Annotated in this window: 59 protein-coding genes, 1 tRNA gene and 2 pseudogenes (1 of these 62 cut by a window edge); 27 read left to right on the top strand and 35 right to left on the bottom strand. The window is 59.9% G+C overall.

Annotated features, from left to right (window positions below; all coding sequences use genetic code 11):
* Positions 1–1,571 carry the 5' portion of a tyrosine-protein phosphatase gene (locus M5B98_RS00310; RefSeq protein ID WP_248741359.1) on the bottom strand. Its footprint begins 340 nt before the window's first position, so only the first 1,571 of its 1,911 coding nucleotides appear in the window; it begins with the start codon at positions 1,569–1,571; its stop codon lies off the left edge, out of view.
* A gap of 214 nt (positions 1,572–1,785) precedes the next feature.
* Between M5B98_RS00310 and M5B98_RS00305 the strand changes: the two genes are divergently transcribed.
* Entirely contained in the window at positions 1,786–2,070 is a 285-nt protein-coding gene (locus M5B98_RS00305) for a FecR/PupR family sigma factor regulator (RefSeq protein WP_085731863.1), read from the top strand.
* A 19-nt stretch (positions 2,071–2,089) separates the two neighbouring features.
* On the opposite strand, the gene M5B98_RS00300 is transcribed toward M5B98_RS00305, so the two are convergent.
* Both M5B98_RS00300 and M5B98_RS00295 read right to left on the bottom strand, forming a co-directional pair.
* Complete coding sequence (locus M5B98_RS00300) at positions 2,090–3,388, bottom strand: MFS transporter (RefSeq protein ID WP_248741358.1); 1,299 nt, start codon at positions 3,386–3,388, stop codon at positions 2,090–2,092.
* A 30-nt stretch (positions 3,389–3,418) separates the two neighbouring features.
* Positions 3,419–4,597, bottom strand: a complete 1,179-nt coding sequence (locus tag M5B98_RS00295) for a M20 aminoacylase family protein (RefSeq protein WP_248741357.1) — start codon at positions 4,595–4,597, stop codon at positions 3,419–3,421.
* A gap of 143 nt (positions 4,598–4,740) precedes the next feature.
* On the opposite strand from M5B98_RS00295, the gene M5B98_RS00290 reads away from it, so the two are divergent.
* Positions 4,741–5,694, top strand: coding sequence for a LysR family transcriptional regulator (locus M5B98_RS00290; RefSeq protein ID WP_114882477.1), 954 nt, complete (start codon positions 4,741–4,743; stop codon positions 5,692–5,694).
* A gap of 7 nt (positions 5,695–5,701) precedes the next feature.
* Here M5B98_RS00290 and M5B98_RS00285 read toward each other — a convergent pair whose 3' ends face one another.
* Entirely contained in the window at positions 5,702–6,607 is a 906-nt protein-coding gene (locus M5B98_RS00285; RefSeq protein ID WP_248741356.1) for a LysR family transcriptional regulator, read from the bottom strand.
* Between the two features lie 112 nt (positions 6,608–6,719).
* Here M5B98_RS00285 and M5B98_RS00280 point away from each other — a divergent pair, with 112 nt between their 5' ends.
* The 5 genes from M5B98_RS00280 to M5B98_RS00260 all read left to right on the top strand — a co-directional run bounded on the left by M5B98_RS00280 (position 6,720) and on the right by M5B98_RS00260 (position 9,647).
* Entirely contained in the window at positions 6,720–7,556 is an 837-nt protein-coding gene (locus M5B98_RS00280) for an SDR family oxidoreductase (protein WP_248741355.1), read from the top strand.
* 70 nt (positions 7,557–7,626) lie between these two features.
* Positions 7,627–8,133: a PaaI family thioesterase gene (locus M5B98_RS00275; RefSeq protein WP_248741354.1), complete on the top strand. Its 507-nt coding sequence runs from the start codon at positions 7,627–7,629 to the stop codon at positions 8,131–8,133.
* Between the two features lie 17 nt (positions 8,134–8,150).
* Entirely contained in the window at positions 8,151–8,513 is a 363-nt protein-coding gene (locus M5B98_RS00270) for a hypothetical protein (protein WP_248741353.1), read from the top strand.
* 31 nt (positions 8,514–8,544) lie between these two features.
* Positions 8,545–8,952, top strand: coding sequence for a RidA family protein (locus tag M5B98_RS00265; protein WP_248741352.1), 408 nt, complete (start codon positions 8,545–8,547; stop codon positions 8,950–8,952).
* A gap of 32 nt (positions 8,953–8,984) precedes the next feature.
* The gene (locus tag M5B98_RS00260; protein ID WP_248741351.1) at positions 8,985–9,647 is read left to right on the top strand and encodes a glutathione S-transferase family protein; all 663 of its coding nucleotides are present in this window, start codon (positions 8,985–8,987) and stop codon (positions 9,645–9,647) included.
* A gap of 9 nt (positions 9,648–9,656) precedes the next feature.
* Here M5B98_RS00260 and M5B98_RS00255 read toward each other — a convergent pair whose 3' ends face one another.
* The 4 genes from M5B98_RS00255 to M5B98_RS00240 are packed head-to-tail and all read right to left on the bottom strand — an operon-like array spanning position 9,657 to position 13,892.
* Entirely contained in the window at positions 9,657–10,775 is a 1,119-nt protein-coding gene (locus M5B98_RS00255; protein ID WP_248741350.1) for an agmatine/peptidylarginine deiminase, read from the bottom strand.
* Positions 10,776–10,822: 47 nt separating this feature from the next.
* Complete coding sequence (locus tag M5B98_RS00250; RefSeq protein WP_248741349.1) at positions 10,823–11,926, bottom strand: extracellular solute-binding protein; 1,104 nt, start codon at positions 11,924–11,926, stop codon at positions 10,823–10,825.
* Position 11,927: 1 nt separating this feature from the next.
* On the bottom strand, positions 11,928–12,836 hold the full coding sequence (aguB, locus tag M5B98_RS00245; protein ID WP_248741348.1) for an N-carbamoylputrescine amidase: 909 nt from the start codon (positions 12,834–12,836) through the stop codon (positions 11,928–11,930).
* Positions 12,837–12,839: 3 nt separating this feature from the next.
* A complete protein-coding gene (locus tag M5B98_RS00240; RefSeq protein WP_248741347.1) occupies positions 12,840–13,892 on the bottom strand; it encodes an agmatine/peptidylarginine deiminase in 1,053 nt (350 codons plus the stop codon).
* A gap of 137 nt (positions 13,893–14,029) precedes the next feature.
* Here M5B98_RS00240 and M5B98_RS00235 point away from each other — a divergent pair, with 137 nt between their 5' ends.
* Positions 14,030–14,917, top strand: coding sequence for a LysR substrate-binding domain-containing protein (locus tag M5B98_RS00235; protein WP_248741346.1), 888 nt, complete (start codon positions 14,030–14,032; stop codon positions 14,915–14,917).
* On the opposite strand, the gene M5B98_RS00230 is transcribed toward M5B98_RS00235, so the two are convergent.
* A complete protein-coding gene (locus M5B98_RS00230) occupies positions 14,899–16,059 on the bottom strand; it encodes a radical SAM protein (protein WP_248741345.1) in 1,161 nt (386 codons plus the stop codon). The genes M5B98_RS00235 and M5B98_RS00230 overlap by 19 nt on opposite strands.
* 69 nt (positions 16,060–16,128) lie before the next feature.
* Positions 16,129–17,076 (bottom strand): LysR family transcriptional regulator, encoded by a 948-nt coding sequence (locus M5B98_RS00225; RefSeq protein ID WP_248741344.1) that lies wholly within the window; start codon positions 17,074–17,076, stop codon positions 16,129–16,131.
* 134 nt (positions 17,077–17,210) lie between these two features.
* On the opposite strand from M5B98_RS00225, the gene M5B98_RS00220 reads away from it, so the two are divergent.
* From M5B98_RS00220 to M5B98_RS00205, 4 genes and pseudogenes are all read left to right on the top strand, one after another.
* Positions 17,211–17,615, top strand: coding sequence for a RidA family protein (locus M5B98_RS00220; protein WP_248741343.1), 405 nt, complete (start codon positions 17,211–17,213; stop codon positions 17,613–17,615).
* A 78-nt stretch (positions 17,616–17,693) separates the two neighbouring features.
* Positions 17,694–18,251 carry a helix-turn-helix domain-containing protein gene (locus M5B98_RS00215; protein ID WP_248741342.1) on the top strand — a complete coding sequence of 186 codons (558 nt, stop codon included), beginning with the start codon at positions 17,694–17,696 and terminating at the stop codon, positions 18,249–18,251.
* Between the two features lie 85 nt (positions 18,252–18,336).
* A pseudogene (locus tag M5B98_RS00210) lies at positions 18,337–18,894 on the top strand (HD domain-containing protein); the annotation flags it as partial.
* On the top strand, positions 18,892–19,404 hold the full coding sequence (locus M5B98_RS00205; protein WP_248742144.1) for a GNAT family N-acetyltransferase: 513 nt from the start codon (positions 18,892–18,894) through the stop codon (positions 19,402–19,404). The pseudogene M5B98_RS00210 and the gene M5B98_RS00205, both read left to right, overlap by 3 nt.
* A gap of 14 nt (positions 19,405–19,418) precedes the next feature.
* On the opposite strand, the gene M5B98_RS00200 is transcribed toward M5B98_RS00205, so the two are convergent.
* A complete protein-coding gene (locus tag M5B98_RS00200; RefSeq protein WP_248741341.1) occupies positions 19,419–19,871 on the bottom strand; it encodes an Lrp/AsnC family transcriptional regulator in 453 nt (150 codons plus the stop codon).
* A gap of 123 nt (positions 19,872–19,994) precedes the next feature.
* Here M5B98_RS00200 and M5B98_RS00195 point away from each other — a divergent pair, with 123 nt between their 5' ends.
* From M5B98_RS00195 to leuD, 5 genes are all read left to right on the top strand, one after another.
* A complete protein-coding gene (locus M5B98_RS00195) occupies positions 19,995–20,612 on the top strand; it encodes a LysE family translocator (RefSeq protein ID WP_134826571.1) in 618 nt (205 codons plus the stop codon).
* Between the two features lie 26 nt (positions 20,613–20,638).
* The gene (gene panB / locus M5B98_RS00190) at positions 20,639–21,508 is read left to right on the top strand and encodes a 3-methyl-2-oxobutanoate hydroxymethyltransferase (RefSeq protein WP_248741340.1); all 870 of its coding nucleotides are present in this window, start codon (positions 20,639–20,641) and stop codon (positions 21,506–21,508) included.
* Positions 21,505–21,990, top strand: a complete 486-nt coding sequence (locus tag M5B98_RS00185) for a MaoC family dehydratase (RefSeq protein WP_248741339.1) — start codon at positions 21,505–21,507, stop codon at positions 21,988–21,990. Before panB ends, M5B98_RS00185 begins: the two co-directional genes overlap by 4 nt.
* Positions 21,991–22,124: 134 nt before the next feature.
* Entirely contained in the window at positions 22,125–23,546 is a 1,422-nt protein-coding gene (gene leuC / locus M5B98_RS00180) for a 3-isopropylmalate dehydratase large subunit (RefSeq protein ID WP_248741338.1), read from the top strand.
* Positions 23,547–23,549: 3 nt separating this feature from the next.
* Positions 23,550–24,158 carry a 3-isopropylmalate dehydratase small subunit gene (gene leuD / locus M5B98_RS00175; protein ID WP_248741337.1) on the top strand — a complete coding sequence of 203 codons (609 nt, stop codon included), beginning with the start codon at positions 23,550–23,552 and terminating at the stop codon, positions 24,156–24,158.
* Between the two features lie 39 nt (positions 24,159–24,197).
* Here leuD and M5B98_RS00170 read toward each other — a convergent pair whose 3' ends face one another.
* Positions 24,198–25,115 carry a LysR substrate-binding domain-containing protein gene (locus M5B98_RS00170; protein WP_248741336.1) on the bottom strand — a complete coding sequence of 306 codons (918 nt, stop codon included), beginning with the start codon at positions 25,113–25,115 and terminating at the stop codon, positions 24,198–24,200.
* Positions 25,116–25,674: 559 nt separating this feature from the next.
* Here M5B98_RS00170 and M5B98_RS00165 point away from each other — a divergent pair.
* The 7 genes from M5B98_RS00165 (at position 25,675) to M5B98_RS00135 (ending at position 29,779) form a co-directional block, all read left to right on the top strand.
* Complete coding sequence (locus tag M5B98_RS00165; RefSeq protein WP_085708738.1) at positions 25,675–25,860, top strand: DUF1843 domain-containing protein; 186 nt, start codon at positions 25,675–25,677, stop codon at positions 25,858–25,860.
* A gap of 34 nt (positions 25,861–25,894) precedes the next feature.
* Complete coding sequence (locus tag M5B98_RS00160; protein WP_248741335.1) at positions 25,895–26,527, top strand: DUF1842 domain-containing protein; 633 nt, start codon at positions 25,895–25,897, stop codon at positions 26,525–26,527.
* Between the two features lie 40 nt (positions 26,528–26,567).
* Complete coding sequence (locus M5B98_RS00155; RefSeq protein ID WP_248741334.1) at positions 26,568–27,146, top strand: DUF1842 domain-containing protein; 579 nt, start codon at positions 26,568–26,570, stop codon at positions 27,144–27,146.
* 103 nt (positions 27,147–27,249) lie between these two features.
* Positions 27,250–28,713 (top strand): GDL motif peptide-associated radical SAM/SPASM maturase, encoded by a 1,464-nt coding sequence (locus M5B98_RS00150; RefSeq protein ID WP_248741333.1) that lies wholly within the window; start codon positions 27,250–27,252, stop codon positions 28,711–28,713.
* A 79-nt stretch (positions 28,714–28,792) separates the two neighbouring features.
* The gene (locus M5B98_RS00145) at positions 28,793–29,077 is read left to right on the top strand and encodes a hypothetical protein (RefSeq protein WP_248741332.1); all 285 of its coding nucleotides are present in this window, start codon (positions 28,793–28,795) and stop codon (positions 29,075–29,077) included.
* Positions 29,061–29,510 carry a hypothetical protein gene (locus tag M5B98_RS00140; RefSeq protein ID WP_248741331.1) on the top strand — a complete coding sequence of 150 codons (450 nt, stop codon included), beginning with the start codon at positions 29,061–29,063 and terminating at the stop codon, positions 29,508–29,510. Before M5B98_RS00145 ends, M5B98_RS00140 begins: the two co-directional genes overlap by 17 nt.
* Before the next feature lie 194 nt (positions 29,511–29,704).
* Positions 29,705–29,779: transfer RNA gene (locus M5B98_RS00135), tRNA-Gln, on the top strand.
* 51 nt (positions 29,780–29,830) lie between these two features.
* Here M5B98_RS00135 and M5B98_RS00130 read toward each other — a convergent pair.
* From M5B98_RS00130 to M5B98_RS00120, 3 genes are all read right to left on the bottom strand, one after another.
* Positions 29,831–30,223: a DUF1801 domain-containing protein gene (locus tag M5B98_RS00130; RefSeq protein ID WP_248742143.1), complete on the bottom strand. Its 393-nt coding sequence runs from the start codon at positions 30,221–30,223 to the stop codon at positions 29,831–29,833.
* 154 nt (positions 30,224–30,377) lie between these two features.
* A complete protein-coding gene (locus M5B98_RS00125) occupies positions 30,378–30,719 on the bottom strand; it encodes a hypothetical protein (protein ID WP_248741330.1) in 342 nt (113 codons plus the stop codon).
* Between the two features lie 85 nt (positions 30,720–30,804).
* On the bottom strand, positions 30,805–31,449 hold the full coding sequence (locus M5B98_RS00120; RefSeq protein ID WP_248741329.1) for an ATPase: 645 nt from the start codon (positions 31,447–31,449) through the stop codon (positions 30,805–30,807).
* A 163-nt stretch (positions 31,450–31,612) separates the two neighbouring features.
* Between M5B98_RS00120 and M5B98_RS00115 the strand changes: the two genes are divergently transcribed.
* The 3 genes from M5B98_RS00115 to M5B98_RS00105 all read left to right on the top strand — a co-directional run bounded on the left by M5B98_RS00115 (position 31,613) and on the right by M5B98_RS00105 (position 33,593).
* Positions 31,613–31,858 (top strand): hypothetical protein, encoded by a 246-nt coding sequence (locus M5B98_RS00115; RefSeq protein ID WP_248741328.1) that lies wholly within the window; start codon positions 31,613–31,615, stop codon positions 31,856–31,858.
* Positions 31,859–31,909: 51 nt separating this feature from the next.
* Entirely contained in the window at positions 31,910–32,941 is a 1,032-nt protein-coding gene (gene ahr, locus M5B98_RS00110) for an NADPH-dependent aldehyde reductase Ahr (RefSeq protein ID WP_248741327.1), read from the top strand.
* A gap of 190 nt (positions 32,942–33,131) precedes the next feature.
* The gene (locus M5B98_RS00105; RefSeq protein WP_248741326.1) at positions 33,132–33,593 is read left to right on the top strand and encodes a DUF3574 domain-containing protein; all 462 of its coding nucleotides are present in this window, start codon (positions 33,132–33,134) and stop codon (positions 33,591–33,593) included.
* Here M5B98_RS00105 and M5B98_RS00100 read toward each other — a convergent pair.
* From M5B98_RS00100 to M5B98_RS00005, 20 genes and pseudogenes are all read right to left on the bottom strand, one after another.
* Positions 33,590–34,954, bottom strand: a complete 1,365-nt coding sequence (locus tag M5B98_RS00100; RefSeq protein WP_248741325.1) for an APC family permease — start codon at positions 34,952–34,954, stop codon at positions 33,590–33,592. The genes M5B98_RS00105 and M5B98_RS00100 overlap by 4 nt on opposite strands.
* Positions 34,955–34,995: 41 nt before the next feature.
* A complete protein-coding gene (locus tag M5B98_RS00095) occupies positions 34,996–37,383 on the bottom strand; it encodes a TonB-dependent receptor plug domain-containing protein (protein ID WP_248741324.1) in 2,388 nt (795 codons plus the stop codon).
* 107 nt (positions 37,384–37,490) lie between these two features.
* Positions 37,491–38,546: a substrate-binding domain-containing protein gene (locus M5B98_RS00090; protein WP_248741323.1), complete on the bottom strand. Its 1,056-nt coding sequence runs from the start codon at positions 38,544–38,546 to the stop codon at positions 37,491–37,493.
* 31 nt (positions 38,547–38,577) lie between these two features.
* Positions 38,578–39,603 (bottom strand): ABC transporter permease, encoded by a 1,026-nt coding sequence (locus M5B98_RS00085; RefSeq protein WP_248741322.1) that lies wholly within the window; start codon positions 39,601–39,603, stop codon positions 38,578–38,580.
* A complete protein-coding gene (locus tag M5B98_RS00080) occupies positions 39,596–41,152 on the bottom strand; it encodes a sugar ABC transporter ATP-binding protein (protein WP_248741321.1) in 1,557 nt (518 codons plus the stop codon). The genes M5B98_RS00085 and M5B98_RS00080 overlap by 8 nt, the downstream gene beginning before the upstream one ends.
* A gap of 8 nt (positions 41,153–41,160) precedes the next feature.
* Positions 41,161–41,832, bottom strand: coding sequence for a methionine ABC transporter permease (locus tag M5B98_RS00075; protein WP_263859811.1), 672 nt, complete (start codon positions 41,830–41,832; stop codon positions 41,161–41,163).
* Positions 41,829–42,629 carry a methionine ABC transporter ATP-binding protein gene (locus M5B98_RS00070; protein ID WP_248741320.1) on the bottom strand — a complete coding sequence of 267 codons (801 nt, stop codon included), beginning with the start codon at positions 42,627–42,629 and terminating at the stop codon, positions 41,829–41,831. Before M5B98_RS00070 ends, M5B98_RS00075 begins: the two co-directional genes overlap by 4 nt.
* Positions 42,626–43,435, bottom strand: coding sequence for a MetQ/NlpA family ABC transporter substrate-binding protein (locus tag M5B98_RS00065; protein ID WP_248741319.1), 810 nt, complete (start codon positions 43,433–43,435; stop codon positions 42,626–42,628). The genes M5B98_RS00070 and M5B98_RS00065 overlap by 4 nt, the downstream gene beginning before the upstream one ends.
* A 27-nt stretch (positions 43,436–43,462) precedes the next feature.
* The gene (locus M5B98_RS00060; protein ID WP_248741318.1) at positions 43,463–44,515 is read right to left on the bottom strand and encodes an isopenicillin N synthase family dioxygenase; all 1,053 of its coding nucleotides are present in this window, start codon (positions 44,513–44,515) and stop codon (positions 43,463–43,465) included.
* Between the two features lie 247 nt (positions 44,516–44,762).
* Positions 44,763–45,230, bottom strand: a complete 468-nt coding sequence (locus M5B98_RS00055) for a hypothetical protein (RefSeq protein ID WP_248741317.1) — start codon at positions 45,228–45,230, stop codon at positions 44,763–44,765.
* A 21-nt stretch (positions 45,231–45,251) separates the two neighbouring features.
* The gene (locus tag M5B98_RS00050; protein ID WP_263859824.1) at positions 45,252–45,530 is read right to left on the bottom strand and encodes a hypothetical protein; all 279 of its coding nucleotides are present in this window, start codon (positions 45,528–45,530) and stop codon (positions 45,252–45,254) included.
* Positions 45,531–45,645: 115 nt separating this feature from the next.
* The gene (locus M5B98_RS00045) at positions 45,646–46,131 is read right to left on the bottom strand and encodes a DUF4265 domain-containing protein (protein WP_208647529.1); all 486 of its coding nucleotides are present in this window, start codon (positions 46,129–46,131) and stop codon (positions 45,646–45,648) included.
* Between the two features lie 23 nt (positions 46,132–46,154).
* Positions 46,155–46,772 carry an Imm43 family immunity protein gene (locus M5B98_RS00040; protein WP_248741315.1) on the bottom strand — a complete coding sequence of 206 codons (618 nt, stop codon included), beginning with the start codon at positions 46,770–46,772 and terminating at the stop codon, positions 46,155–46,157.
* A 17-nt stretch (positions 46,773–46,789) separates the two neighbouring features.
* Complete coding sequence (locus M5B98_RS00035) at positions 46,790–47,404, bottom strand: Imm43 family immunity protein (protein WP_248741314.1); 615 nt, start codon at positions 47,402–47,404, stop codon at positions 46,790–46,792.
* 119 nt (positions 47,405–47,523) lie between these two features.
* Positions 47,524–47,616: pseudogene (locus M5B98_RS28770) on the bottom strand (PAAR domain-containing protein); the annotation flags it as partial.
* A 284-nt stretch (positions 47,617–47,900) separates the two neighbouring features.
* Complete coding sequence (locus tag M5B98_RS00025) at positions 47,901–48,161, bottom strand: PAAR domain-containing protein (protein ID WP_248741312.1); 261 nt, start codon at positions 48,159–48,161, stop codon at positions 47,901–47,903.
* An 80-nt stretch (positions 48,162–48,241) separates the two neighbouring features.
* Positions 48,242–48,565, bottom strand: coding sequence for a hypothetical protein (locus M5B98_RS00020; RefSeq protein ID WP_248741311.1), 324 nt, complete (start codon positions 48,563–48,565; stop codon positions 48,242–48,244).
* A gap of 48 nt (positions 48,566–48,613) precedes the next feature.
* Positions 48,614–49,774: a T6SS immunity protein Tli4 family protein gene (locus M5B98_RS00015; RefSeq protein ID WP_248741310.1), complete on the bottom strand. Its 1,161-nt coding sequence runs from the start codon at positions 49,772–49,774 to the stop codon at positions 48,614–48,616.
* A 107-nt stretch (positions 49,775–49,881) separates the two neighbouring features.
* Positions 49,882–51,588 (bottom strand): esterase/lipase family protein, encoded by a 1,707-nt coding sequence (locus M5B98_RS00010; protein ID WP_248741309.1) that lies wholly within the window; start codon positions 51,586–51,588, stop codon positions 49,882–49,884.
* A 63-nt stretch (positions 51,589–51,651) separates the two neighbouring features.
* Positions 51,652–54,147, bottom strand: coding sequence for a type VI secretion system Vgr family protein (locus M5B98_RS00005; RefSeq protein ID WP_248741308.1), 2,496 nt, complete (start codon positions 54,145–54,147; stop codon positions 51,652–51,654).
* Positions 54,148–54,304: the final 157 nt, after the last annotated feature.

The raw sequence follows: 54,304 nt of genomic DNA, 5'->3' as shown, positions 1-54,304 counted from the left end.
AGTTCGCTGCCCTTCTCCTGGAAGCCCGACAGGTCCAGACGACTGACGCGCACGCCGAGGCTCGGCTCCAGAACCATATCGTTCATCGGCAGGCGATAACCCAGCGCCAGCGTGGCGCCGCTGAGATTGCCGTGAGTGTTGCCCTTCGCCGAACCGAGGCCGCCGCCGAGGTCGCGCTTGCTGTCGTAGTCGACGTAACCGGCGCTTATATTCGCATCAGCAAACAAACCACGTTCCAGACTGGTGAAGCCATAACGGGCACCCAGATTGAGGAAGGTGAAGTCGGTATCAGCCTCGCCGCCCGCCCCGCCGACGGTGCCTTTGCTGTAACCGATCCCTCCGCGCGCGCTGAGTTGCTCGGAGAAACGCTGGGTGACGCCGACCATCAGGCCCTGGCTGTGTTCGTTGCTGCTTTGCGCATGGGCCGAACCGTCGGTGCCCAGATAACCGGCGAGCGCGGTGCTCCACAAGCGGTATTGGCCGACCTTGAGGTCGGTGCCGCTGGCGAATGGCGCGGCGGCCTGTTCGATCATCGCGTTCTGACGCAGCAAGTAACTCGCCGCATCGGCGTGCACCTGACCGCCGACCGTGGACTCGACACCGCCAAGGGTGCCGGCATCGATGGCCGATTGCAGGTAGTAGTTGTAGGCGCTGTAGGTGCCCGAGAGTTTGCTGTTCTGCAGTTCCTGCAACAGTTGCGCGCCGGCGGCGGCGTTGCCGATCAACCCGGCCTGACCCGGCAGGCTGTTGTACTCGACCATTTTGCCGCGCAGCACGTAAATGGTTTCCTGGGACAGACCCAGGCCCTGTTTGAGGTAGTTGTCCATGCTGCCGTATTGCGCGGCCACCTGGTCCAGGCCGGCTTGCAGGTAACTCGCTTCCACACCCAGCAGCGGCGCGTAAACCGCGGCCATGCTCGGCGGCATCATCGCCAGCGTCTTGGCCACGCGGGCGGCGGTGTAGTCGTTGGTCGCCAGGTAGTTGCTCATGATCGTCGCATTGTCGACCCCGGCGATGCTTTGCAGCACGGCGGCGGTCCAGCCGGTGCGGTCCTTGCCGGCGGTGCAATGGAACAGCGCGGCGCCGTCGACGCCGGCCAGTTCGTTGAACAGCACGCCCAGCTGACCGCGCATACCGGCGTCGCTGACAAAGGCGCGGTTGGTCTCCTGCATCATCGCAATCGCATCGGCCGCGCTTTTGAACGAGACCGTGGTGATGTTCGCACCCGAGGTGGTGGCGCCGATGATGTCGATGTTCTGGTAGGTCGCGCCGCTGATCATGGTGTCTGGCGTGGCCGCGATTTCGCTGGGGGTGCGCAGGTCAAAAACCGCCTTGATTCCCAGACCGTTGAGGGTCGCCAGATCCGAAGCCGTCGGCGTCAGCGCGTTGGAGCGGTAGAACACACCGGCGCGCATCGTGCCGTCATGGGTCGTCGAGTAGGCCGTGGTGATACCGGCGACATCGCGGAAGTTGTCGATGCCCTGCAGGCGCGGGGTATCAAGGTCGGCCGCGTGGGCGGCGGCAATGGACAGACTCAACACGGACAGCGAACACAGAAGACGTGGAAACACGATGCAGCCTCATTGAAAACCGGTTGGGCTGCCCACTATCTACAACGAAATGTGACTGAATATGGCAAATCTGCGAAAAGCGTAAATGGCGGCGCGATCTGTCCGGCGCACGCGCATTCTGTCCGTCAGGCAGGCTAAATCCCTGTCGAACTTTGACGTTTTTTTTGCAAGAGGCAGGGTAAAGTGCCCTCTCCGGCCATCCTGGAAGCAGTCAATGAACCTCCAAAGCCCTCAAGACGCCGACGATGAAATCCTCAATCAGGCGGCGCACTGGTGCCTGCGTCTGCAGGACGAAACCTGCACGCCTGACGAACGCCAGGCCTTCCAGCAATGGATTCAGAGCAGTCCGCGCCACGCCTTCGAGTACGCGAAGATGCTTGAGGTCTGGGAGTTGAGCGATCAATTGCCCGACGAGCAAGACAAGTCGAAAAAACGCAAAGCCACGACGCTGCCGTGCAGCTTCGAAGAGTTTCAACGCAATCTGGCGCAGCGCAACTGATGCGCCGCGCCCGGGCCGCTCACTCCAGCGGCCTGCCTGCAGTCTCCCGCACCATCGCCAGCCCCGCCAGGGTCAGGCACAGACACGTCATCACATACAGCGCAGGCGCGTTGTTGTTGCCGGTCAGACCGATCAGCCCGGTGGCAAAGAACTGCGCAAACCCGCCGAACACCGACACGCCCAGGCAATAGATGATCGACAGTCCCGACGCGCGAATCTTGCGGGGGAACATTTCCGTTACCAGCACCAGCGTCGGCACGGTGATCAGCACCAGAAACAATGTGGTGACCATCGAAACACCCAACAACGTGCCCAGGGTCGGAAAGCGGTTCATCAACATGAACGCCGGATAGATCAGCAACAGCATCGGGATGCAGCCAAGCGCGATGGTGCGGCGACGGCCGATGCGGTCACTCAAACGACCGGCCCAGATCGACAGGCTGATCTGCACCAGCGCCCCAAGGCACGCGGCGGTCGTGCCCATGGTCATCGGCAGATGCAGCACGCTGACGGTGTAGTTGGTCATGTAATCGAGCACGATGTAGCTGGACGCCGTGCTGCCGATGACCAGCAGCACGCCGGTCAGCAGGACTTTGCGATAGTCACGGAAAATCAGGCGCAGACCGGAGGTGGCGCCATCGCCCTGCGGTTCCTGCTCGGCGGTTTCATCGAGGTGACGACGGATATACAGCCCCACCGGAATCACCAGCATCCCCAACACGAACGGCAGTCGCCAGCCCCAGCTTTCAAGGGATTCGGCAGACAAGGTCGAACTCAACCCCAGCGCCACCAGCGCGCCGAACATGAAGCTCAAGCCCTGGCTGAACAGCTGCCAGCTCCCGTAGAAACCTCGGTTTTTGTCGTCGGCGTATTCCATCAGCATCGCGGTGGAAGCCCCCACTTCGCCGCCCATGGCAAACCCTTGAACCAGCCGCGCCAGCACAATCAGCACCGGTGCGGCGAGGCCGATCTGCGCGTAGGTGGGGGCGATGGCAAACAGCAGCGAACCGAGCGCCATCAGCCACAGCGTGAGCATCATCGCCGGTTTGCGCCCGACCCGGTCGGCGTAGGCACCGAGCACGATCCCGCCGATCGGGCGCATGCCGAAGCCGACGCCGAACGTGGCCAGGGACAGCAGCAATTGCCCCAGCGTGCTCTCTACCGGGAAAAACTGCCGGCCAATGAGTGTGGCGAAAAAGCTGTAGACGGAAAAATCATAGAACTCCAGACCGGAGCCGATGGTAATCGCGGCAATGGCCCGCGCACCGATGGGTTGGCGCGTTGCGGTTGCGGCGGCGCTGGAAATGGCAGTGGACATGGGGCGAACTCCTGAAATTGTCGAAGCGGATCAGGCCAGGAAGGCTTCCACCAGTCGCACCCAGTAGCTGGCGCCGGTCGCCAGGCAATCGTCGTTGAAGTCATAACCGGGGTTATGCACCATGCAGCCGCCCTCCCCGTCGCCATTGCCGATCAGCAGATAACAGCCGGGGCAGCGTTGCAGCATGACTGCGAAATCTTCGCTGCCGGTCAGCGGTTTCATGTTCGGGATCAGCCCTTCCTCGCCCACCCAATCGATCGCCACTTGCCGCGCAAAAGCGGTCTTGGCTTCATCGTTGAACAGCGCCGGGAAGCGTTGCGCTTCGTCCAAATCCACCGTCGCCCGGGCTCCGAAACCGCTGGCCTGAGCCTGGGCAATGCGGGTGATGCGCTCGATCAATTCGTCACGCACCGAGGCCTTGAGTGCGCGCACGCTCAACTGCAACTCGGCGTGATCGGGAATCACATTGGCGGCGACCCCGGCATGAAAGGCCCCCACCGTCACCACTGCCGTGTCGAGTGGATCGACAGTGCGCGAGACGATGCTCTGCAACGCCATGACAATTGCCGACCCGGCCAGCACCGGATCCACCGCCTTGTGCGGCATCGCGCCGTGACCGCCCACGCCGTCGACGCGGATCGTCACGGTGTCGGTGGAGGCCATGAACGGCCCTTCGAGGAAACCCAGCTTGCCCACCGGCAACCCCGGCATGTTGTGCATGGCGAACACCGCGTCGCACGGGAACTGCTCGAACAAGCCGTCATCGAGCATGCGTTGCGCACCGCCGTCGCCCTCTTCGGCGGGCTGGAAGATCACCACCAGCGAACCGTCGAAATTGCGGTTTTCGGCCAGATGGCGCGCGGCTGCCAGCAACATCGCCGTGTGCCCGTCATGCCCGCAGGCGTGCATCACGCCTTCGTGGCGGCTGGAATACGGCAGCCCGGTCTGCTCGATGATCGGCAGCGCATCCATGTCGGCGCGAAGGCCGATCATCTTGCCGCCGCTGCCCTGACGCAGCAGGCCGACCACGCCGGTGCCGCCCAGTCCGCGATGCACCTCATAGCCCCATTCACTCAACTTGCCCGCCACCAGATCGGCGGTGGCGAACTCTTCGAAGCTCAGTTCCGGGTAGGCGTGAATGTGTTGGCGCAGCGCGATCATTTCTTCTTCGAGCGTACGGATACCGGGCAGTGCAGGCAGATCGGTCATCAGCAGGTTCCTTGTTTTTATGGGGGCGTTTTCGGGTGTTCGACTGATACCCTGCGATCCTAATGACTTGCCGAATGCCGCGGCAGTCGCAAAAAACGGGGGCTGAAAACCGTGGGTTTACACCGTCGCAACGGGAGAAAAGGATGAAGCTGCATCAACTGCGGGCGCTGGTGATGATTGCCGACTGCGGCAGCATTCGTGCGGCGGCACGGCAACTGGGGGTTTCGCAGACCGCCGTGGCCAAGGCCCTGCGTGAACTGGAAGAACACCTGCAATTGCCGCTGCTGGTGCGCAATGCCAGCGGCGTGGTGCTGACCGCTTACGGGCAGTCGCTGCTGCAGCATGCGCGGCAGATGCTCAGTCAGCTTGAGCGCGCGCAACTGGAGCTGACGCACCTGAGCGATCAGGCCCAGGGCCAGTTGCGCCTGGGCATCTCGCCGTGGATGGGCATGACCCTGCTGCCGGAAGTCGTCACCCTGTTCCGCCAGCGCATGCCGCAAGTGCGCCTGGAAATCTTCGAAGGCTTGATGGCCGTGGCCCTGCCAAAACTGCGCGACGGCACCATGGAGTTCGCGGTGGGCCTGGTCTCGTCGCTGCTGCCGCGCCCGGAGTTCGTCAGCGAGCCGATCTTCTCCTACCGCATGGCGGTGGTCGCCCGTCACGATCATCCGCTGCGCAAGGCCAGTTCCATTCACCAACTGCTCGATCAGGACTGGGTGGTCAATTACCCGGACGCCAGCCACGAAGGCCTGATGACCGAGCTGTTCTGGCAACACGGCGCGCAGATCGACCTGCAACACATCCACCGCGCCCACTCGCCGCAACTGACCCTGTCGCTGATCGAGCAGACCGACATGCTCAGCTACTTTCCCGAACCGATGCTGACAGTGCCCGGCTATCGCGAACGCGTGGCCCGGCTCGATCTCGCCGAGACCTTCGCCAACGATGTCATCGGCATCGTCACCCCGCGCAACGCCCCGCTGGGTGCGGCGGCGCAGTGTTTTGTCGATTGCCTGTTGCAAGTGATCCGCCGCCGCGCACGCTCGGCACGACCAGAGGATGTCGAGTTGTTCGATACGCTGGGGTTGTTGATTTGAGGCAACGCTACGAGGCGCCCCCGCTCGCCCAGTCCCGCACGGCCTGAGCGAACAATCGCAGCGCGGTGGGCGGATGTCGGTTGGCCGGGTAATACAGGCACAGCCCCGAATAGTTCGGACTCCATGGCTCCAGCAAGCGGACCAACCGTCCGGCCTGCAGAGCCTCCGCCACCAGGGACTGCGGCACCCAGGCGATGCCCGCACCGGCCAGCGCGGCCTCGACCATCAGGTTGAGGTTGTCCATCGTCAAACTGCCTTCCACATCCAGGCTGACGCTTTGTTCGCCCTGTCTGAATTCCCAGCGAAACAGACCGCCACCGGTGAAGCGAAAGCGAATGCAGCGATGGGCCTTGAGATCCTGCGGCACCTGTGGCGCCGGATGCTGTTGAAGGTAGTCCGGCGAGGCCACGGCAGCGAAACACACGTCAGGCCCGAAGCGAATGGCGATCATGTCGCGTGGCACGTCATCGATCAGCCGGATGCCGGCGTCAAAACCGTCGCTGACAATGTCTTGCAGCGCACCGTCGGCCACGAACTCGATATGGATGTTCGGGTAGCGGGCAATGAACTCGGGAACCACGTGGCGAATCAGCGGCCGGATCGATGACTCCGACGCACTGATGCGGATCGACCCTGAGGGGCTGATCCGGGCGGAGGTGACCTCGTTGACCACGTTCGCCAGGTCATTCATCAACGGTCGAACCCCGTTGAGCAACTGCTCCCCCGCTTCGGTCAGCGACACCGAGCGCGTCGTGCGGTTGAACAGGCGCATTTCCAGGCGCGCCTCCAGGTTGCGCATCGAATGGCTGAGCGCCGATGAAGACACTCCCAATACTCGCGCTGCACCACTGAAACTGCGTTGTTCGGCAATCGCGATGAAAGCAGTAAGGCCCGGCAGATCTGCGCGCAGCATTGATGAAAATCCCTCACTAAGGCATGCAGCCAACCCTATATTGTTGAGCAATCAGCAGCAATATAGAGTCGTTCACCTCGTCGGGAATCCGACTCTCACGTGAGATGAACCCATGAACAATTCAGCGAAAGTGATCGTGGTGATCGGTGCGGGCGCCATCGGCCAGGCGATTGCCCGGCGCGTCAGTGCCGGCAAGCATGTGGTGTTGGCCGATCTCAGACAGGAAAACGCCGATGCCGCCGCAAAGGTCCTGCTCGATGCCGGTTTCGACGTGACCACCGCCGTGGTGGACGTTGCCTCTCGTGCCTCGGTGCAAACGCTGGTGCGGACCGCTACCGCCCTCGGTGACATCAGCGGAGTGATTCACGCGGCCGGGGTTTCACCCTCGCAAGCGTCAGCCGCAACCATTTTGCGCGTCGACCTGTACGGCACGGCCGTCGTGCTGGAGGAATTCGGCCAGGTCATCGCGGCCGGCGGTTCGGCCATCGTGATTGCCTCGCAATCCGGTCACCGCTTGCCGGCGCTGAGCCCTGAACAGAACAAGGCGCTGGCGACGACACCGACCGAGGAGCTGCTGGCGTTGCCGATGCTGTCCGCCGAACGCATCAGCGACCCGCTGCATGCATATCAAGTCTCCAAACGCGGCAACTCGCTGCGGGTCATGGCCGAGGCCGTGCGTTGGGGCAAACGGGGCGCGCGGGTCAATACGATCAGCCCGGGCATCATCTTCACGCCACTGGCGCGGGATGAGTTGAACGGCCCACGCGGTGAAGGTTACCGGCGCATGATCGAACGCAGCGCCGCCGGGCGTGGCGGCACACCGGATGAAGTGGCTGCCGTGGGTGCTTTGCTCATGGGACCTGAGGGCACCTTCATTACCGGCAGCGACTTCCTCATGGATGGCGGCGTCACGGCAGCTTACTGGTATGGGGATCTGGCGCCGGACTAAATCACGCTTCGTCCTTTATTCGGGGTTAGAATCCGCCCGGTTCGGCTAACAGTTTAAGGATGACCCCGGCATGTCCCAACTCGACACTTCCCTGCAAGACACCGCCGCCCCCGACGGCGTCTGCTTCGGTTGCGGCAGCAGCAACCCGCACGGTTTGCACATCAAGAGCTTCTGGCACGAAGACGGCGTGCACGTCATGGCCGAGCACGTGCCCGAGGCCAAATACTGCGGCTGGCCGGAGCTGGTCTACGGCGGTTTGATCGCGATGCTGGTGGACTGCCACTCCAACTGGACGGCGATGGCTTACCACTACCGCGCCGAAGGGCGTGAAGCCGAAAGCCTGCCGCGCATAAACTGCGTCACCGGCAACCTCGGCATCAAATTCATCAAGCCGACGCCCATGGGCGTACCGCTGACGTTGAAGGCGAAAGTCGAGGGTGAAATCGGGCGCAAGAGCCGGGTAATCTGCGAGGTCTACGCCGGGGATGTGCTGACGGCGGTGGGTGATTCGGTGTTTGTTCGGGTGGATACCGAACAGTTGGCGGCGGCCGCCCACGGGCGGAATGAAGACCAATGAGCACCCGAGCAATAAACATGGCGCTGATTGTCGTCATCAGCCTGATGGGGGTTGGCGCCCTGAATTGGCTGATGAACGAATCCTGGCTGATCGCCACGCAAGCAAGCGGCGAAGATGCTTTCTCGTATCTGATAATCGAGATTTTGCAGGCGGTGGCCATTCATTCGGTGGTAGTGGCATTCGTCCCGCTGCTGTTGGCGTTCTTTAGAAAAACACTCGCCAGTTATGTTGTGTTGATACTGATGCTGTCGCTCTACATGCTGCTCATCACCGGCATCAATGCAGTGGGCCCGGCCATCGCCGGACTGGCGATGGCCGCTTTGGCTTATGCCGTGTTCACGAAAACCGTCAACCTGATTCGATACTTTCGCGTGAAGTGACCCGACTTACCGTTTACCTGGAGCCCCGGCCGTGTCTGATCGCAAAATCATCATTCCCGAATCCATGAAGCCCATCGTCGAACGCGCCGGTTACGCTCCGGCGGTTCTGGTCGGCGATACGCTTTACTGTGCCGGTCAGGTCGGCCGGACCGCAGATCTGACAGTCATCGAAGACCCCGAGCAGCAATTCATCCGTGCCTGGGAAAACCTCGACGAGGTGTTGAAGGCCGGCGGCTGCACCTTCGACGATGTGGTGGAGATGACCACTTATCACGTCGACATGAGCCAGCACATGCCGGTGTTTCGTGACGTGAAGAACCGCGTGTTCCCCAAAGGTTTCTGCGCCTGGACCTGCATCGGCGTCAGCGAACTGGCCCATCCGGGGCTGCTGGTGGAAATCAAATGTGTGGCCGTGCGCAGGCGGGCTATACCTGTGTAGTGTTTTTCACTATCACCGCGAGGCGTTGAACCATGGACTTGACCCTCTACTACCATCCGTTGTCGTCCTACTGCCACAAAGCCCTGATTGCCCTGTACGAACACGGTGTCGCCTTCGAAAAACGCCTGATCGACCTGTCCAGCGAAGCCGAGCGGGCCGAGTTGCGGGCGCTGTGGCCACTGGTCAAATTCCCGGTGCTGCAGGATCGCGCCCGTCAGCGCAGCGTGCCGGAGTCGAGCGTGATCATCGAATACGTGGACCGCTATCACGCCGGGGCTGGCCGTCTGATCCCCGACGATTGGGACACAGCGCTGCAGGTTCGTCTCTGGGACCGGCTTTTCGACAACTACGTGATGACGCCGATGTCGCAGATCGTCGCCGACCGCATCCACAGCAGAAACGCCGACCTGAGCAGCCAGCGCACCTTGCTGAACACTGCCTACGACATGCTGGAAAACCAGTTGGCGACCCACCCGTGGATCGCCAGCCCGGATTACAGCATGGCCGATTGCTCCGCCAGCCCGGCGCTGTTTTACGCCAGTACGCTGGTGCCGTTTGGCGACGACCGCCCTCGCCTCAGTGCCTATTTCGAGCGACTGGTGCAGCGCCCGTCTTTCAGCCAGGTGATCGACGAAGCCAAACCCTGGTTTGACTTCTATCCCTTTGCCGAAGCGCTTCCCCAACGGTTTCGTTGAGGAACGGCCTCACGCCGGCTGGTGACTGGTCACGCAGTGAATCCCGCCACCACCGGCGGCGATGGCGTCGATGTTGATCTGCACCACGTCGCGGTTCGAATAGAGCTGTTTGAGCAGGTCGAAGGCCTTCTTGTCGGCGTCCTTGTCGCCAAACTCCGGGGCGATGACCGCGCCGTTGATGACGAAGTAGTTGATGTAACCGGCCGCGAAGTCGTCGTTGTTCTTGTTGAACTTGGTCTTGCGCGGCTTCAGCGGTGGCGACACGGTGTGGATCTGCAACGGACGACCGTCGGCGTCGGTGGCCTTCTTCAGGATTTCCAGATGCGCCAGCGTGACCTTGTGATCGTAGGATTGCGGGTCGGTGTCGAGGTTGGCGATCACCACGCCCGGCTTGACGAATCGCGCGTAGAAATCGACGTGGGCATCGGTGATGTCCTTGTCCTTGATGCCCGGCAGCCAGATGATCTTGCGCAGGCCCAGGCGTGCTTTCAGTTCCGCCTCGACATCGGCCTTGCTCCAGCCGGGGTTGCGGTTGGCGTTGACCCAGCAACTTTCGGTCATGATCCCGGTGCCGTGGCCATCGACTTCGATACCGCCGCCCTCGCCCACCAGTTCGCTGCGGATGTAGGTCGCTTGCGCGTCTTGTGCCACTCGTTGGGCGATTTTCGCGTCTTTCGAGTGCTGCTGCTTGTTGCCCCAGCCGCTGAAATTGAAGTCCACCGCACCGAGGCCGCTTTTGTCATCGATGACGAAGTTGGCGCTGATGTCACGCATCCAGATGTCGTCGAGGTTGGCGATCTGATAGGTGATGTTGGACGTGCCGCAAATCTCTTCGGCCAGGCTGCGCTCGCTGCTACGGCAGTAGATGGTCAGCGGTTCGTAGCGAGAGATGGCGCGGGCGATGCGGCCCAGGGCTTCCTGGACGTCTTCGGTGAAGTCCTCCCAGATCGCGTCCTGCGCGCCGAAGGCCATGTAGGCACGTTCGTGTTTGTCGCCCTCGTCGGGCATGAACCAGCGACCTTCGCTGGCCGCCAGCACCCGCGCCGGGGACAGACCGAGGCCCATGACGGCAGCGCCTACGCCGGCGGCGACTGAAACCTGTTTGATGAACTCGCGACGAGTGGGCATGTGTACGTTCCTGATGTGTAAGGGGCCGCCGAAGCGGCCCGGAAAAATCACTTTGCAGTGGCGGTCTTGAACTTGGTCCAGGTGCGCATGCGGGCGCGCATGTCGGCCTGGGGAATATCCTTGCCCGGTATCAGACGAGCATAGGTCGCTTCGTCGAGGTAGATGTCCGGGTTGTTGCGCATCGCCTCATCCACGTTTGGCCGGGCCTTGGCGTTGGAGGTCGGGTAACCGGTGAAATTGCTGATCGCGGCCATGTTCTCCGGGCGCATCACGAAGTTGATGAACGCGTAGGCGTATTCCGGGTGTTTGGCATCCACCGGAATGGCCATGGTGTCCATCCACACCGTGGTGCCTTCGCGGGGCACGCGGTACTGGAAGCGGGTCTGCTTGCCGGCGCTGTCCGAGGTGCGCTGGGCCTGGGTCATGTCGCCGCTGTAGCCGAGGGACAGGCACAGGTTGCCGTTGACCAGATCGGTCACCGGTTGCGACTGGAACTTGCGGATGTACGGCCGCAGTTTCATCAGCAAGTCACTGGCCGCCGCCAGATCCGCAGGCTTGGCGCTGCGCGGATCACGGCCCAGATAATTGAGCACCACGGCCAGCACTTCGTCCGGGGAGTCGATCATCGAAATCCCGCAATCGGCGAACTTCGCGGCCAGTTCCGGTTTGAACAGCATGTCGAGGCTGTTGACCGGGGCGTCGGCCATGCGTTGTTTGACCTGCTCGGCGTTATAAGTCAGACCGATGGTGCCCCAGGTGTACGGCACCGTGGCCTTGTTCGAATGCTCGTAATGGCTGCGCAGTTTTTGCAGGCCCGGTTCGATGTCGTTCATCGCCGTGACTTTCGAAGGATCCAGCGGCAACAGGCTGCCGGCGCGCATCAGGCGTTCGGCCACGGTGTCGCCGGGGAAGATCAGGTCGTAGCCGCTGCCGCCGGAGAGCATCTTGGCCTCCAGGGTTTCGCTGCCGTCCATCACGTCGTAGATCACCTTGATCCCGGTTTCGGCGGTGAATTTGCTCAGGGTGTCTTCGGCGAAATAATCCGCCCAGTTGTACAGCCGCAGGGTCTTGTCTTCGGCGTGTACGACGGGCATCAGACCAGCCAGCGCCAGGCCCAGGGCGCCCAGCAACCACTTGTGTGAGGTGTGCATATCAGACTCCTTGAGGATTCCAGCGAGCGTGAAGATGACGGCCGTCCTGACTCAACAACGCGCCGTACATTTCCGGGCGCCGGTCGCGGTAGATGCCCCAGCTCAGGCGATCTTCGCGCATGGCTGCCAGATCCAGGCTTTGCACCAGCACGCCGGTGCTGGCGCGGTCGGCTTCGGCGAGCATTTTTCCCTTGTGGTTGCAGATGAACGACGAGCCGTAGAAATTCATTTGCAGCGTCGCATCGGTGCCGGCCACTTCGCGGCCAACACGGTTGGAGGCGATCACCGGCAGCAGGTTGGCAGCCGCGTGGCCGCGCATGGTCATCTGCCAGTGGTCCCGCGAGTCCAGATCCGCGCAGCCCGGTTCCGAGCCAATGGCGGTCGGATACAGCAACACCTCAGCGCCCATCAACGCCAGACAGCGGGCGGTTTCCGGGAACCACTGATCCCAGCAGATACCAACACCGAGGCGGCCGAATGCGGTGTCCCAGACTTTGAAACCGGTGTCGCCGGGGCTGAAATATTCTTTCTCCTGATAGCCGATGGCATTGGGGATGTGGGTCTTGCGGTACACGCCCAACAAACGCCCGTCGGCATCCGCCACGCTCAGGGAATTGAAGTAGGCGTTACCTGCCTTTTCGTACCAGCTCAGCGGCAGCACCACGCCAAGTTCCCGGGCCAGTGCGGCGAAGCGCGACAGCACCTGACTGTCGCGATATTCCTCAGCCAGCGCCATGTGATGGTGACTCTGCTCGATGCAGAAATACGGCGTGGCGAACAGCTCCTGCAACAGAATCACTTGTGCGCCCTGCGCCGCCGCTTCACGCACCAACTGCTCGGCGCGATCAAGGTTGCCTTTCAGGTCCCAGGTGCACGGCATCTGGGTGGTAGCGACTTTCAACATCGTCATCGATCAACCCTCCACCGGCCAGGCTGGCTGCTGTTGGGTGATGCAATGCACACCGCCGCCGCCATGGGCCAGGTGATTGATCTGCACCGGCACCACTTCACGGCCCGGGAATGCCTTGGACAGGGTTTCTGCCGCCACATGGTCGGCCTCGATGCCGTACGCCGGCATGATGATCGCGCCGTTGGCGATGTAGAAGTTGGTGTACGAAGCGCAGAACACTTCGGCTTCGGTGTCCACCGCATCGGTGGCTTCATACAGCTCGATCAGCTCGAATTTGCGACCCTGGGCGTCGGTGGCCAGCTCCAGCGCGCGGCGGTTTTCCCGCACCACTTCGGCGTACACCGAGCTGCGATCGTGAGTGGCATCCACCAGCAACACGCCAGGACGGGCGAAAGCGCAGACGCCATCGACGTGGCCGTCGGTCATGTCGCCGGTGACGTAATCCGGATCGCCCGGCAACCAGATGGTTTTCTTCACGCCGAGCAGACGGCTGAAGATTTCTTCCATCTCGGCCTTGCTCACGCCGGGGTTGCGGTTGGGGTTGAGCAGCACCGATTCGGTAGTGATCAAGGTGCCCTCGCCGTCCACATGGATTGCGCCGCCCTCGTTGCTCAGCGCCGTACCGAAGCACTCGCCGCCCAAATGATTGAGTACGCGGCGGGCCAGGCTTTCGTCCAGGTCATGGGCCGACTTGCCGCCCCAGGCGTTGAAGCGCCAGCTCACACCGGCCAGACCTTGCTCCGGATGAACGACGAAGCTCGGGCCGGAGTCGCGGCACCAGCTGTCGTTGACCGCCAGCGGAATCAGTTCGATGTTCGGCCCGCACAAGGCCTTGGCGCTGGCGATGGCCGACGGATCGACGACCATTTTCACCGGTTCGAACCGGGCGATGGCATTGGCAACGCGGGCGAAATCTTCCTGCACCAGCGGCAGGGTCACGCGCCAGCCCGACTCCCACAGGGCCTTGTTGTGGGGCCAGACCATCCAGGTCGCGGCGTGCGTTACCCACTCTGCCGGCATCATCCAACCGCTGTTGTTGTTTTTGTTCTGCTGCATGGTAAAAAGCCCTTTGAGTTAAGCCATTGTGTTCAATGAAAACAGCCTTGGCGGCGTTGACGTGCATGCTAATGGCGGCCTGAAGGGCAAACAAACGATGGATTTAGCGGAAAACTGATTAGAGGAACTTATCGATCATGCTGAAACACTGGCCACCCCTCAGCTCGTTGCGCGGCTTCGAAGCTGCCGCAAGGCTGGGCAGTTTTCACAAGGCTGCCGAAGAGCTGAGCCTCACGCAGTCGGCCATCAGCCAGCAGATCCGCAGCCTTGAGGCGTATCTGGAGCAGCCGCTGTTTTTTCGCAGCGGACGCAGCGTCGCCCTGACCGACGCCGGCCACGATCTGCTCAGCACCACCCAGGCGATGTTGCAGCAACTGTCGGTGGGCATCCGCCGGCTGGGGCAGTACCAGAAACCCAATCAACTGGTGCTCAACACCACGCCGGCGTTTGCCCGGCACTGGTTGCTGCCGCGCCTGGCGGATTTCCGGCAACAGCACCCGCAGGTCGATCTGTGGATTTACAGCACCGATGAAGTGCCGGACATGGCGACACAAACCATCGATATCGCGGTGCGCGACGACATCAGTTCTCAGGCTGAGTGCAGCTTCAAGGTTCTGCATGCCGACCGCCTCTATCCGGCGTGCCATCCGAGCGTGTTGGCGCAGCCCGCCGCGCAACGCACGACGCTGCACGGCGAGCGGGAAATGGACTGGAGCCATTGGGCCGTGGAAGCTGGAATCGATATAGGGCAGCAGGATCAGGGCTTGAGCTTCTCTGATCCCGGCCTGCTGCTGGACGCGGCGTGTTCAGGTCTCGGGATTGCGCTGGTCAGCCGATTGCTCAGCCGCCAGGCACTGGAAAACGGGCTGTTGCAGCCTCTGGTGGAGCAAACCATTCGCGGCCCGAACTGGGCGATGCTGACCCATCGCGACAGCGAGAACGACCCGATGGCGCGATGCTTCAGTCAATGGCTGTCAGCTCAACTGGCAGAACCCGACCTGCAGGCTCAGACCGTCGTGAAATGACCTGCGCCGAGCCGGCCTTCCAGCCGACCGAACAGGACGTAGTGCTGATAACCGCTGGTGAATGCCCCGGTGGAAATCGCGTTTTTGACGTCCTGGTTCATATGTAGATATTGCGCTTCGTCGAAGTTCTCGGCACTGACTTCGCCACTGCGCCCAAGCCGGTCGCTATCGATCGGCAAGCCCATGATCGTGCGCCGCTGGAAATCGATAATCCGGTTGACCGCGTGACTCTCCAGCGGACCCCGATTGGAGTGCGCCGAGTAGATGTGCAATCCGTTGTTCGCGCAGCGATTGCACATGTCGATGCAGTTCGACTGAGTGGACTTGAGCCCGGTCAGTTGCGCCAGCGGCATGTCCAGATACTTGCCGACCTGATATTCGGTCTGATTGAAAATGGAACAACACAGGATGGTGTTGCCATTGCAGTCGAGTACCAGCCAGTCATCCTTGAGCGTGCAGGCCTGCTGTGGATACTGACGGACCAGATTGACCAGGTCGTCGTAGGGTGGCAGCGCGAGTCGCTGCAGCGTCTCGCGGTCGGTATCGGTCACCGACGGGTCGCGCTCGATCAGCGCCAGCGTTTTCTCCAGCGGCATCATCACTGAATAGCCGGTCGAGAACTCGAAGCCCAGACGCTGGCTGAATTCACGCATCAGCCCTTCTTCTTCCATGTTGTCCAGGTAGCGGTGGTAATAGACCTCGATCCGCGTGTTCAAGCCATGTTGCTGCTTGAGCTCATGCAGTTTGATCATGTTGGCCTTGACGACTTCGATGTCACCGCCCACGTGTCCCTGTTCGTACGTCTGCTGATAAAACCCGGACAGCGAGATACGGAAGAACCATGGATTGGCGAGCATCGCCGTCTCCATGTTTTTCGCCAGATTCAAATTGGAACTGATACCGCTGCGCAAACCGGCCGCGTTGATGATTTCGACAAACTCGCCGATTCGCGGGTGGATCAACGGCTCGGTCCAGTTGTAAAGAAAAATCGACTCGACCCCTTCTCTGCGGGCCTTCTCGACGATTTTCCTGAACATGTCAACTTGCATGGCTTTCTTGAAGTTGACGTTCTCCGAGTTACCCATCGGACACGAAGGGCAGCTCAAATTGCACGCGCCGACAATATCGATGTACATATTCATTGCGGGTGACGCTCCATGTGTGAATAGCGGTGCATCCAGACTGTCGACTGTTGTGATTGCCGTTATTCGCTATTTATTTGACAGTCCGGGAGCGCGGCGAGCAAGTTCCGGGCCATTGGCATGCTCGGCCATCAACGCCACGATCCAATCGATAAATACCCGCAGCTTTTGGCTGATATGCCGGTTCGGCGGATACGCGACGTACAGCGGCATCGGCTCAAGATCCCAATCTTCGAACAGCGCCACCAGCTCGCCCCGGGCCTCATGTTCAGCCGACATGTAGCGAGGTAACCAAAGCACACCCAGACCGGCAAGGCCGGCCGCCAGATAGGCGTTGCCATCATCGACCGCCAGCACATGCCGGCCCTTGATCAGGAGAGACTCGTTGGCGTTGCGCAAGGCGTAAGGCACCGGTTTGCCGGTACGCGCCCAGAGAAATCCCACCACCCGATGCTGCGTGTCTTCCAGCTCGCTAGGGTGCAGAGGCGTGCCGGCGCGCGCCAGATAGCTCGGCGCCGCAAATACTCCCAGTTGCAGATCGGCAACCCGACGGGCCATCAGCGACTGATCCAGCAACTCGCCGCCGCGCACCACGCAGTCCACGTTTTCATCGATGATGTCGACGATGCGATCACTGACGCCCATGTCGATCTGAATATCCGGATAACGCCGGTGAAAGTCCGGCAACGCCGGTATCAGGATCAGGCGCGCCAGCGGGCTCGGCACATCCACCCGCAGCCGCCCGCGGGGTGCAGCAGAAGCCTGGCTAATACCGGTTTCAGCATCGTCCAGGTCCGCCAGCAACCTGACCACCCGCTCGTAGTAAATCGCACCGTCAGCGGTAACGTTGACCTTGCGCGTGGTGCGGTTGAGCAACTTGACCCGCAGGCGCGCCTCCAGTTGCTGCACCAGATGGGTCACGGTGGTCTTGCTCATGTGCAAGGTTTCGGCGGCTTTGGTGAAACTGCCCGCCTCTACCACTCGGGTGAAGGCCTGCATCGCGTCGAAACGGTCCATATCCAACCTCTAATGGCGGCTCGATTGTTTGGCTATCCAAAACAGTGAACGCCAAGGTTGCGCGTTTATCGGGCCGATGCAAGTCCCTAGAGTTTCTCCATCGCAGGTTTTCAACCCATTGAAGGAGACACCTCATGACCCATACCCAGCCAAAACGCGACGTGGTTTTTCCGCCCGGACGTCATGCCTTGTACGAGCGCAATCGCTATTCGCCGGCCGTTCGATCCAACGGTTTTCTGTTTGTCTCCGGGCAAGTCGGCAGCCTTGAGGACGGCTCGCCCGAGCCGGATCTGAAGCAACAGGTGCGCCGGGCCTTCACCAACCTCAACGCGATTCTCGGCGCAGCCGGCGGCAGCTTCGATGACGTAGTGGACGTGACGGTGTTCATGGTCGACCCGCAATCGACTTTCGAAACCATCTGGGAAGTGGTTCCCGAGTTCTGGGGCGAGGCGCCGCACCCGACCATTACGGCGGTCGGCGTGACGTGGCTGTATGGATTTCAGTTCGAGATCAAGGTGATCGCCAGGGTGCCGGAATGACCTGATATCGCGTCGATTTGCAGCACGGGCCGACAGTCTTCAGACTGTCGGCCCGCATTCCTTTTGCGATCCATCGCCATGCCCGACACCTTGCTCAAGCCCAGTCTCCCCGGCATCGCCCTGCGCCGCTGGCGTGTGCTGCATCGCGTCAAGCAGAGCCATGCCGCCGAGTTGTTCAAGGTGACCCAGTCGACGATTTCCCGTTGGGAAAGCGGAGTGCAGGCAATGGACCCGGACGCGCATCGGCAACTCGAAACGCTGCTCGCGGCGCGACTCGATAGCGCCGCCGATCAGGCCCTCGCACGGCTGGTGACGGAAAGCGCACAGCCGGTTCACCTGGTCTGCGACCTGACCCATCGCCTGCTCGCCTGCTCCCCGGCCCGCGCCGCGCAGTTCAGCAGTCCGCTGAGCGATCTGCTGGGGCAATCGCTGTGGCGCTTTGCGACAGCGGAAATCCGGCACAAGGAATACTTGCTGGATGACACCGGTTGGCGAGAAGTCCAGGCGCCGCCGGCTCTGGAATTCCTGACGGGCAGCAATGACTCCGCCCTCGTGCCGATCCAGCCGAGTCTCTGCCGCTGGACGCGGATCGCCCTCTCCGACGGCACCGCCGCACGGCTGGTGGAAACGCTGTAGACCGCGCGCCGCATATTTTATGCGTGGACGATGATCGAGGCCGGGCCTAGGCTTTGAACCCTGCTCTCTTTACTCCGGCCACTGTATGAACCTCGAAAAGATCAAGGGACGCCTCGAATTCCTGCGCGAAGCAGAGCGGCTCAAGGATGTCCTCAGAAGCGCGCACACTTCCTCCGGGCGCAGCGAAAGCACCGCCGAACACAGCTGGCGCCTGTGCCTGATGGCGATCGTGTTCGCCGACGACCTGGCCGGGCTCGATGTGCTGAAAGTCCTGAAAATGTGCGTCATCCATGACCTCGGCGAGGCCATCAACGGTGACATTCCGGCAGTCGATCAAGCCGGTTTTCCCGACAAGGGCGAACAGGAACGCAACGACTTGCTGCTGCTCACCCGTTCTCTGGACGACGCGCTGAGAAGCGAAATCCTCGCACTCTGGGACGACTACGAAAACGCCCGTTCTCCCGAAGCCAAAGCCGTGAAGGCACTGGACAAGCTGGAAACACTTTTACAACACACTCAAGGGAAGAATCCGCCAGACTTCGACTATGGCTTCAACCTGGCCTACGGCAAGCAATACACCAACGCCGATCCGCTGTTCGAAACCCTTCGGACCCTGATTGACCGGGATACCCGAGAACGCATGAATACACACATCACCCTCCGCAACGAACGCCCCGAAGACATCGACGCCATCGCCCGAATCACCGAGGCCGCGTTCCAGCACGAAGAACACTCCAGCCACACCGAACAATTCATCGTCAACGTGCTGCGTAGCGCCGGCCAGCTCAGCGTTTCGCTGGTGGCAGTGGAAAATGACTCGGTGGTCGGCCACGTGGCCATTTCACCCGTGACAATTTCCTCCGGCGCTCAAGGCTGGTATGGACTGGGCCCGATTTCCGTATGCCCGACCCGCCAGCAGCAAGGCATCGGCTCGGCGCTGATGAAGGCCTCGCTGGCGGAGTTGCAGCGCATCGGCGGCGTTGGCTGCGTGGTGCTGGGTGATCCGGGCTACTACGGCCGCTTCGGCTTCAAGGCCCATGCGGGCCTGGAGTTGCCGGGGATTCCGGCGGAGTACTTTCAGGCGTTGGCGTTTGGTGGGGAGTTGCCAATCGGTGTCGTCAGCTACCACAAGGCCTTTGACGCCACCGAGTAACCGTTCGCTGTCGTTCAAAGCGGCAGCGAACGATCCTGAATCACCCGTTTCATCACCAGCGTAGAAGTCAGTCGCTGGACATTCGGCAAGGTCGACAAGCGCTCGTCATAGAGCTGCTGAAAGGCCGGCAGATCCCGCGCAACGACGTGCAGCAGGTAATCGGGCTCACCGAACAATCGTTGCGCTTCGACGATTTGCGGGATCTGCGTCACTGCGTCTTCAAACGCTTCCACCGCCTGGCGATTGCCCTCGCGTAGCGTCACAAACACCATCGCCGAAAAGTTCAGCCCCAGCGCGCCCGGCGCCAGTTGCGCACGATAGCCGATGATCACCCCGCTCTCTTCGAGCGCCCGAACCCGACGATGGCAAGGAGAGAGACTGAGCCCGACCCGATCAGCCAGTTCTGTGATCGACAGACGACCGTCGGCTTGCAGCTCGGCAAGAATCTTCTGATCAATTCTGTCCATTAACGCTTTTCTCCCACATCACACTGCCACTGCTGGAATATTTGGGAAAAGATTCTAGCCCGATTCCAATATTCTTTTTCGTGAACGTTGCACGCCAAAAGCCCACTGTTTACGAGATAAAAGATGTCCCTGAGTCTGTTCGCCGCCTTCTGGGCGGTTTCGTTTCTGTTCGTGATCACCCCCGGTGCAGACTGGGCATACGCCATTTCGGCGGGTCTGGTTGGCCGTGTCGTGCTGCCCGCCGTGGCGGGATTACTGATCGGGCATTTGCTTGCAACGCTGGTAGTGGCGGCCGGTGTCGGAGGACTGGTGGCGAGCAATCCCCTCGCCCTCTCGATACTGACGATCGCCGGCAGCCTTTATCTGCTGTGGCTGGGCATCAACATGTTGCGAAATCCCTCCACGCCCGAAGCGGCAGAGAACCAGACGTCGGGTTCCTGGTCACGCTGGACGATCAAGGGTGCCTGCGTCAGCGGCCTCAATCCCAAGGTCTTTCTTTTGTTCCTGGCCCTGCTGCCGCAATTTACCGACCCGACAGCGGCATGGCCGGTGCCGATACAGATCATGGCGCTGGGGCTTTTACACGCTTTCAGCTGTGGGGTGATTTACCTGTTGGTCGGATTCGGCTCTCGTTCTGTTCTACAGGCACGTCCCGTGGCTGCGCGATTCGTCAGTCGCCTTTCTGGCGCAATCATGGTGTTGATCGCAGCGTTTCTGCTGGCAGAACAGATACCCACCTGAAAATGACGCTCACAAAAGGCACAACCATGAGTGACACAACCTCGCCCTATGGCAACAACCAGAACCCGCACTCACGCGTTCGCATTCCTCATCTTCAGCAAATGAAGGTGCTCGGCCAGAAATGGGCGATGCTCACGGCCTACGACATGTACGCCGCGAGCATCTTCGAAGAGGCCGGAATTCCCGTTTTGCTGGTGGGTGACTCGGCCTCCAACAACGTCTTCGGCCATGAGTCGACATTACCTGTGACGGTTGATGAGTTGATCCCTCTGGTGCGTGCCGTCAGCCGGTCGACGCGCAGACCGCTGGTGATCGCCGACCTCCCGTTCGGTTCATATCAGGCCACGCCGGAGCAATGTTTCCATACCGCCGTGCGCTTCATGAAGGAAGGAAGTGCACATGCCGTCAAGATCGAAGGTGACATGGAGATGCTGCCGCAAGTCGCGCTACTGGCGCGCTCCGGAATACCTGTCATGGCGCACATCGGATTCACACCGCAAGCTGAACATCAACTCGGCGGCTATCGTGTTCAGGGACGGGGGCAGGAGGCACATCGGCTGATCGAGAGTGCTCGTGCCTTTGAAGCCGCAGGCGCCTTTGCATTGCTGATTGAAATGGTGCCCGACGAAGTCGCGGCGCAAATCACCGCCGCCGTTTCCATCCCCACCGTTGGCATCGGCGCTGGCGTGGGCTGCGATGCTCAAGTGTTGGTATGGCAGGACATGGCGGGGTTGAGGACCGGACACCTGCCCAGATTCGTCAAGCAATACGCCGACCTTCGCGGTGTGCTGCTCGGCGCGGCCCGCGACTTCGCCGACGATGTGCAAACGGGGAGGTTTCCGGGGCCCGAGCATGTATTTCCTCTTGATCGTGCACAGGAAAAAAACCATCGATGAAAAGCTTCAGACAACGCGCGGCCGACGGTCTGAAAATCGGCGACCGCTTCACCCTCTCCCGCTGCTTCTCGGTCGAAGACATCCTGCGTTTTGCGCAGATTTCCCGCAACTACAATCCCGTGCATTTCGACCAGCGCTTTGCCGAAGCACATCACTTCAAAGCGCCCGTCTCGCACGGATTGCTGACGGCCAGCCTGGTTACTGAAATTGGTGGTCAGATCGGCTGGCTGGCGGCGTCGATGACTTTTAATTTCAAGCGCCCGGTTTATCCGGGAGACACCGTGACATGCGTTTGGCTGATCACGGAATTAGATAGCAAAGGACGCGCGACGGCAGTCGTCACCTTGACCAACGAGGATGGTGTCGTCGTTCTGGAGGGCGAAACCCGAGGGGTGGCTCCAAGTGCAGACCAGCGAGAGCTACTGAAGCGTTTGCTGATTGCAGGAGATAGCGGCGATGCTGCTCGTGCGCCAAAGCAGTAATTTCAATCGCCGTTGACGTGATGACTGTTCACACTTCGTGTCCTATGGCATCACCAAAGCGCTATTGATGCCGTTTCGGCGATCAATGACTCTGTCCGTACGTTGTTTTGCACTGACAGAAAAGAGCCAACGCCATGCCCAGCCCCAGAACCCTGTACCAAAAGCACATCGACAGCCACACCGTCTGCACCCTCGACGATCAGGGCCACGTGCTGCTCTACATCGACCGCCAGGTCGCCAACGAATACACCAGCCCTCAGGCTTTCAGCGGACTGCGCGACGCCGGACGCAAAGTCTGGCGGCCCGCTGCGACATTGGCGGTGGTCGATCATGTGAACCCCACGGCGCCGATGCGCATCGCGACCATGCCCGACGCGGGCGGTGCGCGGCAGGTGTCGTACTTCGAAGAGAACTGCCGCGACTTCGGCATCGAGCTGTTCGATGTGCTGGACAAGCGCCAGGGCATCGAACACGTCGTGGCGCCGGAACAGGGTTTTATTTTGCCGGGCATGGTGGTGGCGGCCGGTGACAGCCACACCACCACTTACGGCGCACTGGGCGCCTTCGGTTTCGGCATCGGCACCTCGGAAATCGAACACCTGCTGGCGACGCAGACCCTGGTCTACAAACGCCTGAAAACCATGCGGGTGACGGTCAACGGTGAGCTGGGTGCGGGCGTCACGTCGAAAGACATCATCATGGCGCTGATCGAGCAGATCGGTGCTTCGGGGGCCACCGGTTTTGCCATCGAATTCACCGGCCCGGCGATCAGCGATCTCAGCGTCGAAGCACGCATGACCATCTGCAACATGGCCGTGGAGGCCGGTGCCCGTGGGGCGTTCATGGCACCGGACGACAAGGTCTTCGCCTATCTGCAACTCAAGCCGCGCGCGCCGAAAGGCGAACTCTGGGAGCAGGCGGTCGAGCGCTGGAAAGGCCTGCACAGCGACCATGGCGCGGTGTTCGACAGTGAAGTCAGCCTGGATGTCTCGGCTCTGGAACCGATGGTCACCTGGGGCACCAGCCCGGATCAGGCCGCTCCGGTCGGCGGACGAGTGCCGGACCCGGCCAGCCAGCCCGATCCGATTCTGCGCCAAGGCCTGCAACGCGCCCTCGACTACATGGGCCTGACACCCGGCACGCCGCTGAGCGAAGTGGTGATCAGCCACGCCTTCATCGGCTCCTGCACCAATGCGCGGATCGAAGACTTGCGTGACGTTGCCCGCGTGGTGCGCGGCAAGCACGTGGCGCCCCACGTGCGGGCGATGATCGTGCCCGGCTCGACGCTGGTGCGCGATCAGGCGGAAGCCGAAGGGCTGGCGCAGATCTTTCGCGACGCCGGTTTCGAATGGCGGCAATCGGGCTGCTCGATGTGCCTGGCGATGAACGACGACGTGCTGGCGCCGGGTGATCGCTGCGCGTCCAGCACCAATCGCAATTTCGAAGGTCGTCAGGGCGCCGGGGCGCGCACCCACCTGATGAGCCCGGCAATGGTCGCCGCAGCCGCCATCACCGGACATTTGACTGACGTTCGCGCCTTCGCGCCGGGAGTTTGAGCCATGCAACCGTTCACCACTATCAGCGGCAGCGCCGCGCCGTTCCTGGCGGCCAACATCGACACCGACGTGATCATGCCCAAGCAGTTTCTCAAGGGCATTGATCGTCAGGGGCTGGATCGGGGGCTGTTTTTCGATCTGCGTTTTCTGGCCTCAGGCGAACCCAATCCCGAGTTCGTGCTCAATCAGCCCGCCTGGCAGGACGCGGCGTTTCTGGTGACCGGACCGAATTTCGGCTGCGGCTCCAGCCGTGAGCACGCGGTATGGGGCTTGAAGCAGGTCGGGATCCGGGCGCTGATCGGCACCACGTTTGCCGGGATTTTCTACGACAACTGTCAGCGCAACGGCGTGTTGGCGATTCAGCTCGATGCCGCGCAGTTGAAGCAGGTTGCCGAAGTCATCAGCGTTCCGGCAACCGCGCATATCCGCGTTAACTTGCCCGAGCAAACCATCGAGCTGGCGGACGGAACACGGATCGCTTTCGAGATTGATGAGTTGCGCAAACAGTCACTGCTGCTGGGTCTGGACGCTATCGGCACAACGCTGCAACGGACCGAGCAGATTCGCGCGTTTGAAGCGCGACATCTGGCAGAAAACCCCTGGCTGGGCTGAACACAAAAAACCGGGTGGCTCACTGAACCACCCGGTTTTTCATTCGACAGACAAGTCGCGGAAATACTCTTCGAGAAACTCCACGCAGACCCGCAGCTTGGCCGACTCGCTGAGCCGCGTCGGGAACACCGCCCAGACGTTGGCACTCTGGGTGTAATCCTCCAGCACCTGCACCAGCCGCCCCTGTTCGAGCATCGGTTTGACGTCCCACATCGAGCGCAACAGAATCCCGCCGCCGCTCAGGGCCCACTCCATGACGATTTCGCCACTGTTGGAGGACAACGGGCCGCTGACCCGCACCGATTCCTGCTGCCCGTCTTTGCTGAGCTCCCAGATGCCGAACGCATTGTTGCGCTCCTTCAGCACCAGGCAATCGTGGTCTTGCAGATCCTCAAGGGTTTGCGGCGTGCCCCGGCGCTCGAGGTAGTCCGGCGTGGCGCACAGCACCCGCCGATTGCTGACCAGTTTGCGCGCCAGGTGCTGGCCCGGCAGGTCATCGCCGACGAGGATTTCCAGGTCGAAGCCCTCGCCCACCAGATCGACCACGCGGTCGAATACGTCCAGGCGGATGTCGAGCTTCGGGCAAGTTCGGGCCAGTTGGCTGATCGCCGGTGCGACGTGATTGCGGCCAAAACCGAAGCTGCTGCAAATGTGCAGCGAACCCGCCGGCTGGTGCCGGGCCTGGGCAATCTCGCCGAGGAAATCATCGAAGTCCCCCAGCAGCTTTTCTGCCCAGATCCGCACCCGCTCGCCATCGTCGGTCAGGGCGATACGCCGGGTGGTGCGGTGCAACAGTTTTGTCGAGAGCGTGCTTTCGAGTACCGCGATGCGTTTGCTGACGTAGGCCGGCGAATAGCCCAACTCGTCGGCGGCGCTGGCGAAGCTGTTCTTGCGGATGACCGTCAGGAATACCTTGAGGTCTTCGGGCAAGGGAAACTGGTCACGATTCGTGTTCATACAGCGCGCTCATCCACTGCCTGCTTCATGATTCGCGCAGGATAGCAGCGGCCATGACCGTTCGGCGCTTTTTCTGGCAGCCCCGAACAAACAGGGCTAGGGTTGCGTGGCTGGCGATATGCTGGCCACTTGGCAAACGTCCATCGACGAACGCCATCAGCAGCACTGGAAGAAAAATCAGGGATGGTTTTTGTGCTTGCGGGTTAATGCACTCTTGATGAGTGAACAACCTATCCCTGTGTTTCGTTGCTTTCTATCAAGGACAGAAAGATGACCAACGTACAGGCGAACTTCTCTTGCCCTCTGCCACGGCAGACGCGCCTCCCGATTCCGAACAGCGGGCCTGACAGCAGACCCGACGGTTTCGGCTGACGCCCTCGGCGTCGCATCGACGCCCATTCAATCACCACGATTTGACGGATCCGGATGGATCAGGCCTTCACCTCGCCAGGCACCACTGTCGCCAGTGTTTCCTGCCGCTGGCTGTCGCCTGCCTGTCAGGAAAGACGCCCCTCGCCTGAAGGGGATGTTCGGCAACCACCACGAGGAAACCCTCGATATGACTGGCTCAAAACACAACATGCCACCTTACGGCGTCGCCATCCAGAGCGCCATCACGGGCGGTGATCTGCAACAGATGAAGACTTTGTTGAAGCAGCGCGATTCAACGAAGCCGGAAGCGAAGGAGCTGCAAACCGCGTACGAAAAACTGGCCAAAGAAGTTTCCCGTCTGGAAAAACACTAAGGCCATCAACCCCATTGCAATGGAGGCAATTCACATGTCTGGTTCAGTTCAGCAACAAAATGTCGGCTTGTTCCCCGTGAGCTATCGGATCGGCACGGGTCAGCCGGGGGCGCAAAGTCTTGCGTTGAACCTGCTGGTGTCCACGCCACAGCAGCATGTCACCGGCAACGCCGCCATCACTCAAGCGACCAATCCGCCACTCGACGTCGACTCGGATGTCTGGGGCGAATACACCTACATGACGGTCATGAAGCCCGGTGTCAGCAAGATCCTGATCACCGCTCAAGGCAACCATGGAGGCCCCGGCTCCAACTCCATCATCAACTTCAAGATTCATCTGGTGGTCGGCACTGACTGGCGTGAAGGCGTGGCCAACTATGAGTATTTCGACGGCCAGCGCTGGCACGAACTGAACAATGTGCCGGCACATCTGGTGGAGGTGCATTCGAACGTCCTGCCATCTTTCAATCCCGGCCCGGTGATCGAGCGGCACAAACCGGTTCTGCCGCTGTATGCCGCGCCGATTCAGGGCGCCATCGCCAGCGGCGACCTGGCCCAGATGAAAAACCTGTCGGGACTTGCCAGGCAGCAATTGGAGCAGTTGCCGCAGTTGCGGATCGCGGTGGACGCCGCCAAGAAAGAAATCAGCCGCTTGCAAAGTCGTTGATCGGCTATTGGAACCCATACATTCACAAGGGAGCAGCATCATGTCGATCGGACTTTTTCACACCCGCCTCATCGCCAGCAATTCCCTGCTCGGCGCACCTGTTCTGACCCTCGATATCGTTGTCGATACCGTCCGCAAAAAAGTCAGCGGTGTGGCCAGCGTCTTTCAAAGCACCTGGCCGCCGGTCAATTTTCATGCCCGGGTCTGGGGCGACTATTCCGAGGCAAGGCTGACGCCGTCGGCCGAGAACTACATCATCCTGACCCTCGACGGGAGTCCAAGTGGCCCGCTGAGTCAGATCGCCCAGACCTTTCACCTTAAGGGCATTCTGAACGACTGGAGCAGCGGTTTTGTCGATTACCGCTACAACGAAAACGGCCAGTGGCATGACGTACGTCACGTCGCCGTGCATCAGGCGCCCAGTGTCGAGCCACAGCCGCCGGAGCATCACGTCCATCCGCTGTATGCCGTAGCCGTGCAGACGGCCCAGGCCAGCGGTGATCTGGCGCAACTGAAAACAGCGGTGCAACAAGGCGAGCAGCAACTGGCTCACGAAGGAGCCTTGCGCAGTGCCCTTGAGCAACTGAACGCAGAAATCGCGCGTCTGGAAGCACGCTAAACCGCACGCCCCGGGCGAGGTCACTGCCGGCCTCGCCCGGTCTTGCGGCGAATCGAGGTCATTCCAATCGTGCCGCGCACAGGTCCGTGCGCAAGGATCTCCCATGACAGACATCCGCCCTGCCCGTTACCTCAGTGACACCGATCTCAAACGCTACGTGCCGGTGCACGTGGTCTGGGAAATCACCCTGGCCTGCGACCTCAAATGCCTGCATTGCGGCTCACGCGCGGGTCATCGACGCCCCGATGAACTGAACACCCGTGAATGCCTCGACGTGATCGATTCCCTCGCTGCCCTCGGCACCCGCGAGATCACCCTGATCGGCGGCGAAGCCTATTTGCGCAAGGACTGGACGCAACTGATCCAGGCCATCCACGACCACGGCATGTACTGCGCAATCCAGACCGGCGGGCGCAACCTGACGCCGGCGAAGATGCAGGCCGCAGTCGATGCGGGTCTCAACGGGGTCGGGATCTCTCTGGACGGGCTCGCGCCGTTGCACGACAAGGTGCGTAACGTGCCCGGTTCGTTCGACAAGGCGGTCGACACCCTGCGCCGGGCCAAGGCGTCCGGGCTGGCGGTGAGTGTCAACACCCAGATCGGTGCGGCGACCCTGCCTGATTTGCCGGAACTGATGGACACCATCATCGAACTCGGCGCCACCCACTGGCAGATCCAGATCACCGTGGCCATGGGCAACGCCGTGGATCACCCGGAACTGCTGTTGCAACCCTATCAACTGCTGGAAGTGATGCCGCTGCTCGCGCGCCTGTACCGCGAAGGCGTGGATCGCGGCCTGCTGATGAACGTCGGCAACAACATTGGCTACTACGGCCCTTACGAACATTTGTGGCGCGGCTTCGGGGACGAGCGCGTGCACTGGAGCGGCTGCGCGGCGGGCCAGACCGTGCTGGCGCTTGAGGCCGACGGCACAGTGAAAGGCTGCCCGTCGCTGGCGACCGTCGGTTTCTCCGGCGGCAACGTGCGCAACATGAGCCTGCACGACATCTGGCACTACAGCGAAGGCATCCACTTCGGCCGCCTGCGCTCGGTCGACGACCTGTGGGGCTACTGCCGCAGTTGCTATTACAACGATGTCTGCCGGGGCGGTTGCACCTGGACATCGCACTCGCTGCTGGGCAAGCCCGGCAACAATCCTTACTGCCATTACCGCACTCTGGAACTGCAAAAACGCGGACTGCGCGAGCGCATCGTCAAACTCGAAGACGCTGCGCAACGCTCCTTCGCCGTCGGCCGTTTCGACCTGATCACCGAACGTATCGACACCGGCGAGCCAGTCAGCAGCGTCAGCGATAGCGGCCAGGTGATCAAACTGGCGTGGATCAATCAGGGCCAGAAATCGCCGGAGGAAGGACGAATCCCCGTGCAACTGGCGCTGTGTCGCAGTTGCCTGCAGTACATTCACCCCAACGAATCGATCTGCCCGCATTGCCACGCTGACGTCGCGGCCGCCGAGGCCAGGCACCAGACGGACCGCGCCCGTCAGCAGGCGATCATGAACACGTTGACGGGGTTGCTGGGGGTGGCGCCGAGTACGTTGAGCTGAGCCGGACGCTGCACGGGAGAGACCACCGTCAAGAACATCTGTATCCTTGGCGGCCTCTCTCTATGTGTCAGGTCATGCCATGCAACGTGACTGCGAAGAGGCCTGCCCTCGCTGCGGCTCGGCTCACGCCGTTCGCCCCAAAAGTATCCTCATCGGCGCTGCCAGCCCGAGCAAGCTGTTTCCCGAGGAAGAAAAAACAGGCTATCGCCGGCTGGATCAACTGGCCATAGACGAGTGCGAGCCGCAATCGCTCAATGCCCCGCCTCTTGAGCAATTCATCAACGGACTTTACTGCGATCAATGCGCAATCGGTTTCGTGGCAAACACCTTGGTTAAAGGAAGCGTTCATGCAGGTCGCAAGTGATAACAGACCCGAGGATTTCCTTCGATTGGAGCACCTGCTTTACGGGTGGAATTATCAGGTGTGGGTTAACGTTTACGGTCCTCTAAACGCGAATCAGTCATTGGTCGATGCGCTCAGGGCTTCAGTTTCAGGCAACTGTGAGGTGGATCGCACGACACCGTTGTCCGTCGAGGATGCAAAGGAGCTGGTCATTGAATCATTGACCTACCCTGGCGATGAGGGCGCCGGCCCTATCGATCTGGAACTGAAACGAGCCGAGGTCTTGCAGCTTGCCGGGAAACTGCTGGAAGCCGCACACGTTGAACAGGCTGATCAGGTGAGCACTTTCTGGCTAAGAAAGGGTCACCCCGGCTATCCCGTGTTCTGGGAGTTCGCGCTCGATGTCCATGCCCAAGGCCAACGCTGGATTCTGCTTGGTTGCAGCAGCGACTGATTTCGCCTGACCCGGACTGAGTACCCTGCGACCCGTGAAAAAGCCCACAAACACGCTCACAAAACACGGGTTTGAAAATAAGTAGCTGTTTTCCATGAAATTTATTTGCTTCAGGGGTTCCCAGAACGCAAGAGCGCTGGTAAAGTGCCGCCCACTGTTGCAGAGGTCCTCCCGGGACTGAACACAATAGCTACAGGGGCGTCGCCAAGCGGTAAGGCAGCAGGTTTTGATCCTGCCATGCGTTGGTTCGAATCCAGCCGCCCCTGCCATTTTCTTCCTCGTTTCACCCTCCTCTGCTTCATCTCTGCCTCAACGGCAAATCACTTTTTCGAATTCAACGTAATCGCCGAACGCACCAGCGCTTTCAGTGCTTTTGCATCTATTTCGTCGTCTTCGTGAACATCAATCGCCCGCCGGGTATTGCCTTCAAGGCTGGCATTGAACAGTCCCGACGGATCCTCCAGCGACGCACCCTTGGCGAAGGTCATTTTCACCACGGCCTTGTAGGTCTCTCCGGTGCAGATGATGCCGTTGTGTGACCAGACCGGAACACCCCGCCACTTCCACTCCTCGATAACCTCCGGATCGGCCTCGTGAATGATCGCGCGGATCTCGGCCAGTTTCTGGCCGCGCCAGTCGTTCAGTTCGTTGATTCTGGCGTCGATCAGCGCCGAGGGACTCTCGGTCGCCGCGCCGCTGCTGTCCTTCTTCATATCGTTGTTCTCCCGAAAAACCTTGTCCGCTATCCAGCGTAGCGCCGACTGCGCCAAACGCCGGGCAAAAAAAGCCCCGCAAGGTGCGGGGCAAAGGAATTGGTTGGTTGCGGCCAACCAAAGGAGCATCGTCAAAAGCGTTGACCGTCGGGCGTTACAGGCACTCCTGGGCGGCCTGTTCAAAACTCGACGGCATGAAACTCGACGCCAGCAAGTGGCGCTCATACAAGAAGACCTTGCCGCCGTCCTGCGCCTTGTAGGCTTCCAGCACGTTGTCCGCCGCCACTTTGCTCGGCACCACGATCCGGTAGCTGCGCTGGGTCTGCGAGACGGTCGGGTTCATCGCACTGTTCTGCAGTTTCGGCACGACGCATTCGGCGTACTGGGCCGGGGTCTTGTGGGTCTGCAAGGTCAGCGTCGGGTCATTCGGCGCAGAAGCACAAGCGGTCAGCAGCAAAGTGGCAGACGCCATGGCAGGGATAAAAAAGGCACGCATGGATAAAATCCTGAAAATAAAAGGTTCGGTTTTCAAGCAACGTTCAGCGTCACGGGCGCTGCCGTTGCGGTTTTAATAAGTGTGCTCAGCCGGCAGTCACCAAGGCTTTGAGCGAATCATCGAACTGCTTCAAGGCGCTGAATTGCAGGTCCCGCTGTTTTTCGATCTGGGCTGCAATCTCGGGCGCGGCCTTGTTGTGAACCCACACCGACGGCAGCTGTTTCTCCACCGCACCTTCGGCCTTGCCGATGTATTGCAAGTTGGCGTCGTAGAAACGTGCGGCGAAGCGCGCTTCGACCTGACTGTTGCGCTGGGTCAGCAGGCGGTTGTGGGTGTCGAGCATCACCACCACGTCGGGATGGGCCTGCACCAGTTGATCCAGGCTGTCGTAGACGGTCACCGAGAGAAACTGCTGTTGCAACGAACTCATCAACCAGTCGATGGCCAGTTCCGGGTCGGAGCTGTTGACGAAGGCCTCGCGAATCCGCGCATCGAGCGCATCCTTGGCACCGTTCACCGCCACGTCGTGGTAGCGCTCCAGGTATTGCTGGTTCTCCAGCGTGTTTTCGCTGTACAGCACACCCACGGTTTGCGAGTGCTGCAGTCCGCTGCTGGCGCCGCCGACGGGAAGAAAATGGCACGTACCGGCGTCGGCTGCGTAAGTCGGTGCAGTGGTGGCTACCCCGCCCATCAGCAGGGCGACCAAAGCCAGTCGGGTCAGAGTCTTCATCGCGCAAATTCCTTGAGCTGCGTTTCGATGGAGGCGATTTTCCGCCTGTCGGCCGCAAAGCAGAACTTGCGTTTCTTGATGGTCACTATTACTTGAACCAATAGTTGCGCAGCGTGCAGACTGCTGCACACTCGATCACAACGAAAACAAATGAGGATTTTCCGTGCGTACCTTTGATTTGATCCGCGATGCCGTCCTGCCCGAATTCCGCGACAGGGTGGCCGAATACCTCGTCGAATACGAATCCGTGCTGGGCCAGTCAGCGGCTGATTCCGAGTCGGTACGGGCCGTGGCCAATCAGTTGCGCGGTTATCTGCGCGGCCTCAACACCACGCGGGTGCTGGGCATGGCGGACTGGGAAGAACTCGACCGGCGCGTGCTGGACACCTGGCTCGCGCATACGCGATGACCCGCTAGACTCTTCAGGCTGCGCCCGCAGCGCCAGACCTGGAGGTGTCCTGTGAGCAATAACACCGAACCGACGACGTTTACCGGATGGGCCGCCACCTCGGCCGGCGCTCCGCTGGAGCGTTACAGTTACGATCCCGGCCCGCTCGGGGATGAAGAAGTCGAAGTCGCCGTGGAATACTGCGGCGTCTGTCACTCCGACCAGTCGCTGATCGACAACGACTGGGGCATCAGCCAATACCCGTTCATTCCCGGTCACGAAGTGGTCGGGCGCATCGTGCGTACAGGCCCGCAGGTCCGCGGCCTGGAAGTCGGCCAGCGCGTGGGCATCGGCTGGTACAAGGGCAGCTGCATGCATTGTTCGTCCTGTATCGGCGGCTCCCATCACCTTTGCGCCACTGCCAAACCCACCATCATCGGCAGCCACGGCGGTTTCGCCGATCGTTTGCGCACCCATTGGGCCTGGGCGCTGAAACTCCCGGACAATCTCGACCCCGCCCTCGCAGGCCCGCTGTTCTGCGCCGGCTCCACGGTGTTCAACCCGCTGGTGGAGTTCGACATCAAGCCGACCGACCGGGTCGGCGTGGTGGGCATTGGCGGCCTCGGTCACCTGGCGCTGCGCTTTCTCAATGCGTGGGGCTGCGACGTTACGGCGTTCACCTCGTCGCTGAGCAAACAGGACGAAGCCAAGCGTCTTGGCGCACACAAGGTCGTTGCCTCCACCGACAGCGATGCGCTGAAGGCGATTGCCGGGACTCTGGATTTCCTGCTGATCACCGCCAACGCCAATCTCGACTGGACCGCGATGCTCGCCACCTTGCGCGGCAAGGGGCGGCTGCACTTTGTCGGCATCGTGCCCGATGCGATTCCGGTGCATGTGTTCAATCTGATCCCTCAACAAAAATCCTTGTCCGCCTCCCCGGTGGGCTCGCCCGCCACGGCGGCGACCATGCTGGAGTTCTGCGCGCGGCATCAGATCCTGCCGCAGGTGGAGGAATTTCCGATGAGCAAGGTCAACGAAGCTGTCGACCATCTGCGCAGCGGCAAGGCACGGTATCGGATCGTATTGAACGCCAGCAAATGAATGAAAGGCGCATGAGTTAACCGCTCACGCGCCTTTTTTGTGCCCGGAGAAAACGCTGTTTCATGGTTTTCTCGCTGATCTCCTTATTCCGTAAATCAAGCAGACGGCCATTTTTTAATCTTTTATCGCTATTACTGATGCCCCTTATGATGGCTCGCGCCTGCACTCAACTCATAAAAAGGGACGTTCCATGCAAAAAAGCCTGTTGGTGGCTGCACTGTTTCTGGCAATCAGCGGTTGTGCCACGCCTCCTCCTTCCTCCGTACATACCAAAGATCCCGCCAGTTCAACCCTGCAAGGCGATGCCACGCGCCCGGCCCAGGCGCAGTGGGTGCGCACCGAGTTGTATTTCTCGGTTGGGTCGATCGATGGCAAGGAAGGTGTGGTGAGCCCGGCGCGCTGGCGCGAGTTTCTCGATCAGGAAGTGACGTCGCGGTTCCCGGACGGCTTCACCGTGCTGGACGCCTACGGGCAGTGGAAGGACCATGACGCGAAAGTGCCTGAGCGGCTGGCGACCAAGGTGATTGTGATCCTGCACGAAGGCAGCCCGAAGCGTGAAAGCGACATCGAGGCGATTCGTCTGGCTTACAAGCGGATTACGGGGGATTTGTCGGTGTTGCGTTTGTCGCAACCGGCCCAGGTTTCGTTCTAATCCATTGTCTGCTGCAGAGCTTGCCGAGGTGTCGACACCAGGCGGCTCAACCCCGCCAGCACCAGCGCCCCGACCAGCAAAACCCCGATCCCCAAAAAAGCCCCTAACCCCACCACCGTCACACTGGAATACAGCATGTAAACGCACAACCCGAAAAACAGCAGCGGCAAAATCGGATAAAGCGGCACTCTGACCGGCCGCGGCACCTCGGGAAATCGCCGCCGCAGAATGATCAACGCCAGACTGCTCAAACTCAAAAACAACCAGTACACCGGCGTCAGATATTCAACCATCGTGTTGAAGCCACTCTGAGTAAAACTGCCGAACAACACCAGCAACAACGCCACCGCACCCTCGGCCAGCAAGGCTTTGCGCGGCACGCCATCGCGTTCGTCCCATTCACCGAAGCGACGCAGTTGCGGCACATCGCGGGCGGCCGCGTAGGTCGTGCGGGCACCGACCAACAGCGTTGAATTGATGGTGGCGATGGCCGCGATACCGACCATCAACAGAATCAGCATCACCCCTGGCGCACCAAAGGCGCGGTTCAACAATTCCACCGCCGGCGCGTTGCTCGCGGCCAGGCCTTCGAATCCCAGGCCTTGGACGAACGCCCAGTTCAACGCCAGATAGATCGCCATCAACACCGTCAGTGCACCGAGCATGGCGATGAAGATTCCGCGTCGGCCATCGCGCACTTCGGCGGATAATGTCGCCGCATCACTCCAGCCGCCGAAGGCCAGAAACACGAAGATCATCGCGGCGGAAAACCCTGCCGCGCCGGTGTGTTCGGGCACGACGGGATCGCTGGGCAGCGTCGGTTCGATCCCTTGCCACGCCAGCCAGCCCCCGGCGCTGGCAATGCTCAGGAACCCGAGAGCAAGCAGCCCGACCAGCACGGTCTGGGTGATGAAGCCGATGTGCTTGCCCGTCAGATTCAGCAACACCAATGCCGCAATGATCGCGCCGGCAAACAGCCCCGAGCCGTACTGTCCCAGCGGAAAAACCGCGTTGAAGTAGTCGGCAAACATGAACGCCGACAACGCGATCCACCCGGTGTGCATCACCGAGAATCGCGACCAGGCGAACAGGAAACCCATGCGCTCGCCATACGCGGTGCGCAGGAAATGATAGTCACCGCCCGGGTGCGGAAACGCGGTGGCCATTTCGGCAAAGCACAAGGCTCCGGCCATCGACGCCAATCCGCCGAGGACCCAGACCCAATAGAAATGTTCCAGCCCGACGTTCAAGGCAACGGTCGGCGCGGTTTTGAGAATATCGGTGGTGATGACCATGCCCAGTGTGATCAGCAACGCCTGGAATACCGGCAAATGGCGTTGGGGGCCGTTGGTTTTACTCATGCTTGATCCTGCAGAGGGTCCGCCATCCATGGCGGCAAATCTCAGAAGCCGTAAGTGGCGCGGGCGTAGTAGTAAGCGCCGTTGGTGCCGATCGGCGAGAGCACGTCGTACGGCAGGTTGCCGCCGTAGTTGATGGCCGAGCCGGAGCGTTCCGGATAGTTGTCGGTCAGGTTGTTGCCACCCAGGGCGATGTTGAATTTCGGGGTGAATTTGTAGGTCACCTCGGCATCCAGTTGCCACACCGCGCCGTAGGTCTGCTCAGGCTGCGAGTCGCCGAAATCGAACACCCGGGTGGTCTCGCCCTGTCGGGTCAGGCGCCCAAGCAAACCCCAATGCTCGCTGGCCCAGTTGGCGGAAAACACGAAACGATCCTTGGGGGCCGCATCCGTCAGGGTGTTGGTTTCCTCGACGCCCACCAGCGCATCGTTGCCGATCCCCAATGCGGTCAGTTGCGACGGCGTACCTTTGGTGCTGGTGACCTTGGTGTGGTTATAGGTGTACGCCGTGGTCAGGCCCAGTTGCCCTTCGTAGAACGGCTGATGGTAGTTGAGCACCAGTTCAGCGCCGTGGGTGCTGGTGTCGGCGGCGTTGGTGAAGAAGTTGACGTCATGCACGCCCGGCACGCCGAAATTGTCATTGATGTAGCTTTCCAGCGCGTCGCTGCCGATGCGCTGGGACAGTGTGATGCGATCCTTGACGTCGATGCGGAACACATCGAGGGACGCATCGAAGCGATCGTTCAACTGGAAGGTCAGACCGAGGCTGTAGTTGTTCGAGGTTTCCGGATCGAGTTTCTGTGCACCGAGAGCCCGGGCAATCGGGTCGTTGACCGACAGCACACGAATGTCGGTGAGCGTGCCGCCCTCGCCGAAGTTGCTGGTGGTGTTCTGGAAGCCGCTCTGCGCCAGCGAAGGTGCGCGGAAGTTGTTCGACACCGCGCCACGCACGGCCCACTGCTCGGTCAATTTGTAGCGACCACTGAGTTTGCCGGTGAGTTTGCTGCCGGCATCGTCGTAATGCTCCCAGCGGGTGGCGGCGTCAACGAAGAACCGGTCGGTGAGATCGCCGGACAACTCGGCGTAAGTGCCGAACACGTTGCGATCCAGATCCGACTCTTCGCTCGGGCGCAAACCGTTGGCGCCATCAGCCCCGGAGCCGATATAAGAAGCCTCGTCACCGGCAAACGTCAGGTAGTTCTCGTAGCGATATTCACCGCCCAGCGCCAGGACGAACGAGCGGCCGCCGAGGCGCAGCTCACGACTGAAATCGAGGTTGGCCGTGGTCTGGCGCAGCTCGTAATCGCCGGTGTCAAAACGGGTCGGCGAGTCCGCACCGAGGCTGACGTTCAGGGTGCGGCGGGTCGCCGATTCGAAGCGGTTACGGCCATGGGTCAGGCTGCTGTCGAAGTCCCAATCATCGCCGATCAAGCCCTTGAAACCGGCGGTGGCGGAAATGTCGGTGTTGTCGCCGAGGGATTGCGGCAGGTAGCCGTCGGGATAGAACTGCGGCTGCTCCGACGGATAACGGTAAAACTCGGCGCCGGTGGTATGGCGCTGGTTGTAAGTGCCGAAGCTGTAGGCCTTGCCGCCGGCCAGCGGCAGTTCGCTGTTGAACCACAGGTTCACGTCCCGCGCCAGGCCATCGCCCATCACATAGTTGCGCTGGCCCGGCGTGTCGGCAAAACCATCGAAACCGGCGCGGTTGGTCGGGTTGCGATTCTTGTACTCGGTGCCGCCACGAATGAAGCCGTCCTCCTCGCCAATCCGTGTGCCGATCTTGGCGGTGGTCACGCTGTTCTGGCCGTCGGTGGTGGTGCGGTCGATGGCGTCCTGATGGGTGTGGTAGGCGCCATAACTGGTGGAGATTTCACCGCCCTCGGGAGCGTCGTCGAGGATGATGTTGATCACCCCGGCAATCGCATCGGAACCGTACTGCGCACCGGCGCCATCACGCAGCACTTCGATGCGTTTGATGGCGCTGATGGGGATCGAGTTGAAGTCCACCGGCGCCGTGCCACGACCGATTTTCGACGAATCGTTGACCACCGCCGAGGTGTGCCGGCGCTTGCCGTTGACCAGCACCAGCACCTGGTCCGGGCTCATGCCCCGCAGTTGCGCAGCGCGCACATGGTCGGCACCGCCGGAGTTGGACTGGCGCGGCAGGCTGAACGACGGCAACAGCGTTTGCAACGCCGCCCCCAGTTCGCCGTCGGCGGCACCGGCGGACTTGAGATCTTCGGCGGTCAGCACATCCACCGGCACCGGCGAATCCAGTACCGTGCGCGCCGTGCCCCGGGTGCCGGTGACCAGCACGGTGCCCAACCGTGTGTCATCGTCGACGTGGGTAGACGTGTCCTCGGCTTGCGCGGGAAGTTGCCAGATCGCACTGACAACAGCGACGGCCAGTAATGAACGGGAACGGTGAATCATGTGACAGCTCCTTTTATCGCAGCTAATACCCGTCCGCTGCCGACAAAAAAGGAGTCGTCAGTCAGTGCACGGCATATGTCTGCTGTAGTTTTTGGGTGTTGGGATTTTCAGTTCGCCACAGGAATCCACGGCGCCCGCGCGACGTTGGCGGTATCACCGAAGGACGGCAGTTTCTGCCCCAGATCGCGGACGTTTTTCACATCCAGATCCAGCAACTGCTGACGGGTAATCAGGGTCGGCGGCACCAGCACCTTGTGCCCCGGATTCTCGCCGGCGATCAGCAGCGCCAGACTGCGCACGCTGATCGCCCCGGCCACTTGCGGATTGACCGCCGCCGTCGCCGCCCAGGCGCTGTCGGGTTCCTTCATGATCTGGATGTCGGCGGTGGAAATGTCGGCGCTGTAGATCTTCACCTTGCTGCTCAGGCCCGCCTCGTCGACGGCGATCTTCGCGCCTTTGGCGAACTCATCGAACGGCGCGAAGATCACGCTGATCCCCGGATTGGCCCGCAGCACGGCGCTGGCCTGATCGGCCACGGAGTTGGCAATCGGCGGATTGAGGGTGCCGAACCGCGCCTTCTCGATAATCCCCGGGTTGCTCTTTTTGACCAGGCTCCAGATCTCGTCACGACGCTCCATCGGTGTGAAACCGCTGATGTAAACGTACCCGGCGTCGAAGCGGGTGCCGTTGTCCTTGACTGCCTGATCCAGCGCCAGACGCGCCAGCGCGTGGTGGTCCTGCTCGACTTGAGTCACCTGCGGTGTGTTCAGATCGACGTCGAAAGCAACGACCTTGATGCCTTTGGCGAGCGCCCGGTCAATCGGCCCCTTGAGGGTTTCGGCCAGGCCCAGTTGCACGATGATCCCGTCCACCCCGAGGTCGGCCGCCTGATCGATCATTTCACCCTGACTGGCCGCCTGTTGCCGGGCATCGAATACCCGCAGGTTGGCGCCCAGTGCTTCGGTCTGTTTCTCGACGCCGCGCAGGTAGGCTTCAGGGAAATCCCCGGAGAACAGATACCCCACCAGCGCAATTTGTACCTGACCTTTATCGAACGGTGCCGGTGCACCCGGCAAGGCTTTGGCCTGGGCATTCAGTGCCAGTGCCGAAAGCAAGGCACCGGTGAGGCAATGACGTGCGAACTGCTTGATTGAACCGTGCATGGATCTTTCCTTGAAGCATCAATGGACCGGCTCAACGCGCCCGATGCGCGAGGCCGAAGGTGAACATCAGGGCCAGCACCAGCACCAGTCCCTTGACGAAATCCTGTGCGTAATACGGCGCGTTGAGCATGGTCAGGCCGTTGAGCAACGACGCCACCAGCAACGCGCCGACCAGCGTGCCGAAGGCGTTGGGCTTCTTCGCTCCGAGCACGGCAAAACCGATCAGCGCGGCGCCGAGTGCATCGAGCACCAGACCGTTGCCGGAACTGACATCGCCGCGCCCCAACCGCGCCGCCAACAACACTCCGCCGAGCGAGGCCAACAGCGCCGACAGCACGTAAGCGAGCAACTTGAAGCGCTGCACCGGCGCACCCGCCAGCCGCGCCGCCTGCTCGTTGCCGCCAATCGCGTAGAACAACCGGCCGATGCGCGTGCGTTCGAGAAACAGCCACACCGCCAGCGCGACAACCGCCGTGATCAACACCGGAACCGGCACGATGTCCCACAGCCGCCCACGGCCGAGCGCGAGAAACAGCGCACTGAACGAGCCTTCGGTTTCATCGCCATTGGGCAGGGTCATGCCCACCGCAATCGAGCGCCCGCCCGTGGGAATCAGTTGCACGCCGATCACCAGGAACATGCTGCCCAGCGTCGCGAGAATGTCCGGCACGCGCATCTTCACGATCAGCCAGCCGTTGAGCAGCCCGACCAGCGCGCCGCCCGCCAGACTGATCAGCACCGCCGGCAGCGCGCCCCAGCCGAGCACCACCATCACGTAACTGGCGATCATCAGACTCATGGCGGCCACCGCGCCGATGGACAAGTCAAGCCCGCCAACGGCCATGGTCAGCGTCACACCCAATGCCAGCAGCGCGACAATCGACACCGACTGCAAGATGCTGAACAGGTTGCCGACCCGCAGAAACGCCGGCTCCGCGACACTGAAAAACACCACGATCAACGTCAGCACCCACAGCAGGCCGTAACGGATCAGCGCCTGCACGAAGCGCTCGGACGTCGCCGGGGCGGATGACAACAGGGAACTCGAATCAGGCACTCGCTCTACTCCTTGGCGCGGCTTGAATGAAAGAACTTTGCGGATCAGTGCCGGCCAGCGCAGCGACCAGAACGGCGCGATCCAGACCGGCACGCGGGTACTCGGCGACCACCGCGTGATCGCGTACCAGCAGAATCCGGTCGGCGATCTCCAGGGCTTCATCGACATCCGCACAAATCACCAGCGTGGCGCGGCCATCGGCGCTGTCGCGCAGCAGCTGGCCGATCTCGCGTCGGGCACGTACGTCGACGCCCTGAAACGGTTCGTCGAGGATCAGCACCCTGCCCTCGCCAAGCAGCCAGCGACCGAGCACGACTTTCTGCTGATTGCCGCCGGACAGCGCACTCATCGGCACATCGATGCCAGCGGTCTTGATCCCCAGCGCCGCAACCTGCGCCTCCACCGCTGCCGCTTCGGCGCGGTTGCGGATGAAACCGCCACGGGTGAAGCGTTCGAGAAACGGCAAGGTCAGGGTTCGGCGCAATGAAAAGTCCGGCACCAGCGATTGACTGGCCCGGTCTTCGGCGGCGAAAAACACGCCGCTCTGGATCGCCTGCCGTGGCGAGCCCGGTTGCCAGTCGGCGCCGTCCAGTTGCAATGAGCCGGACAACGGTTTGCGCAGGCCGAACAGCACTTCGGCGATCTCACTCTTACCGGCGCCGAGCAGCCCGGTGAGCACTACGACTTCGCCTTCATGCAAGGTCAGGTCAAAGGTTCGGGTGCGCGGCAGCAGTTTCACGTTGCGCAGCTTCAGCACTTCGCGCCCTGTGGCTCGCGGCGTGTAAACATGCGCCTCCAGCGCCTGGCCAAGCATGGCTTCCAGCGCCTGAGGCAATTGCCGCGCACTGAACTCACCGACCAGTTTCCCGTCACGCAGGACGATGGCGCGATCCGCCACCCGTTGCAGATCGGACAGGCGATGGGAGATATAAATGATCGCCACACCCCGGCTGCGCAGTGTGTCGATCAGACCAAACAGACGCTGCGCTTCAACATCCGACAGCGCTGCTGTCGGTTCGTCGAGAATCAGCAACCGAGGTTGCAGAGCGAAGGCACGGGCCAGCACCACCAGTTGCCGTTCGGCCTGACCGAGGTGTTCGATCGGTTGCTCCAGCGGCAGCACCAAACCAAGCCCGGCCGCGATGTTCGCGGCGCGCTCCAGCAGGCGTTTGCGGTTGAGCCAGAAGTCGCCGTCCGGGCGGCACAGTTCATCGAGCAACAGGTTTTCCGCCACGCTCAATCCGGGTGCGACGCCCTCGTTGATCTGCTGATGAACCGCGACGATGCCGAACCGCCGAGCAGATAGCGGCGAGTTGAATTGCCGAGGCTGACCATCCACCTGAATATCGCCGCTGTCGGCCGACTGACTGCCGGCGAGGATCTTTACCAGCGTCGATTTGCCCGCGCCGTTGGCGCCGAGCAACGCCACCACTTCGGCGGGAAAAATCTCCAGGCTGACCCGCTCCAGCGCGCGGTTCGAGCCGAAGGTCTTGCTCAGTTCACGCACACGAATCAGTGGCTCGGAGGTCACGGCGACAGGCGCACTCATAAGATTCCTTAACGTCGATGAGCCAGTGAACGCACCAGCCGATCACCCAGGCTCTGCACACCCTGGACGAGGATGACCAGCACCACGACCGTGGCGACCATCACTTCATTATTGAACCGCTGATAGCCGTAACGGATGGCCAGATCGCCGAGCCCGCCGCCACCGATAACCCCGGCCATGGAGGAAAAACCGATCAGCATCACCAGCGTCAGGGTGATACCCGCCAGCAAGGCCGGCAGCGCTTCGGGCAGCAGCACTTTGAAAATCACATGGCGGATATCACCGCCCATGGCGAGGATCGCTTCGATGCGGCCCTTTTCGACTTCGTCCAGGGCGTTCTCGACGATCCGCGCAAAAAAAGGGAAGGCACCGATGGTGATCGGCACTACGGCGGCGGTGCTGCCCAACGTGGTGCCAACCACCAGGCGGGTCAGCGGGATCAGGGCAATCAGCATCACCACGAACGGTAGCGAACGCCCGAGGTTAATCAGCGCGCCCAGTGCCTGATTGATCCGGGGCAGCGGGTACAAACCCTGACGCCGGCTGATGAACAGCAACACCCCCAGCGGCAAGCCGATCAACAAGGTGAACAGCCCGGCGAGCAGCACCATGTACAGGGTCTCACCACTGGCGTTGAGCACCAGTTGCAGGATTTCATTCCAGTCGATGACGCGGTTCATGAGTGGGCCGCCCGTACGCCGTATTGCCGCAGAAAACTCAAACCGGGGGCGTCGTGCCCCAGCGGCAAACCGCAACTTGGCCTGAGCGAAGCGCCGAGTGAGGACTGCGGATCGGCGAGCAATCGGGCCACCGGCCCCGCCTCCACCAGTTTTCCGTTAGCCATGGACGCGGCGTGATTGCAGATCGAACGCACCACGTCCAGTTCATGAGTGATCAGCACAATGGTCAGTCCGAGCTGACGATTGATGTCGCGCAGCAGCTCCAGAATCGACGCCGTGGTTTCCGGGTCGAGGGCGCTGGTGGCTTCATCCGACAACAGGTACGCCGGACGTGCCGCCAAAGCCCGGGCGATCCCGACCCGCTGCTTTTGGCCACCCGAAAGTTGCGAAGGAAAGGCTTCAGCCTTGTCGCTCAGACCCACCAGATCCAGCAGTTCCCGAACCCGTTCATGACGCTGTGGTTTGGCGACTTTGGCAATTTCCAGCGGCACCGCGACGTTGTCGAACACATTGCGCGAATGCAGCAGGTTGAAACCCTGGAAGATCATGCCGATGCGCTGACGCTGACGACGCAGTTCCTGATCGGACAGTGCGGTGAGGTCTTCGCCGTCCAGCAGAATCCGCCCGGCGTCCGGACGTTCGAGCAGATTGAGGCAGCGCAGCAGCGTCGATTTGCCCGCGCCGCTGCGCCCGAGAATCCCGTAGATCGCGCCATCGGGAATGCTCAGCGATACCTGGTCCAGCGCCGGGGTCGACGCTGACGAATAGGTCTTGCTCAACCGCTCGACGACGATCATGGCTTGGCATCCGCCACAGGGATCACCGAGCCCTTGAAGCTCTCGGCGATGTACTTGGCCACTTGCGGCGAAGTCAGGTCCCTGGCCAGTTGCTGGATGCGCGGATCGTTTTCCAGTTTTGGGGTGGTCACCAGAATATTGGCGTAAGGGTTGTGCTCGGCTTTCTCCAGGCCCAGCGCATCCTTGGCCGGCACCAGACCGGCCTCCAGCGCGTAGTTGCCGTTGATTACCGCCAGATCCACGTCGTCCAGTGCGCGAGGCAGTTGGGGTGATTCGATTTCGAGGATCTTCAGGTGTTTCGGGTTTTCGGCGATGTCCTTGGGCGTTGCCTGATCGGCCGCCGGGTCATTGAAACCAGGCTTGAGTTTGATCAGGCCGTTGTCTTGCAACAGGTACAGCGCGCGGCTCAGGTTGGTGACGTTGTTCGGCACTGCGACCGTTCCCTTGTCCGGCACCTGGGCGAAGGTTTTGTGGCGGTGGGAATAGATGCCCAGCGGTTCGATGTGCACCGTGGCCGCCACTGCGAGTTTTTCGCCGAGGGCTTTTTCCTGGGATTGCAGGTACGGCAGATGCTGGAAGTAGTTGGCGTCCACATCGCCGTGTACCAGCAGCTCGTTGGAGTTCACGCCCTGGGGGATTTCGATCACCTTGAGGTTCAGTTGCGGATCAAGCTTCTGGATGTACGCAAGAATCTGCGCATGAGGCACGGGGTCTGCCGCGACCCGCAACGGCTCAAGCGCTTGAGCACTGAACGAAGTCACCAGCGCGCCGAGGACGGCCAGGGTCAAACCTGCTGTTTTCAACATGAGGAGAATCCTTTAGCGAGTGATGGATCAGGCGTTGGCGGTCTTGCGAGCCGCTGGTTCGGGCAGCAATGCGTCGGCATAGAACCGACGCGCCACATCCGGGTGCGAACGCAGCCGGCCCTTGAGGTAGTTCCAGCCGACATCGCGGAACAGTGGATTGAGCGGATCACTCGCCGGGCCTCGCGCTTCGCGCAGCAACACCGTCGGCAACGGATACAGCGGCACCACCGCGTCGAGTTGCGCACCGAGGAAAAACGCGATGGACAACCGTTCACTGCCCGCCGGCGGCGAGACCACGCGATGCACCGTGGCGCGCAGATAACCGTTGGTGGCCAGCTCCAGCAGCTCGCCGATATTCACCACCAGGGTGTTGTCCCGTGGCAACGCGTCGATCCAGCGCCCCTCTTCGATCTCCACTTGCAGGCCGGCGTGCCGGTCTTGCAGCAGGAAACTGAGGAAACCCGAATCCTTGTGCGCGCCGACACCCTGATTGCTCGCCGTCGAGGACTGCCCCGGATAGCGCATCAGCTTGATGTGTTCGTTGGGTTTGTCGCCGTACAAACGATCGAAGGCGTTCTCCGGCAGCGCGAGTGCCTGGGCGAAAGCGCGCAGCAGGCGCAGCGACATTTGGGTCATCGCCTGCTGCCAATCAAGCAGCAACGGCTTGAGTTGCGGCAACGCCTGCGGCCATTGATTCGGACCTTGCAGACGCGCCCACAGCGGACTGTCGGCCGTCAGCGGCAAGACCTCACGCTCGGCACCCAGATCGAACTGTTCACGTTGATCCGGCTGCCCGCGAGTGATCTCGGAAGCGGCGCGGTTGTAACCGCGAAAATGCGGCGAATTGATCATCCCGACAGCGGCTTTTTCACTGTCGGGCAAGGCGAAAAACTGGCGGGCGTGATCCTGAACCTGCTTGAGAAGATTGGCGTCGATGCCATGGCCGGTCAGGTAGAAGAACCCGACATCGCGAGCAGCGTGACGCAAGTCATCGAGAAAGGCCTGGCGCTGCTGCGGCGTACCGTCGAGCTGCGACAGATCAAGGGTTGGTAATGCGGTGATGTCCAAGGTATGCGGCATGATTCACTCCCGTGTGAATCAAACCTGAAGAGCCTGTGATCGATTCAGCGTGTGCCGTCATGGCAATCGGGGGTCTGTCGGTTTGATGCTTTGATTCGTCTGTGAATCAAAACTAAACGATATATAAAACTCCGAACAAATATCTTTTTTGCATTAGCTTAGGCCTGTCTATCGGGGACTCAACTGACCTGAAGACCGACTGCGGCAATCGACTTGCCGTTGCAGTCGGTCCTGAATCGGCTGACGGCTACAGACCGACGCGCTTCAGCCCTTCGCGCATGCCCTGATCCGCTTGTTCGCACCATTGTTTGAGCGTGAGGTTCGGCGGCAGGTTGCTTTCCAGGCTCTTGTATTCCCCATCCGTGAACACTTCGCCTTTACGGCCAGACTGTTCGTTCTTGTCGCCGTCGCGCTTGTCGAAATCGCCTGGCATGTTGCCGACGAATGCGGCCATCTTGTTGGCGTTCTCGGTGCTGTCCGCTTTCAGGAATCCCTTGTCGACACAGCTTTTGATCAGGCCTGACATGTTGCGGCCGTTGTCGTATATCCCTTTCAGGGTGGCGGCGTCTTGCCCTTCGGCGTGGGCGAGCGAGTGGGTGCCAAACGCGGCTGCCATGGCGAGAATCAAAGAAGCGGTCTTCATATTTATTCCTTTAAATGTTGGAGAGTTTTGAACTCGATTTTGGTTATCGTCAAAGTGGATTGCATCTTTCATCTTGTCACTCCTTTGACTAAGTCACTCCTCCATCCAGACGTCTTCGTACCCTTTGGTATCGATGATGAATTTTGCCCCCGTGGGCAAACACAGATATTTCATCACCAGCGGAAGCATTTCGGGCAAGTGTTCAATACAAACCGGCTGGTAAAAATCAATCGCCGCTGAATGCGTGCCGCCGTGGATGAACCAGCTGACATTCCCCCCATCCGGCAAACAAACACGTGTGCCATAAATGGGTGTGTTTCCTAGCGACTCAATGGCGATAGCGACCATTTCCTCGGGAGGAAGCACAGACATCCCGTATTTTTCACAGATCGCGCGCTGCGCTGCGCTGGGATAAACCCGCTCATGTTCGCTCACAGCTACTCCTTGTTTATTGATCCGATTCGACTCGATTGTGGGCTCAGGGTCATCAGCCTTCGAGCCACCAGTTCAACAGCGTCTCGTCATCATCGTCATCCAGGTTCTGATAGATGTTGGCGTAATACCATTGAATCCCGGTTCTATCGCGAAATCGGTCAAAAACCTCGTTGATCTTGTTCATCCCGTTGCTCGCTGGAACGGCCAACGAAAGATTGCCCTCAAACACGCCGTCCAGCGTTCCACCCAGTTCACGCCGCACATCGACTTCCAGCTCAGCGATATCCGCAGCAGGAATGGAATCGGCGTATATGTGAATGCAAAAGTTGCCACCTCGTTCAAGCACCACCGCATGGGTGTTTTTGTTTTTGATCGATATGACGTCTCCGCGGGCCATATTCAGCGCCAGCCCGGGCGAGGACAGCAGTTCATAGGCTGTTGCGCCTACAACACGAGCCGGGAGTTCCTCGTGTACCGGACCATCAGAGCTATTACCTGCAAATACCTGAATATGAACAGGACTGGTTTTATCGACCAGGCGAAAATCCGGTTTTACATCTTTCATATTCGTCTAATCCCAGACCAGACAACCGTTTCCAAAGGGGTGAAATCAATACCCTTGAAATCGATTGCCGCATCTCTGAACACCTGAGAACAGATCAGGCTATCACTTCCTGACACCTGTCTTCTGTACTTGAAAAGGTCGAATTTCCAATCTTCAGCAAGCACTAATTTTTTGAACCGGATCGGCCTGCCCTTTTCCTCTACGAACGTAGAGGCTGGATCGCAGTTTGTCCGTACATCCAGCTCATCGAACAACACAGCATTGTAATGTTTTGAGGAAATGCATTTTCCGCCCTCCGAAACCACGTCGATCCTGACGCTATCAACCATATTCACATTGAAGCTATTACAGGCGGCTAAAAATTCGTCACTCACTACATAAAAAAATTTCGAAACGCTGCGAATATCGAATTCATAGTTTTCATCTTTGGAGATTAAAACCATACCCTCCGGAAAGGGTGTACGCGGCCCGGGCTTCCCCCTTTCCGCGTACCAGGGAAAAAAACCAAATTCAACATCTCTTGTGCAGGAATAATATCTGTCGAAAAGATCAGCACGTAAGATCCCGACAGGACAGCCTTGCTCCTCTTTCTGTGAAAGCACATAAAAATTCATAAACCCTGTGCTCGCTGTCAAATAGGTCTCACGCCCGACCAGATCACATCCTTCAGAGGAGTGAAGTTTACCCCTTTGATACCTTCCGCGAGCTTCTTGAACTCACTTGAACAGATAAGCGTATTACTACCTGAAATCAGCCCCTTGAATTTGAACAGATTCCGATTAAAGCCTGCTGGCAATACAAGCTTTTTGAATCTGAAGATCAACCCATCCTCCTCTATAAAAGTCGATGCCGGGTCAGTTTGCGAGCGCGCATCCAGTTCCTCAAAAAGGACAGCATTGTAGTTCCTGGATGAAATACTTTCTCCAGCTTTGGAAACCACCTTGATTGGCACCGAATCAGTAACAGCAACATCCATCTCGCTACAAACAAACATGAATTCGTCACTGACTATATAAAATCGGGCAATGCTACGTATATCAAAGTCATAGAACTTGTCTTTGGAAATAAGCACCATGCCTTCTGGGTAAGGCGTATGCGTTTTGTAATGAATTTTCTCCGCGTACCACGAAAAAAAACCATGCTCAACGTCCTTGGTATCTGAGTAGAACTTATCGTATAGATCCGCCTGCAAGAATCCGACCGGGCAACCGGACTCTTCTTTTTGAGAAAGCACAAAGTATTCCATAATCCCTTCTCCCTGCTTATCCAAGTCTGTCCCGTGTTGTGCCAGGCACGAAAAGACTGGATCTCAGCCTTGTCTGAATCGCTGACCGGAGATCTGGTTCCTTATCGAAATTCAGTGAATCAGCTGACAACCGCCCCTTTCGGACCGCTGGCAATCAACGCGGCGCCACACGCGGTTTTCATGCCGTCGAGCCCGATAGGCACACCATCGACGGTGTAACCATCGGCCACAAAGTCTTCCTTGAGCCTCTGAGATTTTGCAGTCAGTTCGGATTCGTCGATGTAGATCTGGGTAAGCTCGGTTTCCAGCCCGTTACCAAAGGAGTACTGCTCATCCTTGAGCCGAAGATTACAAAACCCGCCTGACGCTTGATACCTGGAAGCGAAGACGATGTAAGCGTCGGGCAATACCAGATCGTTAACTTTCATAGATGTAAAAAATGAATATTCCCCCATGTGAGGGTGCTATTAGCGGAACACAAGTCAACTTGCATCGTTTACTTATCGGCATCCCCTTTGGGGTTGCTCGCAATCAGGCTAGCGCCACATTCAGTCTTCATGCCGTGCAGCGCGACGGGAACTCCGCCGACATCAAGCGTAGCGCTGCCCTCCGAAATCGGAAATTTCCCTTTGCATTGAGGACAGTCGACATTGTGGCCCACGCCAGCAATAGGCTTGCCGTTCAGATCGGTGTTGTTGAACGCCTCAATTACGGTACCCCCATGGCTGGTGGAGTCGCCTAGACGAATGATATCCATGTCAGATCCTTGATGTCGTCGACAGGGTGGATAGTGCCTGCCAAAAGTTTGTTCGTAGATTGATTGTTCTGGTTTCGCCGCTACCAGTAATGGACTTCCCCCCCCAGCATCAAAAATACAAGTGCGATACCCAGATTGCCGAAAAACAATGGCGCGACAGTCAATAAGAGCTGGAACACAATCGCGGCTTTGAAACCGCCCGACACACCATGACGCCCCCAGTACACGGCATGGAGTATGGCGGTCAGTGCGTTTGCTACCCAAAGCGCACCCAAGGCCATGATGTAGTTTTGCTGTGCTATGCGCAGCACCATGAGCATCATGGCAAAAAAAGCGATGAGAAAGGAAAAGACCAACAATCTGGATCGACCCGCATCAATCGGGTCGGTGATGGGAGATTGCATAAAATGACCGTCCTTGGATGTGTCGAGAGTTTGGGCTCAGAAATCACTTCAAAGTTTATCCATCCAGTTCTGCGACGAAGGCAAGCTGGTCAGGAACTCTTCCAGGACATAATCATCTGCTGCGGCTTTGCTGACAACCTTTGGTTTGTCCGGATCAGGCGGTCGCGGCGCTCCACCCGTAGGTGGCAGCAATGCCGATGGGCGTAAGCGGACGCTGTCGATGATGGCGTCCCAGACTTCGAAGAACTGTTCTTGTGTCGGTCTTCCGTTAGTCTCTTCGTACTCAGGAAATGCTCCCAGTGAGGCCGGTTGTCGAGTTGTCTGATAGGTCGTGTCCATCCCCAGATTGATGCCGGGAAGCGGCGTGGGCGTTGCGCGCCCGGCATAGGCCCACTCACCGCCGATATTGGTTTTGAATACCTGGGGTTCTTTCTGTTCGGTCCCCCCCATGACGTACTCTTCACCTGCCAGCTCTCCGACTATCCGTTCAACTGCCCGGTATTCCTTGCGACCTGCAACAACACCAGGTTCGGCCAACAGGCGCGCGACCAATCCTGCGCTTTCCTTGTCGGCCTCACGGCGACGCTCAAGCATGGATTGACACGGCTCCCACACGGCCGCCTCTCTGACAACCAACGAGAGATCAAGAGGCAGTGTGAACCCCCAGCTCACTTCTTCCTGATCTCCATTGGCAATGTCGTAGTAACCATCAATGAACGTATGGCTCAGGCAAAGACCAGGCCTGGTGGGAATCTCGTCGGCTTCCCGTGAGTGCAATCGCGGGAACAGCTGGCTGATAGCAGCCTTTGCATTGAGTGACGGAGATATCCTGAACAGGTTTCCATCTCGCCAAAGGTAGCCTTCAGCCTGATGAAACAGTTTCTGGACGACCGTTTCGTCATCTTCGGCCAGACCTTCGACGTACTCGAACTCGTAGGCGAAAAGAGTGCCCCCTTCGGTCGAGGTGATGCGCTCGGACGGTTGTAGATAGGCCTTGCCGTTTTGATCTTTCTTGATGGCCTGCACCTCTTGCCACCGGCGCTCGATCAATTCGTCATACTGATCCTGGCTGATGCCTGTGGTCACGGCGACAGTCAGGTTGCCGATCTGTGCACTGCTGGCGTTGGCGGACCAGGTTGTGCCTTGTGGCAGGTCGATCAACAACCGGCCGACACAATGGTTTTGCATGTTTCGGGTCAACTCACTCATCGGATGGCTCCGGTCTGTCTGGCGGGCATGCAACTGGCTACTGCCAAAGGTCTGGGCCCCCAGTAACGAAACAAGAAAGACAGTTTGTGCCAGAGAGTACCGAGCGTTCACGCGGGTAACTTCCTGGCGTTGGCACCAATTCGCAGAACGGAATAGAGCGTCAGGTTTTGCACGTTTCGGTTTTTGTAGGAGCCTTGATGGTCAAAACCCGTCATGCGCGCGGCAAACACGGCCTTCTCCGCCGCGTCTTCAGCTGCATGCGCGGGCACGGTGCCATCTCCGGCCTGATCCTGGCCCTGGATGTCCGCGGTATAACCATCTCCCCGACTGTTATGTATGACCGCGGTGCCTTGCTTGTTGATCCAGCTTTCCTCACCGACATCGTTGGTCATCATGGCCCGTCCCTCATGGTTATCCCCTGTAAGGCGCAAAGTTATCGCTTGTTCGCGGGATGGGGGAGGCAGTGGGGTAGGAGGCATACCTGGCCTGTTTGAAGGAAGATATCCGGTGATCATTTTCCAGGTGACCTTGTGAAATGCCTGGTGGCTGGCGTCAGAGCCAAAGTGGACAAAGCTGTTCGGGTGATAGTAGTCGCCCAATCCCATGTGGAACGCTTTGGCCTGTCCGAGCATTTTTTCGTAGTTGCTCCAGGCACTGATCAGCGTTGCCTGAGTGGTATTTCCGACCGGATTGATCCAGGCAGCATTCATCAATCGCCACCAAGCATTCTGTTTCAGATAAATCTGCGTATATGGGTCTGGTCCGTTCGGTAACTTGAACAGCTCTTTGCCATCGTATGTCGCGCGCAGCCATCCTTCCCCATAGCGCTGATTAGGCAGCAGCTCCAATGGGCCGGCAGCATTGGCAAAGATGGGCATGATTTTCTTGCCCGTCCCGCCCAGTCCTATCGCTCCCGCAACGTCCTCCCAGCCGGCGCGGACGCGCCGATAAGCGGTACCCGCGCCGATGGCAGGCTGGACACCGTGTACCACTCCCTGGATCAGGTCTGGATTACGTTTGGCACACATGCGGGCAACCAGTCCGCCCATCGAGTGTGTAACCAGAATTACACCGTGCTCGCATTTGACTTTGAGCTCTTTTCGGCATCGTTCCAGCACGGCCCGGATTCGCCCTGCCAGATAGTCTGCTGCCTGCGAATTGGAATTGAGCCAGTTGTAGCCTACGGCGTAAACCGGGTAACGGAACTCGGCCGCTGCCTTCAAATCATCTGTTTTAAGAGGACTGTAGCCTTTCAGACCACCCCAGATAGAGGTGTCGCGCGGCAATGCTCCCATTATCCCGGGATAAGGGCGGCCATCCTGGGCCAGGATGAATCGTAGCTGTGCCTCCAGGAAATTCAGGATCGGTCCATAGGAATCCAGCGACACTGAGCCCCATCCACGGTTTCTCGCCTCCTGTACGGGAAGTGTGGTGACAAACTTCGTCACGGTGGCCAGATCGGAGTCTTCGGGAGTCGAGAATGCACGGGTTTGTTGCGGGTCGAGGAGTTGCTTGCGTTCAAGGGGCGTCAGGGTGTTGTAGCTTTTCCATTTTGTTAAGCCGGCCACCCACCCCGTGGCGTCGTCGGGAAACCAGGCCCAGTTATTATCGTTGCCCATCAAACGAGCATTCGGTCCTGTCGCTATCAAGGGGCTGCCCATGATGCCGGGGATGAAAATGACCGGAATGGCGTTATCCGGTGGTGCGACGAGTTCCGCGCGGGTCAGGTTGGAAGCGCGACTCATGGTCACGCGCGCCATGACATTTCCATCCGGCCCAATCTGGGTAGGAACCGGCCTTGTTGGTTCACTCATTCAGGCTCTCCCTGCCTCTGTGCTTTATGTTGACTGAAAAAACATTCGTCAGCTTGGGCCGCATCATTCGGCAGGCCCGAGAAGATGGAACTCGTAGCCTTCTGTCGTCAGCCCCTGCTGCAAGGCAGCCCAACCATCTCCGTCCGTCACACCCTCCACTCGCGCGCCGTCCGCCCGTGTCATCGCGTAGCGATAGTTGGGCAACGGGCTTCCGTTACGCACCACGCGCACGCGTTCATTGAACGGTGTCTGCGCCCAGGTATTGAAAGTCGTTGAAGCATGGGCCGGACCGACAAGGCTGTGTTTACCGGCTTTGACGATGAAGTTGCCTGGCATGCCCAGTTCAATGTTGCCGCCTTTGAGCGTGAGGTAAGCGCCTGCGCAGGTGAGAGTGATGTGCTCCTTGGCGCTGAGCACCACATGCTGATTGCCAGCGCTGATTTCTACACTCTGATCGGCCTCCAGGCGGATGGTGTCCTTTTGGGCCTGCAGCAGCATCGGCCCTTGATGAGTGATCTGGCGCATTTCGCCGCTTTGGGCAAAAAGCCCCAGATCCGCCCCGGCGTTGATCACGAATTTTTGTCCACTGGTGAGTTGTTGATTTTGTTGCGCAACCGTATCGATATGTCCACCCGCCGCCAGGGTCAGCGAGTTGGGGGAAACCGCCGCGATACCCGCCTGACCGCTCAGGGCGATTGCCGGGTTTCCACCGTTGGCCTTTCCTGACTCGTCGTTGGCGCCATGCCCCAGGTCGCGCACTGCTTCACTGAGTGTCTTTTGCTGCTCGGTATCGTGATCGATGCCCTGATGTTCTTGAGCGTAATCGCCCAGTTCCTTTGCCAGTTGAAGTGCAGCTTCAAGTACTTGAACCGCCGTGGCCCGGTTCAGGTGCCCGCCGTTTGCATTGATCTGCTCTTCAGTACTGAGCAACAAGCCCTTCGCCGCGCGGACTGCACCATGTTCGTCAGTGCGCAGTTCGAATCCTTCGCCCCTGGGATCGCCGCCATTCGGTCGTGGATGGGTCAGATAGCCCAAATGTAGCGCGGTGCTGCCGTGATCACTCATCAAGGCCGCACTTATCTGCTTGGTGGTATCGTCGATTCGCAGTTCGTTGGCGCGGTTACCCTTGTACTCCTTGCTTTTGATGGTGCTGAGTATCTTGTGATCAGGCAGTCTGTAAGGAGGCGAGTTGGTCGCGCGGTAGGTTCGGCCCGTGATAATGGGTTGATCGCAATCGCCATCGAGATAGTCAACGATCACTTCCTGCCCAATGCGCGGTATCGCCATGTGGCCCCAGTCTGCACCTGCCCAGTTCTGTGACACTCTGATCCAGCACGTACTGAATTCGTTGTTCTTGCCTTCCCGATCCCATGGGAACTGGACCTTCACCCTGCCCCACTCGTCGCAATAGATCTCCTCCCCCTCAGGACCCACCACGGTTGCAATCTGGGGGCCGTCGATTCGGGGTTTAGGCATGGGTTCCGGTCGCCACTCGGTGTCCTCGCTGACGATTTCCGCCACGAAGTCGTAACTGACCCCCACTTGTGTATCAGCCGACTCCTCCTGCTGACTGGTATGTTGCACCCCCTTATGGGTGATGCGTATCGAGCGCCACCAGCGATTGAAATCGTCTCTGGGATGATTGGACAGTTGGAATGAAAAACCGGGTAGCAAACGCGGGTCATCACCTTCCACCCTTGCTACGTGAGCATCCCGGCGGCGACCGCGAAGACGGGTTTCAGTGAAGGACCTGCCGGCCGAGCTGACCTTGTAGCGCCCGGGATAGTCGTAACGCTCATAGCTTTGCGCCTTGCCCTGCAGGTCCTCACCGATGAGGTGATGTTGCTGGTCATAGACTGGGCGTTTGAAGGTGTAATCGCGTTGCGTCTGTTCGGTGGTGCGAACGCTTTCGGTATAGCTGAATGTGTAGAGTCCAGGGTGCTCGGCGTCCGCCACTGGCTGTGGCGAATAACGCACCGGCCCGCCTGGAACGCGTTCTTGCACATAGAGTTTGTCGCCATGAATCAGCGTGTGGGTATCGGCATCGAACTTGAAGTAATAAAAAAGACCTTCTTCGGTTGAAAGTCTGTCAAAGAGATAAAGGTCAGTGTCCCCGGTCTGGGTGCAATACTCCCGGGGCAGGTGCTCTACATTGATGTTTTGCTCATAGTTCATTATCCCGTGTTCAGTCAGCACGGACTTCAGGATCTCCGGGACATTTTTTTGCTGGAATATCCGCCAGTCTGAACTCAGCGCCAATCTTGCCAGTTGTGGCTCTACGACAACTTGGTACCGGGTACGACGGAACCCGGTTTTGCCTTGGGTGAAGCTGGAGACCAGTCCATGAACATAACGAACCGGCGTATTTCCTTGCCAGATTGTCAGTAGCGCGGGTTGGTCGAGTATTTGTCCGAAGTCGATGTTCGAGCTGAAGCTGGCAAGCTCGACCGTCAGACGAAAAGGTTCACAAAGTGCCTCTTCGAGCGTGAACTCAACCACTTCAAACTCCGTGCGTCCGGACAGCACGGAAAAGGTAAACCTCAAGTCCCTTTGACGCATTGAACTGCTCCCTGATTGAAGGCGTGCCAGCTCGAAAAACGCTGTCTGCGAACCTTGTCCGTCGAAAAACACCCTGACCGCTATCGCCGGTCAGGGTGATCGTCTCCACGATCAGACGACTGGAGCACGCCAGTCATCGGAACCCGAAGTACCGGAG

Origin of the sequence: Pseudomonas sp. MWU12-3088 (assembly GCF_023242405.1) — a bacterium.
In the GTDB taxonomy this organism is placed as follows: domain Bacteria; phylum Pseudomonadota; class Gammaproteobacteria; order Pseudomonadales; family Pseudomonadaceae; genus Aquipseudomonas; species Aquipseudomonas kribbensis.
Note: the sequence above shows the minus strand (reverse complement) of the source record. Positions and strands in the feature narration are given on the sequence as shown.

What these genes read in the sequence shown, in the direction of transcription:
- M5B98_RS00305 (WP_085731863.1), top strand. Translation starts at nt 1,786, where the DNA reads ATGAACCTCCAAAGCCCTCAAGACGCCGACGATGAAATCCTCAATCAG.
- M5B98_RS00300 (WP_248741358.1), bottom strand. Translation starts at nt 3,388, where the DNA reads ATGTCCACTGCCATTTCCAGCGCCGCCGCAACCGCAACGCGCCAACCC.
- M5B98_RS00295 (WP_248741357.1), bottom strand. Translation starts at nt 4,597, where the DNA reads ATGACCGATCTGCCTGCACTGCCCGGTATCCGTACGCTCGAAGAAGAA.
- M5B98_RS00290 (WP_114882477.1), top strand. Translation starts at nt 4,741, where the DNA reads ATGAAGCTGCATCAACTGCGGGCGCTGGTGATGATTGCCGACTGCGGC.
- M5B98_RS00285 (WP_248741356.1), bottom strand. Translation starts at nt 6,607, where the DNA reads ATGCTGCGCGCAGATCTGCCGGGCCTTACTGCTTTCATCGCGATTGCC.
- M5B98_RS00280 (WP_248741355.1), top strand. Translation starts at nt 6,720, where the DNA reads ATGAACAATTCAGCGAAAGTGATCGTGGTGATCGGTGCGGGCGCCATC.
- M5B98_RS00275 (WP_248741354.1), top strand. Translation starts at nt 7,627, where the DNA reads ATGTCCCAACTCGACACTTCCCTGCAAGACACCGCCGCCCCCGACGGC.
- M5B98_RS00270 (WP_248741353.1), top strand. Translation starts at nt 8,151, where the DNA reads ATGGCGCTGATTGTCGTCATCAGCCTGATGGGGGTTGGCGCCCTGAAT.
- M5B98_RS00260 (WP_248741351.1), top strand. Translation starts at nt 8,985, where the DNA reads ATGGACTTGACCCTCTACTACCATCCGTTGTCGTCCTACTGCCACAAA.
- M5B98_RS00255 (WP_248741350.1), bottom strand. Translation starts at nt 10,775, where the DNA reads ATGCCCACTCGTCGCGAGTTCATCAAACAGGTTTCAGTCGCCGCCGGC.
- M5B98_RS00250 (WP_248741349.1), bottom strand. Translation starts at nt 11,926, where the DNA reads ATGCACACCTCACACAAGTGGTTGCTGGGCGCCCTGGGCCTGGCGCTG.
- aguB (WP_248741348.1), bottom strand. Translation starts at nt 12,836, where the DNA reads ATGACGATGTTGAAAGTCGCTACCACCCAGATGCCGTGCACCTGGGAC.
- M5B98_RS00240 (WP_248741347.1), bottom strand. Translation starts at nt 13,892, where the DNA reads ATGCAGCAGAACAAAAACAACAACAGCGGTTGGATGATGCCGGCAGAG.
- M5B98_RS00235 (WP_248741346.1), top strand. Translation starts at nt 14,030, where the DNA reads ATGCTGAAACACTGGCCACCCCTCAGCTCGTTGCGCGGCTTCGAAGCT.
- M5B98_RS00230 (WP_248741345.1), bottom strand. Translation starts at nt 16,059, where the DNA reads ATGAATATGTACATCGATATTGTCGGCGCGTGCAATTTGAGCTGCCCT.
- M5B98_RS00225 (WP_248741344.1), bottom strand. Translation starts at nt 17,076, where the DNA reads ATGGACCGTTTCGACGCGATGCAGGCCTTCACCCGAGTGGTAGAGGCG.
- M5B98_RS00220 (WP_248741343.1), top strand. Translation starts at nt 17,211, where the DNA reads ATGACCCATACCCAGCCAAAACGCGACGTGGTTTTTCCGCCCGGACGT.
- M5B98_RS00215 (WP_248741342.1), top strand. Translation starts at nt 17,694, where the DNA reads ATGCCCGACACCTTGCTCAAGCCCAGTCTCCCCGGCATCGCCCTGCGC.
- M5B98_RS00205 (WP_248742144.1), top strand. Translation starts at nt 18,892, where the DNA reads ATGAATACACACATCACCCTCCGCAACGAACGCCCCGAAGACATCGAC.
- M5B98_RS00200 (WP_248741341.1), bottom strand. Translation starts at nt 19,871, where the DNA reads ATGGACAGAATTGATCAGAAGATTCTTGCCGAGCTGCAAGCCGACGGT.
- M5B98_RS00195 (WP_134826571.1), top strand. Translation starts at nt 19,995, where the DNA reads ATGTCCCTGAGTCTGTTCGCCGCCTTCTGGGCGGTTTCGTTTCTGTTC.
- panB (WP_248741340.1), top strand. Translation starts at nt 20,639, where the DNA reads ATGAGTGACACAACCTCGCCCTATGGCAACAACCAGAACCCGCACTCA.
- M5B98_RS00185 (WP_248741339.1), top strand. Translation starts at nt 21,505, where the DNA reads ATGAAAAGCTTCAGACAACGCGCGGCCGACGGTCTGAAAATCGGCGAC.
- leuC (WP_248741338.1), top strand. Translation starts at nt 22,125, where the DNA reads ATGCCCAGCCCCAGAACCCTGTACCAAAAGCACATCGACAGCCACACC.
- leuD (WP_248741337.1), top strand. Translation starts at nt 23,550, where the DNA reads ATGCAACCGTTCACCACTATCAGCGGCAGCGCCGCGCCGTTCCTGGCG.
- M5B98_RS00170 (WP_248741336.1), bottom strand. Translation starts at nt 25,115, where the DNA reads ATGAACACGAATCGTGACCAGTTTCCCTTGCCCGAAGACCTCAAGGTA.
- M5B98_RS00165 (WP_085708738.1), top strand. Translation starts at nt 25,675, where the DNA reads ATGACTGGCTCAAAACACAACATGCCACCTTACGGCGTCGCCATCCAG.
- M5B98_RS00160 (WP_248741335.1), top strand. Translation starts at nt 25,895, where the DNA reads ATGTCTGGTTCAGTTCAGCAACAAAATGTCGGCTTGTTCCCCGTGAGC.
- M5B98_RS00155 (WP_248741334.1), top strand. Translation starts at nt 26,568, where the DNA reads ATGTCGATCGGACTTTTTCACACCCGCCTCATCGCCAGCAATTCCCTG.
- M5B98_RS00150 (WP_248741333.1), top strand. Translation starts at nt 27,250, where the DNA reads ATGACAGACATCCGCCCTGCCCGTTACCTCAGTGACACCGATCTCAAA.
- M5B98_RS00145 (WP_248741332.1), top strand. Translation starts at nt 28,793, where the DNA reads ATGCAACGTGACTGCGAAGAGGCCTGCCCTCGCTGCGGCTCGGCTCAC.
- M5B98_RS00140 (WP_248741331.1), top strand. Translation starts at nt 29,061, where the DNA reads ATGCAGGTCGCAAGTGATAACAGACCCGAGGATTTCCTTCGATTGGAG.
- M5B98_RS00130 (WP_248742143.1), bottom strand. Translation starts at nt 30,223, where the DNA reads ATGAAGAAGGACAGCAGCGGCGCGGCGACCGAGAGTCCCTCGGCGCTG.
- M5B98_RS00125 (WP_248741330.1), bottom strand. Translation starts at nt 30,719, where the DNA reads ATGCGTGCCTTTTTTATCCCTGCCATGGCGTCTGCCACTTTGCTGCTG.
- M5B98_RS00120 (WP_248741329.1), bottom strand. Translation starts at nt 31,449, where the DNA reads ATGAAGACTCTGACCCGACTGGCTTTGGTCGCCCTGCTGATGGGCGGG.
- M5B98_RS00105 (WP_248741326.1), top strand. Translation starts at nt 33,132, where the DNA reads ATGCAAAAAAGCCTGTTGGTGGCTGCACTGTTTCTGGCAATCAGCGGT.
- M5B98_RS00100 (WP_248741325.1), bottom strand. Translation starts at nt 34,954, where the DNA reads ATGAGTAAAACCAACGGCCCCCAACGCCATTTGCCGGTATTCCAGGCG.
- M5B98_RS00095 (WP_248741324.1), bottom strand. Translation starts at nt 37,383, where the DNA reads ATGATTCACCGTTCCCGTTCATTACTGGCCGTCGCTGTTGTCAGTGCG.
- M5B98_RS00090 (WP_248741323.1), bottom strand. Translation starts at nt 38,546, where the DNA reads ATGCACGGTTCAATCAAGCAGTTCGCACGTCATTGCCTCACCGGTGCC.
- M5B98_RS00080 (WP_248741321.1), bottom strand. Translation starts at nt 41,152, where the DNA reads ATGAGTGCGCCTGTCGCCGTGACCTCCGAGCCACTGATTCGTGTGCGT.
- M5B98_RS00075 (WP_263859811.1), bottom strand. Translation starts at nt 41,832, where the DNA reads ATGAACCGCGTCATCGACTGGAATGAAATCCTGCAACTGGTGCTCAAC.
- M5B98_RS00070 (WP_248741320.1), bottom strand. Translation starts at nt 42,629, where the DNA reads ATGATCGTCGTCGAGCGGTTGAGCAAGACCTATTCGTCAGCGTCGACC.
- M5B98_RS00065 (WP_248741319.1), bottom strand. Translation starts at nt 43,435, where the DNA reads ATGTTGAAAACAGCAGGTTTGACCCTGGCCGTCCTCGGCGCGCTGGTG.
- M5B98_RS00060 (WP_248741318.1), bottom strand. Translation starts at nt 44,515, where the DNA reads ATGCCGCATACCTTGGACATCACCGCATTACCAACCCTTGATCTGTCG.
- M5B98_RS00055 (WP_248741317.1), bottom strand. Translation starts at nt 45,230, where the DNA reads ATGAAAGATGCAATCCACTTTGACGATAACCAAAATCGAGTTCAAAAC.
- M5B98_RS00050 (WP_263859824.1), bottom strand. Translation starts at nt 45,530, where the DNA reads ATGTCTGTGCTTCCTCCCGAGGAAATGGTCGCTATCGCCATTGAGTCG.
- M5B98_RS00040 (WP_248741315.1), bottom strand. Translation starts at nt 46,772, where the DNA reads ATGAATTTTTATGTGCTTTCACAGAAAGAGGAGCAAGGCTGTCCTGTC.
- M5B98_RS00035 (WP_248741314.1), bottom strand. Translation starts at nt 47,404, where the DNA reads ATGGAATACTTTGTGCTTTCTCAAAAAGAAGAGTCCGGTTGCCCGGTC.
- M5B98_RS00025 (WP_248741312.1), bottom strand. Translation starts at nt 48,161, where the DNA reads ATGGATATCATTCGTCTAGGCGACTCCACCAGCCATGGGGGTACCGTA.
- M5B98_RS00020 (WP_248741311.1), bottom strand. Translation starts at nt 48,565, where the DNA reads ATGCAATCTCCCATCACCGACCCGATTGATGCGGGTCGATCCAGATTG.
- M5B98_RS00015 (WP_248741310.1), bottom strand. Translation starts at nt 49,774, where the DNA reads ATGAGTGAGTTGACCCGAAACATGCAAAACCATTGTGTCGGCCGGTTG.
- M5B98_RS00010 (WP_248741309.1), bottom strand. Translation starts at nt 51,588, where the DNA reads ATGAGTGAACCAACAAGGCCGGTTCCTACCCAGATTGGGCCGGATGGA.
- M5B98_RS00005 (WP_248741308.1), bottom strand. Translation starts at nt 54,147, where the DNA reads ATGCGTCAAAGGGACTTGAGGTTTACCTTTTCCGTGCTGTCCGGACGC.